Raw genomic sequence first — 56548 nt, forward strand, 5'->3', positions numbered from 1 at the left:
GTAAACATGATGATTACAAATCCCAGAACTGACTAGCCCTGACGGAAGAATCCACTTCCTGAAGGGCTTTTATTATTTTCTGGATTGTCTGCAAATTTGGATGGTAGCTCGGGTTGTTACACAAAGAAGTAATTGTATTTTTGCTATACCCCGCTTTATCCTCTAACCACGATTGCTTAATGCCTCGGTCATCGATCCATTTACCTAACTTTGTTCTTGGTTTGCCAATCCCCATCTTCTTTTACCCTCCACACTGCTTTGCTTTGATGTTACAAGGTTGGACAAGAAGCGCAGAAAATATACCTAAAAGGCTAAGTCGACTTGGAAACATGAACAAGCATTCGACATAACATAGGCGTATACCCAGATGATTACAGGAGGTGTACACCATGAAATCAGTGATTACATTTAGGCTACGTAAGGAACTAGACGCTGATCTCATCGCTTTAGGAGTTGAAGAAAACGCGCTGCCAGAATTGTGCCGCAATGGACTTAGGCTCATGCTCGGTATTCAAACAGCTAAGCAAGTGGAAGTAAAAGAAAGGCCGATTATCACACAGCAGGCGAAACAGCAAAAGCAATTACCTGGAGCATCGGTTGTATTCAGACCAAAGAAAGGGATGGCATAAATGAAAGTCACCATGAACGGCAGGGATTTACGCGAAAGGATGGATTTGCTTGCACAACGAGAAGAGCAATGTTTCAAGGTTGTTGAATCGGCGGGTGTTGTTATCATTGGGGCTGTCGTGCTCGTTTGTTTGTCTCTCCTACTTGACTACTTTACCGGCTTACATCTTGATTACAGCCCGAATAGGGTCATCGATGCTTTTAAGACGTTTAGATAGGAGGGCTACTAAGTGAGCACACTTTCAGCACGTCCCTATGGATTCAACGTTGATTTGCGAAATCCTGCAATTCCAGCAACTGTGTTAATGCCTGTTAACACCCGATTACAGAACGGTATCCGCATAGTCATAGAACATGTAAGCCGCCACAAGGTCATTTACCGTATCGGTGCATTAACGCTCACCATGCTCTTTGCAAGCGGATTAGAGCATGTGTTTGCTGATCCGGTTGATGGTATATCAGCCGTAGGCGATTCACAAGGCATTGATGCAGGAGCAAATAAGATTTATACGAAGCTGGTCAGTGTGGGTAAATGGGTCATCATCATTAAAGGAGCATTTGATACAATTAGCAGTACGGTTCAAGGCGATTTTATAGCTGCAAGGAAATCCGGTCTATCCTACATGCTTGTGTATGTCATCCTTTTAGGACTGCCGTGGGCATTTACTCAAATAGAAGGACTGTTCGAGGGGATGTGATGCTATGCCGATGAAATTTCGCATCACTTCTAAGTTTGGTGAAGTCCAAGAAATCCGAAATTACCGGCCACATACAGGATTGGACTTGGCGATGGACCGAGGAACAGAGTTACACAGCATAGCAAACGGAGTTATAGAGCGTGTGTTGTACAATCACAAAAGTTTGGGTAACGCGGTGTATGTTAGGACAGCTAACGGTGATTTACACCTTTACGGACATTTAGATCAGATTGCCGTCCATAAAGGCGATATTATAACGACAGGGAAACTGCTTGGTTTCGCAGGGTCCACAGGGCACAGCACAGGGAGTCACCTTCATTTTGCATTGATTCACAATGGTCACTACGCTGACCCTTCTCACCTGACTGCAGCACTCCAACACTATTCTGGTGAGATTGCAGGGCCTTCCATATTAGGTGTGCAAGGTCCTGCCTCATGGATTGGCCGCAAAGTAGCTAAACATGTAGCCGATGCAGAGGACCATGTGATTCACAGCTTCACAAAGCATGTGCTCCATTTCTTATATGAAACGTCACTTGCAGTAGTGGAGCTTAGTTATGGTGTTGCCCTTATTGGAACTGCGGTATTCATCATACTCGGCTGTATGGGTCTTAAAAACGGGTACAGATGGGCAGGAGTTACATTTGGGGTTTACTCGCTTATTCGCTTGTTTGGGAGGGTCTAATCATGAAATTCTCTAAAGTCCTGCAAGTGGTGCAGCCGGATTATGCTTTCCTCCGAATTAAGCCGAACAATGCGGTACGAAACCAAGGGACAGATAAAATCGCAAGAGCTATTGCGGGACTGTACAAAAGCGCTTTAATGAATATCAAAATAGAAGAACATCAACTGCTTAAGATGTTTGGTAAGGAGTTTGTATTTGGAACGCAGTATCGTTACACCTTACCTGCCAAAGTTGCTTATTTCGTTTATATGGAACGACGCAAGGTTGAATTTTATTTCATCGTCCCTAGGCACCACCTTTCCTATTTGCAAGAGAAGATGAGCGATGTATGGGGAGCTGTGACGATAGAAGAAGTTGAAGAGCTGCCGCAGTTTGGAACTAAATCAACACGCTATGAACTTCAATATCAAAAGGAAGATCCTCTTAGTTTGAAGGCAGATCATCGTAGCAACGAACTGCTCAATTCTAATCTAAACGCCGTAGAGATGTTGGAGGAAGGTGATAAGCTTGGCGTATTCTATAACTTTATTCCCGGATCTCAAATCAGTTGGAAACACTTATATAAGGCCACAATCGACAAGGTACACAAGCGGCTTCCGGTGGAACGTAATAAACTAGGGTCCATGTATGCCTTCAAATACATTTTAGCCGCAGGAAATGCCGTGTTTAAAGAGATAGCTGAGACACTAGGAGGTGGGCATAAGGCGGCTCGTACATCAGGTAACACAAATATACTTGATAGCCTTGTGGAACGCCTAAATGGGGCACGTAGAGTGTCGGAAAACACCGCAAAGAAAGCTAATAGCGTGATAATTGATACTCAAATCATTGTTCTATCTGAAAGTGACAACATTGGGCGGCAACGGAACGCTGCCCGAAGCCTAGCGCAGTCGTTTGATAGTGTTTCTGAAGATAACCAGTTAACATATAAGCCGTTCAGAAAGCATTTTAAAATGACGGATCGTGATGTTCGAGCTGGTAAGAACAAAATCGGTGATGCAGAAGCTCAGAACTTCATATCACTACCTGGTCGCGACTTACTTGGACGGTACAACTTCATGGAGAGGATTGGAACGCAGGAAACAGAAGTCCCGGATGATTTAAAGCAAGGAACTCTATGCATCGGGGAAAACATCTACAGAGGGAATATCCAACCGGCTTACCTTTCAACAGACAGCGAGTACAAGAATCTTTTACTTGTGTTGATCGGCCCAACGAGGGCAGGGAAATCCGCTCTTATTGCCAATCTTGGTAAGGATGCAATATCTAATGGAGAGTGCATGGTTATCTTTGATTACATTAAGAATTGCGAATTAAGTAGCGAAATAGCCCAACAATTTCCGAAAGAAAAAGTGCTTAACATAGAATGTGGGGATTTTAAAAAATTGCAGGGGTTGGGGTATAACGAAATAGGTAAGAGTGGCGATCCTCTGCAGCAGTATGACAATGCAAAACGAACCGCTATGCAAATACTCACGTTGGTCGATTCGATTGCAACCAATGATTCTCCGCTTACGCCAAAAATGAAGCGATATTTAGAAAGTGCTTCTGTTGTAGTGTCGTTATCGGGAGGAAGTATCAGAGATGTGTTCCGCGTATTGCAGGACGATAAAGAAAGGGAATCGTTCATTAACAAAATTCCAAAGGCACAGGAAGAGTATTTAAGTGAAATTGTCAGCAGTTTGTATGAACTGGATGAATGGGATAAAAAACATACGCATGTTATAGGAACAAAAGAAGGATTGATTAGCGGCATCATTGACCGTATGAACGAGTTGAAACGGAATACCTATCTGGAGTTGATGTTGAAAAAGGGTATGTCCGGCAATGTTGATTTGGTAAAGGAAATGCAAAAGAATCAACTTATCTGCATTCGGATGCCTGAATGGGCATACCCAACAGATGGTGAGCGTGATGTAATTTGCACATACTGGATGACTAAATTATGGCTGGCTCTTCAGATTCGTGGTCATCAGATACCGGATCGAAGTAAGGCAACAAAAGTAAACATCGTTATTGATGAGTTGTACCAGGTCAGAACAACGGAAAAGTTGCTTTCAGAGAAGTTAAGCCGGCTTGCCAAATTTGGAGCGAAGCCGATTATATCTGCCCATTATATGAACCAGATAAGTGGGATACGTAGCGAACTCCGATCTGCTAATGCGAGCTACATGCTAATTAGCGGCTGTGACAAACGAAATTTCGAGGAATTGAAAAGCGAACTCTATCCATACGAGGAAGAGGATTTACTAAAGTTGCCGCGTTTCCATTCGCTCAACCTGATCAAGAACAAAGACGGATATGCGCGTTTCATCACTAAGCTGCCTAAACCTATATAGGAAAGCGAATTTATCTATTATTATTTCTACAGAATATATGACTTTGGACTCAATACAAAAGCTCTATTAATAAAATCATGATTCAGAACAAGGCTGTTGGTTAATCCCGCAGCTCTTTCTTTTTATTCACCATAGTTCCCCATAGTTCTACATACCTAATGATCGACTGAAATGGTATAATAATGTCATTGGTAATTAGATAATATTGGATGGCATAGTACCGATAGCTAAAGAGGCCAGTATCGAATAAATGTCTGATTTTAATGGGAGGAATCATGAAACTTACTTATGATATTTTTGATTTAATATCACTAACGAGAAAGTCTCAAGGCCATGAACTTCAACCTAATGAATATATAGTTAATACAAGGTTAAAGGACAATGAATTATCAGTTGAAACTCGTCTTTTTCAAGAAAGTGATCCAATAGTTGGGGATATCGTATGTTTGCATAATCGGGACTATGTTTATATTGATGGGTTTACAGGCGGGAAATATAGAGCTGTTCAATTAACGAAAGACGGACTTTCAAGAGACAACAGAACTTCCTTTCGTTATTTAACCATTGAAAATGCGAATAGGATGACAATAATTAAAAGAGGTGTTCCAAGAGACAGATTTCTTTCAAATTTATTACGATGAAAAACTGAATTTAATGGAGAGTCATAAAACTAAGAGTTGCTTGAGAAGGGGGAGCATTTTTATTTATGAGCACCCATTTTAACAAAGAATTATTTGCTGAACTTCTGGAAGTTGCCAAGGGTACAAGGACAATGAGCCAATTTGGCTTACGATCTGGTGTTAGATCTACTCATATATCTAGTCTAATTCGTCAGCTTTCTGACACTCCGCCAACCCCATCAACAATCCAAAGACTTGCCGGAGTAGCATACAATGGAATAACTTTTAAACAGTTAATGATAGCAGCTGGACATATTCAAAAGAATGAGACTGAGTTGGAATTTGATATTGGGATTCAAGCAATGATAGCTGCAAAGAGAGAATTAAGTCCATCTGAGTATGATGAACTGGTCGTTTTCGTAAAAAGGATGGCATTGGTACTGAAGACTGAAAAATTTAATTAAAACGGAGATTTTTTAAAATGATAATGCAAATACTGGGTGTCATATCTGCCGTATTTTCTTTACTTAGTTTTGGTCTTGGTATCTATTCATTCTTTGCACGAGAAGATTTTTCTGAAGGTGTTGGTGCAGGTTTCACAAAATCAGGGCCATTTACTTGGTTCTTTGTTTATGGATTAGTCTCGTTAGTGCTTTTAAAAGATTGGTTTTAATAGAGGAAGGAGAAATGAGATGAGTAAATTATTTCTTGTTGTTCTGTTTTTGTTCATCTTTACTGCATGTTCAAATAATACAACTGAAACCGCATCTAGCACTAAAGTAGCCGAATTGGAGAAGAAAGCTATCGAGTTAGGGAATAAATATAACGCACTTATGAACTGGGAAGAAAAACTTGATGATGCCCTTACAATTCAACTTCAGCATGAACTTACTGATGAAACAGTATTGTTTAGAAGTGTGGACTTAGAAGATGTCTTTGTAGAACATGGAGCAACTTATGCTAAATTCGATACTTATTCAGGCATATACTTAACTTTGAAATTAGCTAATGATGAGCAATTAAACAGGTTGATTGAGGCTCATACTAATTATGATTCAATTACTTTGGTAGCTAAAGTTAAATACATCAGTGCCCCAATGTTTTCCCTATCTTCAGGTAACGCCTCTGAAGATTACACGCCAGTAGAGGTTAGCACCGATACAACATCTTGGGTCGAAGGCAATCTGCTTGATTTTATTCAGGATTAACTATGGATGAACTATCAATTTATTCTAGATGTAATTATCAATGTTATAGTCTCAGCATTGATTTTTGTTGGTTTAAATAGAGTGATATTTAAAAAGAAACTAAAATCTAATTCATAAAGATGGGAGATAAACTTAAACATGAAATCATTTTTCAATAGTTGGTTCGTCAAATATCTAGTTCTTTTCTTACTTGCAGCAGTACTAATAGTTGGATACAAACAGGTTTTTGACCGTTATGAGTACTTTGATAGTTCTGATCATACTATTAAAATCGATAAGAGGACAGGAGAGTTATATCAGTTTAAACCTAATGCACCCGATAAAGACGATTGGGTATTGATTACTGGACAGTGAATAAAATACTAGTTTTAAATTCATCAAGATATTCCTTAACAAAAACATTAATGAGGAGTTCGATGAATATGTTCATTCTGTTGTTTTCATTGGCAGTAATCGCATTAATAGGCGGTTTTATAGCTGGAATTGTAATAATGTTCAAAAAGAAATTCAAGTTAGGATTTTTGTTAATTGGCGGAGGTTTCCTTTCATTTTTTATTTTGACCATTGTCGCTGCATCAAATTTACCCAAAACCAAAGAAGAAACAATACATGAAGAAGTTATGACTACTGCTGAAGCAAAAGTTAAATCTGCTGAAGATGTGAAGGAAGCTAAAGTTAAAGCAGAGGCTGATGTAAAAGCGAAATCTGAGAAAAAAGCGAAAGAGCAAGCAGATGCACACAAATTAAAAGTTGATACAATGGCGAAGAGTTTAGAAGATCAAGGAATGGATAAAAAACAAGCAGAATATGATGCTGAGTTCGTATTAAATATGCAGAACTCCGGTGAATGGACTGCTAAAAAAGCAAAAGATTGGTTGGCTAAGGAAGTTGAAAACAATAAATATGTTGTCTGGCGTAATTCCCAGTTTTCGCAATGGAATGGTTCGATCCCTGTACTAGTTGATGCCGTCAAAGAAAACATGAACAATCCGAAGTCGTTTAAACATGTTGAAACAACCTATGAAGATTTGCCAAACCATGCAGGGTTTAAAGCACGTATGGTCTTTCGCGGAACAAATGCATTCAATGCAACAGTAACAAATTCGGTTGTCGGAACATTCAAGTATGGAGAAAACACATTTTCGTATAAATTTGAACAGTAATCACGTTAAAAGAGTTGTTTTATGAATGAGGCATCCGAAAGGTGAGGATTATTAGCTATGCATGGCATCCTTCTGAAACAAGTGAATGAATCGACTGTAAACTATAGGTTGCTGAAAGATGGAGTTTACATAAGAGATATTCAAATCAAAATTGGTTATACCTATCAGGTTGATCCAATCAACAATAATAAGCGCAAACACAGAGGAAGAAAATGTATTGTATTAGGATTTGAATATATCAAAGATAAAGAAAGTTATCATCTAGAGAATGTAAGAGTGAAATTTGTTGATACTGGTCGTAATGGAAAGGTACAAATTGATGACTTAAATGAACTCGTGTAAGGGAAATAAAAACTGACTTTTAAAGAACAGGAGTTATTAATTCTTATGGAAGATATGAAGAACTTCGAATTTTTTTTTAGAGAAACTGTCAGTCAATTATTAAGGTTGCGATTGGAACTTCAGCCGTATTTAAGAAGAGCGGATGCGTTAGAATTTGATATAGACTCCTTATTCTCGGACGCAGATAAATTAACTCTTGAAATGGACGTTATTCCGAGGCAGTGGTATGAAATGGTTAAGTCAATTGGAGAAGCTCAGAGAGAATACTTTAAATTTATAGATAATTTCAGAGCCTTCGTTGATGATGGTAAGGACGTGGATGCCGATTACACACCTTACTTAGATGAATTATCAGAAGCTCACACTATATTAGGGAAGAGTCTTAAAGGTAAATAATCCTATCTTATGGCTTTAAGATTGAAACAGATAAATAAAAAAATGGATGAATTTTATAAGGAGATACTGACGATGAACTGGGCTCAATATATCACAGCAGCTGTAGCAGTATACGGTGCAGTAATGTCAACTATAACATATCGTGCGAATAGAAAAGAGAAGTTCAGAACTTTATCTGTTGAATTTTCCAATGGTGTCCTCACATACGGAAATGGTGAGACTAGTGATGGTATGTTGTTTATTACAGTCTCGAATATTGGATATAAAAAGGCTATTGTAAATATACCTCGTTTACTATTACCGGATGAGCGGTCAGTTATATTTCCCAATTATAAGTCGCACGTTGAGTTCCCCCATACTCTTGAAGAGGGAGCTAATTGTTCAATATGGATTGGACTAAGAGAAATTAGTGATACCTTATTCAAGGAAGGTTATACAAAAGAAGTTAAATTAAGAGCAGATGTATCGGATCATAGCGGTAAGAAATACGTTACCAGAAAAGGATACAAGTTAAATGTTGAGGGTTGGACTTCATCCAAGTCATAATATAAAGCAAGTATTCCAACAATGGGGAGATATGTGAAAATGAAAAAGTTTGATATCTTATACAGCATAAATGAAACGGAAAAGAAAATAAGTTTAGTTAACATTTCTGAAGAAATTTCTCAAGATCAATATAAGTTAAGTGTTTATTTAAAACAAGAAGTATCCAAAAGAGAATCTGTTGAAGTTGAAGACGTTTCTATTATTTCTGCTGTTTGTATATTCAAAAATTAATAAACAAAAAAAAACTGGATTTGATGAGGTGTCATAAATGATGCAAATATATTCGATTGGTGAAACCGTAGCAACCCCAGATGGTAAAGGCAAAATCTATGCATTTGATAATAACTGGTATACTGTAAAGTTAGATTCCAATGGCGAAATCAAGTATTACACTGATAATCAATTGAAGAGAAGTTAAGCATCATAAAAGGATATTTCAATAGCAGTGAAATAAAGAAAGGAACGGTAAAATGAATAAAGAAGAAGTTTTAGTTGCCCTTAAAGCAGGAGAATTTGATGGTATAAGTCATACGTATCAACCACGAGGTGATGGTTTCAGTAAGAATAGTTATCAAACAAGTATGAGTGTATCTTGTGGGGTTATTGAACTAACGAAAATTACTACTGGCAAATCTTTTGATGGTAAGGAAAATGAACGATTTAAAAGTATTAAACCTGAAGTCTTAAGTGAAAATAAAGCGGTTAAATATATAGAAAAGCATCCGTATTACTTTAAACAAAGAAGACCAGATTTGTTTTAGTAAAGGATTTACTTAAAGAAGCGGCGCAATATATAACATGCTGCGAATGGATCTGAAGCAATAGAGTTTTTTATTTTATTCACTGCTAGAACTAAAAAACCGACTCAATAAATAATGGGTCGTTTTTTTATTTATTCACATATAGAGTTAGACAATGTGTTTGTTTATTTCATTAATCATTTTATTATGTAAGTATTCGATCAGGTCAAATTTATTCATATATGTAATCTCTTATCTCTTCAATTATGAATTCAGGTTTCCTCAGTTTTGTCCTATATTAGTATTATAATATCAACCAGAAAAGGAGGGATTGGATTATATATGGATGTAAAACTAACTAAATGTGTTGAATGCGGATCTTCTCACCTTGAATCCTTTTTAGATACAATGGAAATTGAGATTGAAGGTAAAATGCTGGTTATTGAAAACATCAGCTCAGTTCGTTGCACCAGCTGCAATGAAACGTATTCGGATGTTGCTGCTAATCGATACATTGATAAGCAAATTGAAATCTTCAAGGCAACAAAGTAACTAACGGTTTACGCGTCTAAAAAACCGACTCCAAAAGGGTCGGTTTTTGATTTACTCCTCGGTAACTTCGAACAACTCATCTACCTTAATCCCCAATACTTTTGCGATTGAAAACATATGAATATCTGAATGTTGAGTATTACGGTCAAAACGAGAAATAGCTGATTGAGGGATTCCTGATAGTTCAGCTAATTTCATCTGAGTCAGATTTTTTTCATCAAGTATCTTCATTAATTTAGGCTTAACAATTATCAACCTATATCACCTCTCAATATCTATTATACAATATGCAAATAAAATTAAAAAGGAGTATTGACAATTAAATATGCAATAGTGCATAATGGGTACATGAGCAACAAACAAAATGAAATGAGGGTGATGGGAAGGAGTTGTTGAAAGAAATAATTCGACAAAATGTGTCATAAATCGTCATTGAAATGATGATTATGCAATTGTCAATAACTGATTTCACGCGTTTTCACTACAAAATTGGCTATGGCTTCGACAAGAAAATAAATAGTATGATCTAGAGGAGGATAATTCAAATGCAAAAAAAGTATGCAATTGTTCTTGTGTACAGTGATAATGGATGCCTGATTCAATATGGCGACAAGGATCAAATAGATGTGTTCGTGAGGGCAAATACAAACCCAAGGCTGCAAGGTAATATTTACAAAACAGAGAAGGCCATGCTTAAGGTGATCGAACAATATAAACGCATAAAGCCTTATGCGACGATACAACAACTGATCGCAGCGTAAATCATACCAAGAGAGGCTGATAAATTTGTTAAATAAATTAATTCCAACGATTGTAGAACGTTTTGGGCCGGTAGTCGGCATTGGTCTGATTGGAGTCATGGTTCTTGTTGTGATTTATTTGACTCCAGTCGTAATGAAGAATAGAAAGTAAGTCGCTAAACAATTTGTGAGGAGATGAGTAAGAGTAGTATGGATATGAATGCAGCAAATAGAAAGTCGGAGATTGATTTTTTTGATATTGACCATCTCAAGAGAAGGGCTATGAAAGCATTTGAAAAACATACTGGAATCATTTTTGATAATCTTGAAGCAAAAGAGAGAGAACTTTTAATCAGTATGCTTTCGCCTTCAATGACATTTGTGGATAAAGATGGAGGAGATTCACATCATGTAAACGTTTTTGATACTGACAGTGACACTATTAGTCCACAAAATTTCCCTTATATCTTAGATAGATTTAATAAAAGATTGTAACTACTTGAGCATCCATGAAGGATGTATCAGAAATGTCCATATACATAAGCAATATAGTATAAGTTGGAGCCGATCCCTTAATAAAACCATTAAGTCCTATGGAATCTGAGTAGATGTTTATGCCCTCGAATTATCTCCTACATCTTTGTAGTACACACTTCAATAATCCACTACAATTCCATAGTTAATTATAAAACATCGCCTACAGGTCCATAACTGTGGTGCCAAGACTATATCATTATAAGTATTTAAATAATTAATATTACTATAACTGGAACAGGGGGTGAAAAATCGGCGCTACGCTTAGAAGAACAGCGGTTCAAGATCAAAAGATAAGAGCAATTTAGAACGTGGTTTCAGTTTCTGATTTTTAATCTAAATTTTTTAAATCTAAATTGAAAGAGGCTGATTCGATAATAATGATGATTAAGATTCCAAACTATGCTTTCACTATTCAGGACGAGAAGAAGTTATCTCCCGATGAAACTATAACTTTCTCCTTGCTGTTTAAATATCGAAACGTTGATGATGAGTTTACAACGACGATTGATTTACTAAATCAAATGTTGAAATTTAAAAAAGGTAACAACAGCGAAAATAAGTCACACATCAGAGAGGTAATTGTATCACTTCAAAGTAAAGGATACATCAATTGTAATGTGGATGAATTAACGGACTACTACAAAGTAATTAGTGGATCAATCATCAACTTAGATAAAGGATACAGCGGCGTAGATAGTTCTGTATTGGATGGTTTGCTGCCTGAAGATTTAAATAAATCAAAGTTGAAATATTATATTTATGCTGATGTTAACCGGTTCTCGGAAGGCAATAAATTGAGTTTTGAAATTATTTCATCGAAGTGTAATTATTTCAACAGTGATAAGCATTATGCAGTTGGGACTATACAAAAAATAGTTGATGATATAGACGGGAAATTGATTTTTCGTTTTAGTGGTGAGAGGATTAACGGAAATCCAGAACAAGAAGCAAATGTTTATTACTCGAATCGTTATATGACGGATGAGAAGAAGAAGTTTCATTCTCAACATATTACTGACAAGTTTAATCAAAAGCTTCTAAGAAAGAGAAAAGATAGCGAACTTATCAAGGATAATGCGATGTATGGTGATGACTTGACTGTTAAAGAGTTAAAGAAAGCCTTAAAGGATTCAAATTGGAGAAAAAAGGATGAGTTTCAGCAGTATTTAGATCTTACATATGACGATTACTTTTTATATAGAATCGCAAAAGACGAACAGGTTGCCACAGAATTTGTTAAAAAATGCGAAGTAGCAATTGTGAACATGAAAGATGATCCTAATTGTAAATATGAGTTTGATGCCTGGGAACAACAGTATCAGGAAGACATAAACGAAGATGATTCAATCTGAAAATTATAGAGAAAAAATGTAACAAAACTCCTCTGCCGACCACTAGAGAGTATGAGGAGAAAATAAATTTATAAAAAAGGCAACATTTTACCTCTGTCGACTCTATAGTTACTAGGGAGAATATTTTTTTAAAAAATGCAACAAAACGCCTCTGCCGACCACTAGAGAGTAGGAGAATGTTTATTATAAAAGTTCATACCAGACCCCCTATCTCGACCCTTAGAGGAGTATAGAGGTAAATAATATCTTATTGTCCAAAATAAATTTATAATAAAACGTCAACAAAACACCTCTGCCGACACTATATAGATAGGAGAACTAAATAAATTTATAAAAATGCAACAAAACACCTCTGTTGTGCCTTAGTATAATATAAGGAGTAAATAAACATAAAAATAGGGCTTATTTTGCCTGATTCAGTCCTTAGATAGTATAGGAGTAAAAATTTCAAATAAAATAAACAAATAATTTTTTCTCATTCCAAGACTTTAGTGCATTTATGGCTACTATAAGGTGAGAGGATGTATATTTTCTCAATAATCTATGCTCATTCCAACGCTTAAACGTGGAGTGGGCTATTTATTTTACCTCATATCCTTCTGAGATATAGAGCTAGTGGATAATAGTTATTCCTTTAGTTGAGACAGTTGAGTCGATGTAAGGAGAGAGATCCCGCTTGGACATTTACGTGTTCAGGTTGAAGGGGTCTCTTTTGCTTGCACAAAAACAAACTACAACTATAAAGGATAAGGTGAACTGATTAATGAGTAATGTACAGGTATTCAAGAATGAATTATTTGAAGTGACGGTAAGAGAGAATGGTATCAATGTTGAATTTGATGTGGAGGCCATTTCGAGAAATCTAGGGTTCATCCAGTCAAAGAACAACAAAGATTACGTCCGATGGGAAACAGTAAATAGTTATTTAACTGAGTTTGGATATTCCCAGCGAGTTGGGAAGGGAGATTTTATTCCAGAATCATATTTATACATGCTTGGTATGAAGGCGAACAATGATGCAGCTGTTTTGTTCCAGAAGTTTATCGCATTCGATGTGTTACCGGCTATTCGTAAGAATAAGGTGTACATTGATGCATCTGCAACAGATAGAGAGATTGAGGCAGCAGTTCGATTTGCTACACCTCAGAAGAGACGTACAGCATTATTAGAGGCGACAATTGATGGAAAAGACAGTATCTTCAACGTGTATGATGAAATCAAGGATTATATGAAGCGTTGGACTGCGGATGAAAAGGTTACTACATATAAGCACATCGAACGAGTATTGCTAGATAAGCAAGATACATACGGTAAGGATGTAGCATTCATACATAAGGTTGAAGAACTGCTTAGACAAGTAGCTAAGGATATCGATAAGGTTAAGAGCTGGAGAAATGGCGCTGAGAAGCGAGGATTGGGCAAAGAGAACAGACAACTTAAGCAGAAGATTGATTATCTTACACCTGAGTTAGATGACTACTACCTTATCGATTATAGTGCATTCTCGGAAAATTATATGTATGAGCAATTGCCAACAGGTAAATGGGGGAAGACAAAAGAATTCAGGAACTGGATTGAAAACTTTCCTTATGAAGATCTACCTTATGATGCAGGTATAGATTGGAACAAACCAATTAAAATGTACCTTGCTTTTGTACATAAAAAATCTTTGGACATTCAGAATCTTCATAAGGGTGTTATCGATTTAATCTTCAGGCATTACGGATACGATGATTATAAGATTGAGGATATCGATATCAGAGCAACACGTATCGGTACAGTAAACAGCCATAAAGATGGGAAGATCTACTTTATGATGCGGAATGTCTAACTATCTCGTTGATCCATAAAAGAACTGACAAGCTGATTTTACATAATGCTCATTTTTGGTAGATGTGACGGTTGTATCGTCATGCCCTTTAATGATAACTCCAGAATCAAGCAGATCACCTTGCTGGTATATATCGATAGGACGAGTGAACGTCTTCATTCTTTCGAAATCAGCATAAGTAATAAGTGGTCGTATTTTAGGCATATGTCCTCCAAGGAATGTAATAAATCTAATTTACAATAAAGTGGTATCTTACTCAACCTTATGCGTGATAAGATCTAATTTGGGGTGAGAAAAATTGATGCTCTTAGGTTATTTGATGGTGGCTCTTATTATTTACTTTTTATTTGAGAAGCGAATTAATCAAAGAATATATCTGAAGAATATCTCTAAGTCTGGAATGAATGAGATTGATAAGATGCCAGGAACTCAATTCGAGGACTATTTATATACGCTATTTAGAAGGATTGGATTTCAAGTAACTAAAACAAAAGCTACTGGTGATTATGGTGCCGATTTACTCTTACAAAAAGATGGGAAAGTTATTGTAGTTCAGGTCAAGCGATATCAAAAAAAAGTTGGAGTTAAAGCTATACAGGAAGTCAGAGCTGCAGTAGCCTTCTACAATGCTCATGAAGCTTGGGTTGTAACTAACAATTATTTTACTGACTCGGCCATTACATTAGCAAAGAGTAACCGTGTAAGCCTAATTGACAGAGAACTGCTGATGACTATGATAATAAACCGTGAGACAGTTAATATGTGATTAAAGAGGCTACCCAGTTGGGTGGCTTTTTTATTCGTAAAATTTGGGATAGGATTTGTTAAGATAACCCCGGACCAAAAGTAGTAGTCAGTATATGATATCGGAATAATTTTTAGCAGGAAATTCCTCCCTTTCTGTCGAAATGTGTAGGACAAAGGGAGGATGAGATTATCCCAATGAAATATTGAAATCCAATTGGGAATTGTAGTATAATTTCCTTATATCTTGGGTATACTTCTAGGGGGAATTTTGTTAAAATGTCCGCTATTGAATATTTAAATACATCGGCAGTGCAATCAGTAATTCCGAATACGGTTAAAAGAATTAAAAGACACATAAGGTTGGTAATTGGGATGATCCAACTTAAGGAGGAAGCCCAGATGGAAAAGCCAAGTGCAAAAGAACTAATTGATGCTTTGGGATACAAAGAGATTAAGCCTCTCGTTTTACCGGAAAGTATCCAAATTGATGTAGACAATTGTGATACCGAATACTATCAAGCTTGGCTAGAAGAGGAGCTGCTTGAGCGATATGAAGAGCTTTGATCCAGAAAAAATAAAAAAAATGGAAGTGCAGGATCAAAGTGATCGTGAGAATGCTCAACAAGGTCAATTCTTTTTTGCTAACGTAAAGACATCAAATGGACTGCTAATTCCCCATCCAGTTTTTATACTAGGAAAACATGATGACAGTAATGATACTGACGATGTAATTGTATGCATTTGTACTAGAGAAAAGGCAAGGTCTTCATACGACATTCCAATTAAACTTAAAGATGACTCATTTGTTAGAACTAATAAGATTTATTTATTAAATCGTAATCAATTAGTACATAAAATAAGAAAATCAAGTGTTGTTCCCACCACCATAGCAACCATTAAACAAAAATCTGTTGATGCCATTAATTAGGTTAATCCAACAGAAAAGCTGCTCAGTTCATGAGTGGCTTTTTTTGGTGTGTCTAGAGAAAAAATAAAAACCACCAGATCTCTTCATTCTGGTGGTCATCTACAGAGGTACCGAAGTGGTCAGCGTCACCACGTACATGTTGTTATCTCTCCTTATTGATTCACATTAGGCCAATCTAGATGGCAAACGAGGCAGAAATGATAGCGGAGCGTTCCATGCAGAGTTAATTAAACTGGAACCTTGTTGCGGTATGTTGTAACTTGCATATGAGTTTAGTGTTGCCACAAATAAAGAATCATTCCTATCCGTAACTTTCATCAATTGTTCTCTTATCTCTACATCTGTTTTATTACTTTGAACAATCCAAGTTGAATATTGAATCCATTTTACATTACCAAGTAAGTGTATCGCGGTATAAAGTTTTAAGTATTCCTCTTTGGGTTCATGCCCCTTCAAATCATATGAAATGATGTGAATATTCATCTTTCATCCCCTCCTTGATATTACTTCTTTTTGTTTGCTCTGGATTGTGCTAGTGCAGATCCTGCAAGAGACTTAGTAAGAGAGCTTGTACGAGAGCTAGTTAGAGCTTTGGATGCTTTTGTAGCCATTGGATCTGAAGTTACTTTACGAGTGCTGCTTTTAGCCAATTGCTTGTCCTCCTTTCAAGTTGTATTATGAACAGTTTGTTCTTCTTCTGTTCGTATATAATATATCATAGGGAATTTCCAATTTCAACTAAATGTCGAAAAGTATAATAGCACATATAGTGTTGAATGAAAGTTTTCATTAAAAAAATGATACATATAGTGTCAAATGGGATTTTTGTCGAAATTATGTCAAATTAAGAAAAAGCTCTAGTGAGGGTTCTTTTATGGCTAAATCATTTTCAAAACGGTTTTATAATTCGAAGGCCTGGAAAGAGTGCAGAGCTGCCTATATAGCATCAGTATTTGGCCTATGCGAAATTTGTCCGAATCCGGGATTCATTCTTCACCATAAGATTGAACTTACTGCTCAGAACATTAATGACGCATGGATAACGCTGAATCATGCTCATCTACAATACGTTTGTTTGGGCTGTCACAACAATATACACATGGGTACAACAGCGCCAATCACTGCAACGGGAACCGTGTTTGATAGTATGGGGAATCTTATTAAAGTTGGAGAGGGGTTTAAACGTGAAACATTCTGAATTAGTTAAAACTAGTAAAGCACAATGTGGGACATGTAATAAGATTAGTGAGATCAATTCAAATGACAAGGTGAAATGTTGTCACTGTGGAGATCAAAAGAATATGTGGGCAATGTATGAATTGAGGAGTAATTGCGATATCGATATTGAAAAGAACAAGTTCATACTTGAGTTTGATGAAGCTCCTGCATTGGTATTCGTATCACAGAATGGCGGTCGTGTTGCTGATGTATACCAAGACGGTGTTAAACTCGGAGGTATCCGCGCTATCACAATCAGAGCATCGGTAGACGATGCAACTACGCATGAGATTGAATACATCACTGGTTGTACTAAGCCGGGTTGGACTATAAAGCAGAAAAATGGGTAAAACCACCCCCCATAACGCTTTAGTTGACTAAAGTGTCTAAGACCGATGTGACACATTGAAAGAATAAATTTAGCATCCGCATGAGGGGGTGTAGTCATTTTAGAAGACAGAATCGCCAGAATTTCCGTCTATAAGAAGAAACTTACGACGCAATTCGCGAAAATTGAACCAAGAAAGAAGAAGATAGCCGCATCATTGATAGAGAACGCTGCTTTTATGATAATCACGTTGGAAGATTTGCAAGCCAACATAAACCTTCAAGGCGTGGTGAGCAATTACCAGAATGGGGAGAACCAATGGGGAACGAAGAAGTCTCCAGAGGTTGAAATTTATAACGCTATGATTAAAAATCACATGTCGATCATGAAGCAACTAACTGATCTTCTGCCGGAAGAGGCACCAGTCAATGAAGACGATGGTTTCGACACGTTCACGAATAAAAGGAGTTGAGTGAATAGATTTATATCAGGTGTATAACGGATAAGTGGGGGCGCTTTAATTGGCGGCTCTTTTCTTTTGAATGAAAGGTGGTGATGAGTGCAGATGGGACTCAGAAAAGAATATCCACTCACTCATAACCCGATTATTGCGTATTGGAATGAGATTGAAAACGGGCTTGTTGTGAGTGATAAAGTTCGGCGTATTTATCGACAGCTTACCAAAGATGTGTATGACTGTAGTAGCGTATACGAGTACAGTTCCAGTCATGCAAACCATGCGATTGAGTTTATAGAGAACTTTTGCAAGCACTCGAAAGGTAAATGGGGCGGGCATCCGATTGATTTAGAACTCTGGCAGCAAGCATTTATCGCAGCTACGTTTGGATTCATCCATAAAATTGATGGCACCCGCCAATACCGCGAGGTGCTTTTAATTGTTGCCAGGAAAAATGGGAAATCCACCATAGCGTCAGGTATCGGTCTTTACATGATGCTCGCTGACGGAGAAGCGGGCTCTGAGGTTTATGCAGTCGCAACTAAGAAAGATCAAGCTAAACTGGTTTGGATGGAAGCAAAGCGCATGGTTAATAAATCGCCGGTTTTGCGGAAACGTATCAAACCTCTAGTAAGCGAATTGGTCGGCTTGACGAATGACTCAACATTCAAGCCGCTTGGCTCAGACAGCGACACACTCGACGGCCTTAACGTATCTGCAGCTCTGGCCGACGAGATCCACGCGTGGAAAGACAAGAACCTGTATGACGTTATTGTGGATGGTACGAGTGCTCGAGAGCAGCCGCTCATTATGATGATTACGACAGCAGGGATGGTGCGTGAGTCCATTTATGACCAGAAGTATGCGGAAGCAGAAGCAAAGCTAAACAGTCTCGGTCTAGATGATGATTCTGATATCTCGCATGCTCGATTCCTTCCGATCATTTATGAACTGGACGAGCGGATTGAGTGGACAGATCCCGCCTGCTGGAAAAAAGCTAACCCCGGCCTTGGCACTATTAAGAAAGAAGACCAATTAGCTGTAAAGGTAGCCAAAGCAAAGGCTAATCCTATGCTTGTTAAAAATCTCCTGACCAAAGACTTTAACGTCATGGAAACCAGTACGGAGAGCTGGCTCACCTATGAAGAAGCGAAGAATGACGCAACCTATAATATTGAAAACCTTCGTGGTTCGTATGCGATCGGCGGTGCGGATTTATCGAGCACGACGGATTTGACCTGTGCGACGCTGCTAATTATGCGGCCCGATGATGACACGATATACACCATTCAGCAGTATTTCTTGCCGGAGGATTTGCTCGATAAAAAAGTAAAAGAGGATAACATCCCTTATGACCTCTATCTCGATCGGGGTTATTTGACGTTGTGCGCGGGAAACAAAGTGAATTATGCAGACGTAACCGCATGGTTTAACCGTATGCACCGCGAGTATGACATTACTCCGATGCTCATTGGGTATGATCCTTGGAACAGTAAGTATTGGGTAGATGAAATGGAAGAAGAAGGCTTTCGGATGGAGGTTGTGCGGCAGGGAGCGCAGTCGCTCAGCCAGCCTATGAAGCAGATGGCTGCAGACTTTGCAGCGAAGCGGATTAACTACAATAACAGTCAGTTGACGCTCTGGAACATCACTAACACCGTCGTGAAAACGGATGAAAACGGCAATATCAAGCCAGTAAAAGGAAAAAACCAAAATCAGCGGATTGATGGGCTTGTTTCAGCACTTATCGCCTATACGGTACTTTATAACAATATGTCAGACTTTAAAGCCATGATTTAACGAAGGGGGTGAGAAAATCAAACGCTCATTTTTTCAGATGGTATTTGGATTAAATAAACAACCGCCACAAAATAAAACGATGATGCAGATGCTGAACAGCGGCCCGAACTTCTACGATTTTTCAGGTGAAAGTTACGATAGCGATACTGTTCGGAGTACCATTGACGCCTTCGCTCGCAATGTCGGGAAGCTTAAAGCCCGGCACATACGCCGTAAGAATGGGCAGGTCACATCCGCCGATTCAGATATTGAGTGGTTGCTTCAAGTCAGGCCTAATCAGTTCATGAATGCGTATCTGTTCTATTATCGACTGGCGACCCAGTTCTTGATGAGCAACAACGTTTTCATATGGATTCGGCGAGACGGGATGAACCGTATAGAAGGCTTTTACCCTTTGACGTCGTCAAGCGTCGAATTGTTCGAAATGGCGGGCGAAATGGCGGTAAGATTCCGCTTCTACGACGGTAAAGAGTACACCGCACCGTACTTTGACATTATCCATTTACGCCGGTTCTACTTCAATAATGATTTGTTTGGTGAGTCTAACCGAACCGCGTTAACACCGATTCTGAATCTAATCACAGTGACAAATCAAGGCATTTCAAACGCGATCAAGACATCGGCTATTCTCCGAGGGATCTTGAAGTTTACTGGAATGATTAAGCCTGAGGACATGAAGAAACGTACCGAAATGTTTACTACTGACTACTTATCTGCAACTAATAACGGTGGTGTCGCTGCGACGGATGCAAATTTTGATTACGTCGAGCTTAAGAACGATCCGAAAATGATCGACGCCGAACAAATGTCCGCGATGGAAAACAAGGTTTACAGTTATTTCGGGACAAACGGAAAGATTGTACAGTCGAACTACTCAGAAGCAGAGTGGGGCGCTTTTTACGAAAGTATGATCGAGCCGTTTGCGCTGCAAATGGGGCTGGAGTTCACCTCAAAGATATTTACCGATAAAGCGCAGGGGCATGGAAACGAGATTCTTTTCGAGGCAAACCGGCTGCAGTATGCTAGCAACAGCACAAAGGTCAAGATCATTGAAACGCTCGTCGATCGCGGCATGATGTCGATAAATCAGGGCTTAGAGGTGTTTAATCTCCCTCCTATCCCCGACGGCGATAAGCGAATCATGAGCCTTAATTTTATCGACGCTGACAAGGCTAACGAGTACCAACTTGGCAAGGTTAATGGTGCTGCTGTGCCCACACCGAAGGGGGGTGAGGAAAATAATGACGACTGATAAGCAATTGCGTACGTTCACGATTGAGGCCAGAGCCGCACTGGAAGGAGAATCCGAGTTATACGTTGAGGGATATGCGGCGACATTCAACTCACCGACGGTTCTTTATTCGTATGACGGTGTGGATTATAAGGAAGTTATCGACGCGAGGGCATTCGACAGCGCCGATATGTCCGATGTGATTTTTAATTACAATCACGGCGGAAAGGTCATGGCTCGTACTCGAAACAATACGCTGGAACTCAAAACCGATTCACGCGGCCTCCATATCCGCGCGAGACTCGACGGTACGACAGAAGGCCGAAACATATATCAGGAGATCCAAGGTGGCTACATAGACCGAATGAGTTTTCAGTTTTCTGTTGGTGAAGATAAATACGATCGCAGCACACAGACTCGAACCATTACAAAAATCAAAAAACTTTACGATGTTGCAGCGGTAGATATTCCTGCCTACGGTGACACAAGTATCTCGGCTCGTAGCTTCTTTGAAGCCGAAGCCGAAAAGGAACGCGATGCTGAAAGACGCGCGCGCCTACTTTTAGAACTCAGCCTATAAGGCTTATTTTTTTTAACCATAATCGAGAGGGGTTAATTATATTGACTAGATTACAACAAATTTTGGCTCGCCTTACTGAAATCCGTACCGCGCTTCAAGGCGACGGTCAAGTCGACATTTCGGCACTTACAATTGAGGTAGAAGGCTTGAACGCAGAGAAAGCATCCATCGAAGCCCGAACTGCTTTGCTTGGTGGCATTCCCAATGGGGCTGTTCCAGTTCCAAACCCTGGTGCTGCTCCTACTGCAGAGGCAGTAGATCGCTTCGCTTCGGTTGAGTATCGCAAAGCGTTTTGGAAATTTGCCCAAACAGGCGTAATGGCTCCTGAGTTTAGCGGCCCTGAGTACCGAGCAAATGCTCAAACTACAGTCGCAGACGCTTCCGCAGTCGTCCCAACGACTATCGTTGATGATGTTATTAAGAAACTGTACACTACTGGCCAAATTTTTGCGCGTGTTCGCAAACTGAACATCAAAGGCGGTGTGTCCGTTCCAATCTTGTCGCTAAAACCAGTAGCTACCTGGATCGGCGAGGCGGCAACGTCTGACCGTCAAAAAGTTACTGCCAATACAAACGTCACATTCACATACTTTGGTCTGGAGTGCAAAGTCGCAACTTCCTTGCTCGCTGAAACTGTTACACTACCGAGTTTCGAGTCTACTCTCATCGGATTGATTGTAGAGGCGATGGCGAAAGCAATCGACCTTGCAATCATCAAAGGGACAGGATCAGGACAGCCGCTCGGTATTCTTACAGACACGCGTGTCGTAGCAGGCCAAACTGTCACAATGTCAATCGCAGGTGGTGACATTTCCAACTGGGCAAAATGGCAGACAAAAGTCATGGCTAAGATTCCACTGTCCTATCGTGCAGGCGGTACGTTTATCATGGCGTCCGGTACGTTCGACGGTAGTATTCTAGGCATGGTAGGAACTGATGGTCAACCTATCGGTCGTATTAACTACGGTATTACTGAGGGATCAAAGGAACGATTCGCGGGGAAAGAGGTTATTCTCGTTGAGGATGACGTAATCAAACCAGTCAGTGCCGCAGTTGCAGGTGATGTAGTCGCGATCTTCTGCCGTTTGGATGACTACGCAATTAACAGCAACATGCAAATGCAAATGTATCGCTGGCTTGATCATGATACAAATCAATGGGTAGATAAAGCGATTCTTATCGCCGATGGTAAGTTGATCGACCCAGACGGTGTAATCATTATCAAACTGGCAGCTTAATATCGGAGTTGGGGCTGCGATGCGATATTCGCGGCCCTATTTCTTTGATTGGGGGTTTATGAGTGGCACTCCTTAATGATGTAAAAACAGCTTTGCGAATTAGCCAAGCGACAACAGCATTTGATGGCGAGGTTTCGGATTTAATTGAAGCAGCTCGGAACGATTTGCGCATAGCCGGGATGTTACAGTCAAAAGTTGACGACGATGATGACCCGCTCATCAAACGGGCTATCACCGTTTACAGCAAAGCAAACTTCGGCTATGACAACGCAGACGCAGTAAGGTTCCAGATGTCCTACAACTCGATCAAGTCTCACCTGATGATTTCTCCAGAGTATACGGTTGAGGTGGCAGGCTCATGATTTGGCGGGATGTTATTGGTCTTATAGCAATCACTAAAAACAAAGATGCCTACGGGGCAGAATTAGAAGTCGACGGCGAACCGGTAACTGTCTACTGTAACAAGAAGTCGGTTAAAAGTGCCGAGTTCTATCAAGCAACAGCGGTGGGAATCAGGCCGGAGATTGTTTTCGAAATACGCGAGATCGAATACGCCGAGCAACCCAAAGTGTTATACGGCGATAAAGTATACCACGTTATTCGTACTTACTCCAAAAATGGTGAAGTGCTGGAGCTTGTCTGTTCACGGTATCCAATGGAGGGATGATGTAATGGCTCGTAATGAGATAACTGGCATGAAGGAACTTGAGCGTTCCATTCAGCGGCTCGGTAAAGTTCCGCAAAAATGCGTGAACAAAGCGGCAAGAAGCGGTGCTGCAGTGGCTCGTAAAGCAGCAAAAGATAAAGCACCTGTGGACATCGGGAATCTCAAGAGAGGCATCATTCTGAAAGGTGAGAGGCGAACGGTCATAGGAAAGAAGGTTTTTGACGTCATGATGAATCCAGAAATGAACGACATTTTTGTGAAAGTGTCAGCCGAAGGAGAGCGGTCTTATTACCCGGCTTCGCAAGAGTACGGGTATTTTGCACCTGATGGAAGTTACATTCCAGGGTACGGTTTCCTCAGGCGTTCAATCACTGAGCATTCGGCAGAGATCGAGAGCAAGGTTGTCGATGTGCTTTCAAAAGAGATTGACAAGGAGTTAGGCAAGGGGTGATTTTAATGTCTTTCATCACACCATTTCAAGTAATGGTATTAAAGTTTGAGATGGCATTGAATGAGGAACTGTCTGCAATACCTGATTTAACAGACAAGATATTCCCGCTGAATGCCCCAAGAGATACGAAATCTCCCTATTTGGTGTACGTGTCCAGTGAAGGGGTTTGGGATAGAACGCTCTCAGGATTCCTTACCAGCAAAGGTGTGAGCTGTGAGATAAACATCATCCATCCTACATACGACGGTCTAAAGGTGCTGATCGGATCGGTGCTCGGGACAATCCTTTCATTCGTCGGTAGAGGAATTGGCACAGAAGGGCCATTTATACAAGATGTGACATACGACGATCCGGTGGAGATGTACGAGTCTGCGATCAGGCAATACCGCTGCAATATTCAATTTCAATTTTATTTATGAGGAGGTTTTTTGATTGGCACAACGTTCGGTAGGTACCAAATTACAAATCGGTGCTAACTACATCGCTGAACTTACAGATATCGGTGGCTTGGAATTATCCGCTGATACGATCGATACTACAGCCCTAGACAGCGTTGGAGGATATCGTCAATTCATCGGCGGGTTCAAAGATGCTGGTGAAGTTTCCTTGTCGGGTTTCTTCAATCCAGGTGATCCCGGTCAAACAGCTATCTACAATGCTTTCATCAACGGGACTACAGACAGCTACACAATCCTATTTCCTCCATCTCTTGGCGCGTCTTGGGTATTCAGTGGAGTGGTAACAGGATATAAAACCGGAGCATCTCTTGAGGATGCTATCTCCTTCGAGGCTACCGTTAAGGTCTCTGGTCAACCTGTTTTGGCACTTACAGCTTCCGCTAACCTAACGACTCTTACAGCTACTGGTACTGCAGGAACATTGTCACCGGCATTCGCGGGCGGCACATATTCTTACTCGTACAGTTTCACAGGAACTTCGCTCACGGTTACGGCCACATTGTCTGGAGCGACTTATGATGTATATGTCGATAACGTATTGTTACAGGCGGGTATCCCGTCTGGTACAGCGTCGGGCACAATCACATTCGCGACGGTTGGAACGAAGATGATTTCGATTATCGAGAAAGAGGCTACAAAGTCACCTAAGATTTACGAAATTGTTGGTATCCGCACTTCATAATTATTTGAATTGCTCACAGGCTAGGGAAATCCCTAGCCTATTTTTTAATAAACAGGAGGAAAAATTGAATGAACACAGATAAAAATGACGTTGTTATTATCCAATTAGACAGACCGCGAGAGTTGCGCTTTGGACATAAAGCATTGAAAAAACTAACTGCCTTTACTGGGAAAGACATCGATGAGGTTTCTGAAGATCTCGATCTTGAAGAACTAGAAGCTATCTTTTTTTATGGCCTTCAACATGACGCACGAGAGCATAACGAGAATTTGACACTTGAAATGATGGAAGACCTTCTTGATCTAGCTCCGAGCTACAGTTATTTGATGGAAAAATTCCAGGAAGCATTGACCAAATCGTTCAGCGGACTCGCGGGAAACGCGAAAGCGCCGGTGACGGCGGCGCAGAAACCACGGAGGAAATAGAAACCGATCCATTCACATGGGAAGCTTCTCTGAGAGCAGCGGCTCGCGTTGGGGTTAATAAGCGGGATTATGACGACATGACTCCCTACGAGTTAAACCTTTACATCGACGAATGCGCGCGCAGATTAAAAGCGGAACATGAAGAAAGGGTTAGAATTGTTTACCTCGGCGCACAGCTTCAACGAGTTCAAAGGATGCCCGGCTTGGATAAGTTGATTGGCAAAGACGGAGAAGCAGCTAAACCGAAGAAGCAAACTCCAGAAGAAATGCTTAAAACTATCATGCAGCATAACGTGGCTCTTGGTGGCGCAACGACCTAGAGAAAGGAGTGAATTAATATGGCAGTAGTAAAAAACCTAATGGTGCGAGCCGGAGCAGACTTTTCCGGTATGCGAAAAGAGATGCAGAAGGCATCCAAGAACATCAGAGATTTCAAAGAAAGCATGAACAGTACATTAAAGGGTATCGGAGCAGCCCTTGCCACGATCGGTATTGGCTCGATTGTGAAAGACGCTGTGAAAAGTGCTATGGATGTCGAAGCGGCAATGCAACAAATTAACCGCATAATGGGAGACAATGCACAAGCCTTCAACGATTGGGCAAAAACAACAGGCGCTGCTTTCAATCTATCTAAGTCAGACGTCATCAAGTACGGCGCTGTTTACGCGAACCTAATCAGAAGTTTCACTTCTGGTACCGGGGAAATTACAAAAAAAACAGAAGATTTGTTGAAAACATCGGCTGTTGTTGCCTCTGCTACTGGTCGATCAATGGATGATGTAATGGAGCGTATCCGATCTGGTATGTTGGGGAACACGGAAAGCATTGAGGATTTAGGTATCAATGTCAATGTCGCCATGCTAGAAAGTACAGAGGCTTTTAAACGCTTCGCTGGAAGCAAGTCTTGGGCACAACTGGATTTCCAAACTCAGCAGCAAATTCGCTTATTTGCCATTCTAGAACAAGCCGCCAATACATACGGCATAGAACTGGCGGACAATACAACCACACGGCAAGGTCAATTCACCGCACAACTAAAAAATTTAAATCTCGCATTAGGGCAAGCATTCCTTCCGATTTACAATATTATTCTGCCAGCACTCTCCAAACTTGCTTCATCGGTTTCAACAGCAATGGGCTATGTGACGCAGTTTATGAACGCATTATTCGGGTCCGAAGATAAGAAAAAAACAGTTGATAAGCAAATGGATGCGACGAAAACACATGCAGCAGCAGTTACTGGGTTAGGTGATGCGTATAAGAAAACTGGCGAAGACGCCAAAAAGGCTTCGATAGGCGTTGCCGGGTTTGACGAAGTAAACAACTCGCTTGCAAGCGATTCAACTGGTGCTGATTCGGCAAGCGCTGCTGGTGCTCCAAATATACCTCCTGTTCCACCGGGTGATGCTAGCCCTCTCGAACCGATCTCAGGGAAAATGCAAGAGCTCGCAGACAAGGTAAAAGGATTCGTCAATTCAATCAGGGAGTTTTTCTCGGGTCTAAGTGAACTCATCTCGTCACATAAAGACATTATTATATCTGCGCTAGGCGGGATTGCAGCAGGCTTTGCTACCTTCATGGTCTTATTCAACTGGAGCAAGATTGTCGCAGGTGTGCAGGCTGCATGGGCTGCAATTGAAGCAGCGGGTACAGCCATAGCGGCAGCGATTGCAGCAATTGGTTGGCCGATCACTCTAATCGTTGTGGCTGTGGCAGCTCTTGTCGCGGGGTTCATTTACTTCTACCGAACCAACGAAAAATTCAGAGGCGTAGTTGATGGCATTCTTCAAAAAATCGGAGAGGTAGCAAAATGGCTCTGGACTGACGTTCTCGTTCCATTCGGTCAGTGGTTAGGCACGGCATTCGTCGCTGCGTGGAAAGGCGTGACGGTCGCCGCCAAATGGCTCTGGGAGAATGTCCTGGTTCCTTTCGGGAACTTCTTAGTCTGGCTTTGGAAAAACGCTATCCAGCCTCTCGCGACTGTCTTGGGTGAAGTCTTAGTAATTGCATTTAAGCTCGTGGCTGATGTCGCTAAGTCTTTCTGGACCAATGTGCTTGTTCCTCTTGGACAGGCGATGAAGGAATCCTTTGGACCAGCGGTTGAGGCTCTGAGCGCTGTGTTCACGTTCCTATGGAATCAAGTACTGAAACCACTTGGTGCGTATCTGTCCGACACTTTCAAACCGATTATCAAGGGTCTTACGGACGTGATCGTTTGGCTTTGGGATAACGTGTTAAAGCCATTAACCACATACCTTGCTGGAGCATTCCTCAAAGCGTTTGAGACTGTATTCAAGGGACTTGGCGAGATAATCGACAACTTGAAAACTGCTTTCATCGGACTTATGAACTTCATTACAGGAGTCTTTACAGGTGACTGGTCGAGAGCATGGAATGGCTTGAAGGATACGTTCTCCGGTATCTTCAACGCAATAGAGGTAGCAGCCCGGACACCGTTGAATGCTGTTATCTCCCTCGTTAACTCGGTCATTGAGGCAATCAATAAAATCCCTATGGTTAATCTCCCGACAATTCCGGAAGTACCATTGTCCGATAACGGCAAAAGCAAATCAAAACCTAAGCTTGCCCGTGGTGGCATTGTTGACGGCACAACGGACATGGGCAGTTATATCGCCGGTGAAGCGGGCCGCGAGATGATTGTCCCTCTTGAGAATACGAGCTTTGTCGATAAACTGGCAAGCGCGCTTGGAACTGCGGTCATGAATGGAATGCAGTTCATGCAAGGAAGCGCCAACAAAAACGATCAAATCGTTGTACAGTTTGACACTGCAACCGTCGCGCGCATTCTAAACCCGCATTTAGCTAAAGAAGGTGCAAGGATCGGTGGCAACATGATAATCACAACGTAAAAGGAAAGGAGTTGGTTTAATATGGCTATTCTGCGTGTGGGAACTGTTGATTTTCCAGCTCCCTCGGATCTTAAAATTGATATTGAAGACCTCGGGAATTCAGAGCGAAACACCAAAGGAAATATGATTCGGGAGATAATTGGTACCAAGCGGAAGCTCTACCCATCGTGGGAATACCTGACGCAAGCACAGGTTTCCTCCATTCTTCAAGCGGTATCGCTAGGCGCATTCACCGTTACATATCTTGACCCACAATTGAATTCGATGAGAACGGGGACGTTTTACTGCGGCGGTAGGAGCGTAGGGGTTATGGATGTGCGGAACGGAGTCACACGATACAAAGATATTAAATTTAACTTGATCGAGGTGTAGGCGAGTGTACATAATTTCGCAAGAAGCAAAAGACGCGATGTATGCACCGGCTCGCCGCACAGTGGGCCGCGTAACTTTTGACATCACGGATGTCACGGCTTACGACGATGTATCGAGCATTATAACCTCTACAGAAGCCTCATATAGCGACAAATCACAATTGAAAAACCGTATGCGGAAGGCGACATATAACCTTGCGACTCTCGAAACAAACCGGTTTAAACTCGATGGTACATTCTCATTTCCGGATGATGTCCTTGCGACTAATGGTGAGGTTGGTTTCGTTTCATCGGAATTATGCAACGCTTCAGGAGTCTTTGCGACTCCTCCAACGATTACGATTAATTTCGGCAACGCTCACTCAAGCGCCGGGCTTACAATTACGTTCGATACAATCCAAGGTGAGTATGCGACTGAGTTTGATATGGCTGCCTACGACGTAAGCAATAATCTAATAGACAGTGTTTCGGTAACCGGGAACACGGACGTCATAGCTCAGCCACTCGGCCAGCTTTTAAACTATAAGAAGATTGTCATCACGATAAAGAAGTGGTGTGTAGGCAACCGGAGAGCTCGCGTGATTGAAGTGGATTTCGGCATCGTCAGGGTGTATGCAGGCGATACCTTAATCAGAATGGGTCTCATTGAAGAACTGGACTTAACATCTGCTATACTGCCGGCAGCAGAGTTTGATTTTGAAGTCGATAACCGCGATCGCCTGTTCAACATCCTCAACCCGGTCGGGTTCTATAAGTACCTTCAGCAGCGGCAAAAGATTGAAGGCGAAATAGGGATCGAGTTGCCCAACGGTGACGTCGAATACGTCCAGTTGGGTAAGTACTACCTTGCTGAGTGGATAAGTCCAGAAGGCAAGCTAACCGCGTCATTCACTGCCAGGACGGCGCTAGACTTAATGTCCGGTTATTCCTACGAGAATCTAACGGGGTCAACAATTACGCTTCATCAATTAGCAGTCGATTTGTTCGCTACCTGTGGAATAAAGAGCTACACATTAGATGATTCACTCCTGCTGATCACGACAACCGGACTATCTAAGAAGGTTAGCTGCAGAACGGCGCTCCAAATGATCGCAATCGCAGGTTGCTGTAATGTGTATGTGGACCGAAATGGTGACATCAACGTGAGACCGATATCTCTCAACTCGAGTCATCCACCAATTGTCGAAGACGAGGGGTTTATAACTCCGTATCAAACGATGTTCAGCGGTGGAGAAGAGGCACCACCAACCACAAACGCAGAAATTACGGCTGATCACACATATGCTGAACCTTCAATAGTCCTGGAGAAGATCGTCAGAAAAGTGGATGTCTCCTACTGGACGAACCTCGATAATGCTGATGGAATCGTGTCGGCAGTAGCCAGTGTAACTGAGGGTGATACGCTGGCCTTGGAAAGTAACACCTTTATAAATACTTCGACTCAGGCGAGTATGGTTGCGACTTGGATACTAAGTCAGAGCGAATATAGAGCGAGGTACGATATCAATTGGCGAGGTGATCCTTCGTTTGATTTATCGGATGCCGTATCGATCGAGAACCGTTTCGGATCCGGCATGGCTTTGATTACAAAATCAAACCTATCGTATGAAGGGTATTTGCGATCGCAAACTCAGGCGCGGGGGGTGCCGAACTAATGGCTTGGATTACTCCTGTAACGAACTGGGATGCAGAAGATTATATCAATTTCGCGGACTTCAATCGCATTGAGAATAACATCCAAGAAGTAGCCGCTTATTTGAATTCGATTCAATACACGATACCGGCGCTGACCATTATAACAAACAGGACAGTTTCGTATATCGATTTCATTAGTAGTATCAACCGAATAGAGCAGAACCTCGAAGCGATCCGCAATAATTTTCTGACGCCACCAGATTACCTGCCGGCTAAAACTTGGGCATCAAAGAAAGGTTTCGATTACTCTGATGCTAACCGGATGGAAGACAACGTGAGAATGCTTATGGAGTATGGGGCGCTTGTCTATCAAAGCTTTCGATACTGCGGCGCTGTTATATGCGGGGGAGGGAATTTTAATTAAATGGCTTACTCAAAAACAAATTGGTTAGATAGAGCTGTGCAATATGCCAAGCGCTACAGACTTAGAAAATATCGGGGTAGCGATAAGAACATGGTTCCTCCATTTTCCGATTGGAGCACTATCAACCCAAACGTGACTATTGATTCTATTGATCCATACAAGATGACCTTGAACGCTACAGCTACAGCGCAGCATACAAGTATCGGTATCCCGGTAGTAATAGGACAAACATATACGGTTTCGGTGACTGTTGTTGGAGATGCAAACACACGATGGAACATAAGCAGGAATGCGAACAGTGGAACAAATGCAAATACATTCAATGGGACGAGTCAAAGCGCCTCTGGTGCCGTCACTTTTACTCCCGATGTTGCAACAGCTTATATTAACCTGTACTCATCTTCATCTGGGACATATGTTTACTCTAATCCTCAAATAGAGATTGGTTCGACAGCTACACAATTCGAAGAAATGTATGAAACAGACATTGTTGCTGCTCCGGGCACAATTACTCAAGCAGGTACACCACTTAATGCAGCAAACCTTAACAAAATGGAACAAGGTATAGCAGATGCGCTGCCGAAAGACGGATCGCAATCTATGTCGGGTTCATTGTCGGTTGATAACGGCAGCTACATTTCCACACTTAGTGCCAACCAACTCGCGTTCTCACGTAATAATACGAACTACATTAGGGCCTCGTCTGCAGGTGGGTCGTTCGCATTCAATGTCAACGGAGATACAACTTCTTCTGGAAATGCAGCGTTGCTTCTTGCTGCAGACTACTCTCTAAGAAGTAAAAATAACTATTTGGATGATGGATCCGGTAACGCTAATATTATTGGTGACGTTACCGTAACTAACAGCAGTCCTGCATATCGTTTGAAAGAAACTGGTGTCACTGCTGAGAATGGTCACTGGGATATTCAAGCAAATGCTGAAGCCCTTAACTTCCGTGCTGTCAATGATGCTTACTCGACGGCACAACCGTTCATGACTGTTCAGCGGACTGGATTAATCATCGATTCAATCACGTTCCCACAAGGAGACATCATCCAACAGGGTGAGATTGTTCCACGGACGAGAAAGAATAGCACAACTGGTGATTTTGAATTTCACAATGGAACGGGGTGGGTAGCAGTGGCTCCAAATAAGATATACCAAGCAAGCAATGCTATAGCGCAAACGTTAATTGCAACAGAGATCACATTAGCCACTAGTGGGTCAGTTGCGTACAGTATGATCGGAGTTTGGACACCAAGTTTCTCAGGCACTGTCAATTTATCCATCGATTTGTGGGGTGCCGATAGTACCAACGCTATGAACGTGTTTGTCTACGGTGATGGTGGTGGTAACTATGTAGACACCGCTAACAGTAATAGATACTTCATCAACAGCGGTCCAGCGTTTGCAAGTAATCTAATTGCCTATACGACACCAGCTGGAACTGTGATTGGGTCTCTACCTACTGGTGGAACAGCACCGACACTTCAAGTGGTCACCAACCATTCGAACATTGCAACTTACACCACAGTTAACGGAAACAATCCAGTATCGGTATACTCTGGTAGACCTTTGACATTCATATTGTCGGGTATCAAATCGGCGGGCGGCACAAGTTCAGTGAAAGCCAAGAATCTCAGAATCAAGTACGATCTTGTAACTCTATCCAACACATAAGGAGGTTGACTATGGCAGCAATTATTTTAAACGGCACTCGTTACGTGGGATACAACCTTAACGTGACGGAAGAGGAACTGATCCAACTCGGTTGCGAATATATGATGGTTGAAGAGGTTCCTGACATTCTCTTGAACATCCCAGTTGACCATTATGTAACATACGTTGACGGTGAATTCCAACTCGTCGCCATTCCTGCACCACCTGATCCAGAGCTGTCACCCGAAGAGATTCGTATTAAAGAGTTGGAAGAGGAAGTTGCTTCGCAGAACATCGCTATCATCGAGTTGTGGGAAACTCTGCTCGGATAGCATAAAAACCCATATACAAAGGAGAGGTTACAATGGCATTAGCACAATCACTTATAGTGGCTTACGCAAGAGCAATTTACAAAGACGGAACGCGGACATTCTCCACGATCAAAGCGGAATATGTTGAACCAGTTAAAGAATATGCAGCTATAAACTACACGCTTCCGATTATAGACGCAGCACTGGCAGCTGGTTACATTACACAAGAAGAGTGGTCAGATACAATCGCATATATGCCATAAAGCTTTGCACATGATGCGGAGCTTTTTTATTTGGCAAGTGAAGGAGGGCGAACGTCATAGTTAACCTGAAAGTCATAGTTAATCTAAAAATCATAGTTAACATTATAGTAGCGTCGGTCGGATCAATTATGACCTACGTTTTTGGGGGGTGGTCCGCGTTGCTGGATGTACTTTTATGGATGGTGATCGTGGATTACTTATCCGGCATGGTCGCAGCATTTAAAGAGGGGAACTTGTCGAGTAAGATCGGGGCTATCGGAATCGCAAAGAAAGTATTCATCTTTGCACTTGTCGCGATCGGGCACAAGATTGATGCAGCGTTTGGGAACGGCGAGTACATTATGCAAGCTATAATCTATTTTTACCTAGCAAATGAATTACTTTCTATAACCGAGAATGGCGGCAGGATAGGTGCACCGGTTCCTCCCGCTATCCAGCAGGCTATCGCGGTCCTCAAAGGAAAGGAAGGCAAATTCAATGATAAAGGGCTTTGATTGTGCTAGACCTCTCACAGGTTCTCAGGCTAAGGCACTAGCCCTCATGGGGTTTAAATATGCAGCTCGGTATCTTGTACCTGAGAGACTGGCGTGGAAGAGACTTATTCGCGGCGAGGCTCAGGCTATCACATCATCGGGTATGCAATTGCTTAGCATATTTGAAACAACGGCCAACAGGCCAGCAGGAGGCGCACCTAACGGGAGTGCAGATGGCAAAGAGGCATATAACGAGGCGCGGATTATCGGACAACCGATAGGAAGCGCTATTTATTTTGCCGTCGACTATGACGCGCAGGAGAAAGATTTTAACTTAATTGAGCAATACCTCAAAGCCGCAGCGGTTGAGACGCCAGGGTATCTTGTTGGGGTGTATGGCTCTTTCGCTGTAATTGAAGAAATGGCGAAGCGTGGAGCGGCTAAGTACTTCTGGCAGACATACGCCTGGAGCAAGGATCAGAAGAGCAAGCACGCCAACCTATATCAGTATAAGAACGGGGAGACAATCGACGCCGTCACACTTGATTTGAATGAAGTATACGACGCTGCTGGTGCATGGGATACGAATTCTCCTGTAGAGGTAGCGCATCCTCAGCCAACCAGTGCAGACGACACAATTAAAGTCATATTAAATGATAAATTGACCGCTTATGGTCGCATTGTTGACGGACATGTATACCTACCTCTGCGCCAACTCGGGGAAGTGCTCGGCGTATCCGTCCATTGGGATAGCACGACAAAAAAAGTTTATATGTATTTATAATAGGGGGTTCATACTGTGAGCAGCACTAATAAAAATTTAGCTCGCAACTTAGAAGGAGCGATACTTCCTCAATACTACAATGCAAAGTCAGACCAATATGAAGTGCTTGGGGGGAGAGGAGGGGCTGGCTTTTTTCAATTTGCTCCTGTTCTTGATTCTTGGACAGGTTCGGCAAATTTGACAAAATCCTTCACCGGAGAGAGATCCAGTATTCTTATCGCTAACGATGGAGCTACAGATATCGTCATAACCGTAAACAGCTTAACGTTCACCATTAAAGCGGGCGAAGTATTTGATGAGTTCCTGAATCCATTCACTTCACTTCAAATCGCGACTACCTCGGCTTATCGTGCATGGGCGAGGGGGATAGCATAATGAAGGGGTTATCTAAACCAGGGTACGGTGGCGGCGGTAGTGGTGGTGGATCATCCGCGAATGTACGAAACTATGGCGCAGTAGGTAACGGAACTCTTAGCGGCACAGGTACGAATGACACAGCGGCATTTAACACAGCAATCGCGGCGGCGAACGCGGCGGGTGGGGGTGTAGTACTAGTTCCGGCTGGCATTTATATTATTTCATCCAAAATCTCCATTCCATCGAAAGTTGTCCTACAGGGTGAAAGCATGGGTATCTCCATCCTTCGTCTTGCAAGCGGGGCTAATGTGGACATGGTTGATATTGGCATAAGTAGCGATTGCGGTCTTCGTAACATTACGCTATGGGGCAACTACTTCGACGCAAGCCCATCAGTAGGCAAGACTGGACTTATCATCGGCAAGGCTGGCGAATCAGGCGGCAACGGTGATGGCAACTCTTCAAATATTATTGTTCATGACGTTCAAATCCGTTCCATTGGCGGCGATGGCTTCCACTGTTTCGCAAACTCTTGGATATATGCACTAACGCGGGTTCGCGTTGAGTACTGCCAAGGTTACGGTCTGTACGTTCAATCAACGGATAACATGTACGATAACTTGGTAATCGGTGCTAACGGGAAAAATGGTATTTTTGTATCCGGCAGTAACAACCGCTTCATGAATGCGAAGGTTCTCTTCTGCGGACGCGGCAACAACCTCGATGGTTCTACTGGTACGGATGCGGACAACTCCGGTATCTATGTCACAGGCAAACGGAACACATTCGTTAATGTCGAGTGCCAAGAGAACTACGGTAATGGCTGGACGTTCAACGGCGCGGCAGATATTACGCTTGCTGGCTGTCTATCTGATGCGAATGGATATACCGCAATTCTTGACCAATTAACATCGTTAAAGCAACCAGCTACTGCATACGGTTGGTACTTCACAGGCGGTACAGCGCGGGTTAACGGTAATGTCCAAGCCACTATCTTTAAACAGGCTATCTCGCAATTGAAAGGTATTGTAATCGACGCAGGTTGTGCCAACATTAGCCTCATGTACGAAAATGATCACGCACAAGCCGATGTTAACAACTCTCCGGCAACATGTTCTTTTATAAAAGCAAGTGACATGGTGAACATGATGCAAGCAACACAATTCACACTCGCTAACCAAGCGGCTACTTTCCTACACTCCGGTCTTACACTTGTAAATGGAATCGCCGCCTATGACAATACGTACTTCAACCTGTCCCTTATTACAGGGTACACCATCGGCACGAACGAGATTCAAAATGCATCGACAACTTGGGGCGGCGGTATTCAAAGACTTGGCACCCGATACTTCTCGGTTACGTCAGGTAGAACGTACTTAGTTCATCTTAAATTCAAGCCCTCAATTAATAACTACAAGATTAAAATGGTTGCTTTGTACGATGAAGGGGCATTCAATAAAGTTACTCCTGACGTAGACGGCATCTATCCAAACTCTACGTATTCGGAAATTTGGTTCTCATTTACTGCGGACAGATCAAGTACGAAGCTGTTGATTTTCTTGGATGACAAGAACACATCAGGCGGTTCGAATGCGGTACAGGGAACGATGAACCTTAAAGAACTGTCGTTTATAGACATTACCGATGCAATGGCTCTATACTACACACCGACTTCGATTGATACGGTTGTGAAAAACAACTACTTTGTTAGTGCTCATGCGTTCACTTAGAAAGGTGAAGCGCGGACGACAATAAATAAAGCCACTATTCGTATCATAATTCATTGCATTCTATTAAGAAAAATAAAGAGGCACCCCCTAAAGTTCCCAAGGAGTGCCTCTCACTATTTTCATACTTGAAATTAATAGGACAATACCAAATGGCATGGGGGCTTTTGCTTTTTATTGGATGATTTAATTCAAAATGATTTCAGTCTTCAGATCATCGCCAAAATATTCATAGCCACCATCTGCCGAGTCCTTCGCAGCTTTATCTACAAAGTAATTGAGGCTAGTAATCGCTAAAACATCGCCTTCAACCTCGAATTGAATCTTCCCCTTCTTAATTACCTTACCCTTGAATGTGCCTGGAAGTTCTAAACTAAATCCATTTAGTTGCTCTTTAGTACTTGTTACGATTTGACTATACGTGCCTGGGAAAAACAAAATTTCATCGTCGGAAGTGTTCTCAACTGAAACATCTAAGACGACAGAGTTTGTTGGTGTACTGTATTGAGTGGTCTTGTATGCGGGGTCGAGAGTCACTTTCGAGATATTCATTACGATTGGACCACTGTTGAGCGTTACATCAACATTGAAAACCTTAGCTTTGGATACCGAATGTTGGGTGGTAGTAGACCCTTTTGAAGAAATGCTCACTGTCCGAGAAGAAGCATCATATTTAACTTCAGCTCCTAGCAACTCCGCCGCTGCACGTAGAGGAACATAAGTAGTACCGTCAATTACTTTAGTCTCGGCATTGGAAGGTTTTCCGTTAACAACCAATTTTATTGTTGTGGCAGCAAATGCTCCAACTCCGATGGACACCCCAAGAACTGATGTTAAGAGTCCAGCTACAATAATTTTCTTTTTCATGTTAATAGCCCCTTTTTGTCTTCATTTAGCGGATCATCCTTGATTTTACCACAAGAGTTATATAATTGGGGGAAATAAGACAGAGACAAGCATGTTTTGTTGTTGAAGTTGAATCTACCATTTGATACTATAATAACAGTTTCTAATTAATAGTATTGGGTGGTGGTTTAGATTGAGAATGGTATTTTATGCAAGGGTAAGTACAGACCATGAAGATCAAATTAATTCATTAAATAATCAAATTGGTTTCTTTGAAGAATATATAAGCGAAAATGGGTTTCAAAAAGCCGATTGCGGAGTTTTATGTAATAAGAGTGGTGAAAAAACAGTACTAACTGGTGGATATGCTGATGAGGGGATCAGTGGCAAGTCGTTAAAGAAGAGAGAAGCTTTCAAACAAATGATGAAGGATGCTTCTGAACGTAAATTTGATATGATTGTTACTAAAAGTGTTGCTAGATTCGCTAGGTCTGTTGAGGATAGTGCTAGATCAATCAAAGACCTGAAGGAATTAGGAATAGGGATATATTTTATGGATCTAAAGATTAATTCATTGGACAGCAGCAAAGAATTTATGATTAACCTCTTCTCGGCCCTTGCACAAGAGGAGTCTAATAATAAGTCTTCTATAACTCAATTCGGTATCAGAAGAGCACAAAAAGCAGGTAAATTTACCGGACATGCTCCCTACGGTTATGACATAGTTAATGGCTTTCTGAAAAAAAATGATGATGAAGCAGAAATAGTAAAGCGAATTTATGATTTGTACTATAATGGTTCGTTTGGAACCGGAAAGATATGCAGAATCCTTAATAATGAAGGACTTCCAACAAAGAAAGGTGCAAAATGGAGTCAAATACAAATATCTAGGATACTGGACAACACTATTTATAAAGGCTTGCAGATACAACATATGACTCAAATTAAAGATGTGAATAGGAACATTCGAGTTGAAATTCCAGAAGATGAATGGATAAAGCATCAATTAGATGAACTAATGATAATTGAACCAAATTTATTTGATCTCGTACAGATTGAGAAGCAAAAACGTCTGGAGCAATTCGGACACATTTCATACGTTAAGCAATTATATGTTGATGAAGAAAATAACCCTAAGATTTACAAGCAGAAAAGGGTGCTCACACGTAACAAGGGGAGGCACAGTAATACGCATATACTTTCTAATTTATTGGTATGTGGTAATTGTGGCTCATCAATGAAAAGAAAGAAAAGAAATTCTTACAAACGAATAGATGGTACCAAGTTAGATATTGGTTATGAATGGGCTTGTGCAATGAACGATATGTATGGTGCTGCAAAGTGTGAATATAGAAATTCATATACAGAGGAATATTTAATTAATTACGTAAGAGAGGAGATTAAAAAATATAAATCTCTAGATCACGAAAAAAATCTAAGGAAATACATTTATGCTTTCCATAATGATACTAATATCGATGCGAAAAAAACATCCATACAGGAACAAATTGATAAGAATAATATGCGAGTAGAATTAAACTTTGAATTGCTAAGTGATGGAACGATTGAAAAAAGTGAATATGCTACACGAAACCAAAAGTTGCAAAAGGAGCTTCATGAACTTAGGTCAGAATTAGATTCACTTATTAATGTAGATAAAAAAATCCATGAGACCAAATTAAAGTATGAGAAGTTTATTGAATTAGTACTATCAATCGATGTTGACAAAGAATTAATCAATGGTTCGCTTCGTAAATTAATTGCAAAAATATCTGCTTACACTTTTGATGAAAGTATGGTTGAAGGAGGATATATAAAAAAAGAGGATAATAAGTTACTACAAGTCCATTGGAATTTTATTGATAAAGGCGAGGACGAAATCACGGAGAATTATGTAAATAAATCAATGGAGGAATATGATCGTATTCATCCTCTAATCACTCCTGATGAAATGCAGGAGTCTATTCAAGAGAAATCAACACCCCATTTATAACATCCTCGGATGAGATTGTGTGATGAGGACTGCGAAAGGGACGTTCTCTCATTAAGGTAGGAATGCCGCCCGGCAGTTTACCGGCAGCGCTATAAATCTTCGTAACCTGCAAGGCTTCTTCTTCGCCTAGCGGAGGCATAATGCCCGGTAACCTTCTCGCGAGCATGGTCTTACCTGTTCCGGGAGGGCCTGATAGAAGAACGTTGTGACTCCCAATTGCTGAGATGAGCAAAGCGCGCTTCGCATGGTGCTGCCCCAGCACATCCCCATAGTCGCCATAGGCAGCCCCATAATCTCTTGAACCCGGTGCAGAGTTCTGTTCCGAAGCGCTGTCGTATCGAAGCTGCTCCCATGCGCGTTCATCCGCATTTGCTTCTCCTAACTCGCGTAAATGAGAAACGGCAAACAGCTGCATACCCTCTATACATGCGGCTTCTGCAGCATTTGCCTTCGGCAGAAGCGCATTCCTGATGCCGCTCAATCGAGCCTGCTCAACCATCGCAAGAACGCCCGGGATTGCCCGAAGCTCACCGTTTAGCGCCAGTTCCCCCAGAACCAGTACATGTTCAAACCACTTGCTCTTCAACTGCCCGCTTGAAGATAGAACGCCTACCGCAATAGCCAAATCAAAGGCAGTGCCTTCTTTGCGAAGGTCTGCTGGTGCAAGGTTGACCGTAATTCGTTCCATCGGAAAAGTGAATCCGCAATTCTTGACTGCTGCTCGAACACGTTCAATCGATTCTCTAACTGCCGGATCAGGAAGTCCAACAACATTGACTTGGGGAAGACCATTGGAAATATCGACTTCAACGGCAATTGATTTGCCTTCTACGCCATAAACGCTTCCGCTGCAAATTTGAGTATACATAGCAAAAAACACCTCCACCAAATAGTCGGATGAAGGTGCTTCCTCACAGGTCCGTATGCAATCATTGCTCAATTTGAATCATAGCTCAGCAGCAAATCAGCTGTCAACGAGTTCGAATTAAGCTCTGATAAACTGATCGATTTCATCCAAATGATGCCGGTCATGTGCGACAAAGTCATTCAAATAATGGTGAATCGTAAAGGGATTTCCGTCTCCATCGGTGTAGCTCAATTCTCTCTTCTCTTCAGAGAGGGCTATCAGAAGTCTCCATAACTCTTCTCGGACGGACATGCATTCTGCGAGCAGCTGCTCTTTACTGATCGAATCTGCATAAGCGGCGGCATGGCGATTAAATGTATCGTAATCCGAGTGACGAAGCGTCAACGGCCTGCCTTCTACAATTGGCATAATCGCTTCTTGCAGGAAATGTCGATCCCACAGCATGATATGACCGATCACGGAGCGGGAAGACCATTTGTCAGGCTTAAGCGGAGCGTTCCACATCTCTTCCGACAGTGAACGAAGAGAGCCTGCAAATGGAATCAGGGATTGGAATGTTGATAGTAGTCCGGAATAGGTATTCATTCAGTGACGACCTCCTAAATAATGCTTATTCAAAGAATACTAGAACATATGTTTGGTGTCAATAATTAGTTAAACTTAGGTAATACTAGTCAGGTAATCCTTATTTTAGCCTTTACATCTCAAATATGAGTGCATTTCATCTATTCCATCTCGATATGAGATTGATATGAGATGAAACTAATATCAAAAAAGATGGCATTTCAGGCTAAAAAAATAGGAAACACATGACGAAACGTGTTACAATACTTATGGTTTTGTGTACATACGTAGGATTTGACTGCGGATAGGAGGATTTTCGTCAATGAATATCCATGAGTATCAGGGTAAACAACTGCTTAAGCAGTATGGGGTTGCCGTACCGGAAGGTAAAGTGGCGTTCTCTGTCGATGAAGCGGTGGCAGCAGCGGAAGCGCTGGGCACACCGGTTGTCGTTGTAAAAGCGCAAATTCATGCAGGCGGCCGCGGTAAAGCGGGCGGCGTTAAAGTTGCCAAAAATTTGGATGAGGTTCGCACTTATGCCAGCCAAATTCTGGGCAAGGTTCTCGTAACCCACCAAACGGGTCCTGAAGGTAAAGAAGTAAAGCGCCTGCTTATCGAGCAAGGCTGCGACATTAAGAAAGAGTATTACATCGGTCTTGTTGTTGACCGCGTAACTGGACGGATCGTCATGATGGCATCCGAAGAGGGCGGCACGGAGATCGAAGAAGTTGCTGAGCACTCGCCGGAGAAGATCTTCAAAGAAGTTATCGACCCTGCTGTCGGTCTTCAAGTATTCCAAGCGCGCAAGCTGGCATACTCCATCAACATCCCTAACGAATTGGTCGGCAAAGCGGCTAAATTCATGCTGTCTCTGTATGCGGCTTTCGTAGAGAAAGACTGCTCGATCGCAGAAATCAACCCGCTCGTCGTAACAGGCGACGGCAACGTTATGGCGCTTGACGCCAAGCTGAACTTCGATTCCAATGCCTTGTACCGTCATAAAGACATCTTAGAGCTTCGTGATTTGGATGAAGAGGATGAGAAGGAAATTCAAGCGTCCAAGTTCGATCTGAGCTACATCGCACTCGATGGCAACATCGGTTGTATGGTTAACGGCGCAGGTCTTGCAATGGCGACAATGGATATTATCAAGTATTACGGCGGCGACCCTGCTAACTTCCTGGACGTAGGGGGCGGTGCGACCAAAGAGAAAGTTACGGAAGCGTTCAAGATCATCCTCTCCGATGAGAAGGTGAAGGGCATTTTCGTTAACATTTTCGGCGGTATCATGAAATGCGATATTATCGCAGACGGCGTTATTTCAGCGGCTAAAGAGCTCGGTCTTGACCGTCCGCTTGTAGTTCGTTTGGAAGGCACCAACGTTGAACTGGGCAAGAAAATGTTGAACGAATCCGGACTAAACATCGTGGCTGCAGACTCTATGGCCGACGGTGCACAAAAAATCGTCGCGCTAGTAAAGTAAGACTTAATTGTCGCACTTTACGCGGCATACGAATTCATTTAGGGGATGTGAGTTTCGATGAGCATTTTGGTAGGCAAAAACACAAAAGTCATTACCCAGGGTATTACTGGTGCCACAGGGTTGTTTCATGCGAAGGGCGCCCTGGAATACGGTACCCAAATGGTTGGCGGAGTTACGCCGGGCAAAGGCGGAAGCAATGTTGACATTACACTAGAAAACGGAACAGTAGTCTCGCTTCCTGTATTTAATACAGTTGCAGACGCAGTTGCCAAAACAGGCGCTACTGCGTCCGTTATCTATGTTCCGCCTGCATTTGCTGCAGATTCCATTTTGGAAGCTGTTGATGCGGAGCTAGACCTGGTTATCTGTATTACAGAAGGTATTCCGGTTATCGACATGATTAAAGTAACACGGTACATGGAAGGCCGCAAAACGCGCCTGATCGGACCGAACTGCCCAGGTGTTATTACGCCGGGTGAATGCAAGATCGGCATCATGCCGGGCTACATTCATACAAAAGGCCATGTAGGCGTCGTTTCCCGCAGCGGTACGCTCACTTACGAGGCAGTGCACCAGCTGACTACTCGCGGAATCGGTCAATCCTCCGCAGTAGGTATCGGCGGCGACCCTGTTAAAGGCTCCGAATTCATTGATATCCTGAACATGTTCAATGAAGATCCGGATACTTACGCTGTCATCATGATTGGTGAAATCGGCGGCTCTGCTGAAGAAGAAGCGGCAGAGTGGGTTAAAGCAAACATGAAGAAACCGGTTGTCGGCTTCATCGGCGGCGCAACTGCACCTCCGGGCAAACGGATGGGACATGCAGGTGCGATTATTTCCGGCGGTAAAGGAACGGCAGCTGAGAAAATCGCAACGCTTGAGAAATGCGGCATTCGCGTAGCGCCTACGCCTTCCGAAATGGGTTCTACCCTTGTAAGTGTTCTGGAAGAGCGTGGCATGCTGGACAAATGCAAAACGCACTAACAGCTTAGCAACACCATAGCTTCAATTTAAAGGTAAGCAACCTTTCGATTTGCCCTATATGGGCTTTCGGAGGGTTGCTTTTTTTCATTATTCTGATCACTTGGCTTGCATTCTCCTTGCCGCACGGTCACAATAAGGTAGAATGCCGGCCGTCACCTTGAAGGGACGGTGCATTATTAATGAAGGAATACAATCAAGAGAGAGAACTTCTGCTTACTCTACATGAAACGCCCGGCATTGGCTGGCATTCGATACGCAAGGCTGTAGAATACGGTCAATGGCGGTTATATGAACGATTTTCGCCTGAAGCGTGGGTTTCATCAGTCGGATTAAAACCGGATCAGGCAAAAGCGATTTCAAATGCGTTCTCTACGGTTAAGGTGGAAGAACGACAGGAACGGATGTCGAAGCTCGGCATTCAATGGATAACGCGATTTGATGAATGCTATCCTGAGTTGCTGCGTGAAACCCCTCAACCTCCTTGGATCTTATACGCAATGGGGCGAGTCGAGCTGTTAAACCGACATGCAATTGCCATCGTAGGAACGAGAGGACCGACAGCATATGGCCGCAAAACAGCTTCAGACCTAGCTAGGAAGCTTTCTGAGCGAGGAATGACAGTCGTTAGCGGAATGGCGAGGGGAATAGATGCACTGGCCCATGAAGGCGCACTGGAGGCCTTTGGAAGCACGGTTGCCGTATTAGGCACTCCGGTGGATCGTATATATCCCTCAGAGAACCGTGGACTCTACGAGCAAATTGTGAGAAATGGCGTCGTCATTTCGGAAGTCGCACCGGGCACTCCCTTTCATCCCGGTTTGTTTCCGCTGCGGAATCGCATCATAGCCGGATTATCATTAGGCACTGTTGTCGTAGAAGCTGCTGAACGAAGCGGGTCATTGATAACAGCCGACCAAGCACTCGACATGTCGCGGGACGTATTTGCCGTTCCGGGTCCGATCTCTTCACCGAAGAGCGCAGGTACAAACGGGTTGATTCGTCAAGGGGCTAAGCTCATCACATCAGTCCAGGATATTCTGGAGGACTACGAGGGACTGCTTCTGCAACCGGAAATATTGAAAGCGCAAGTAGGTTTGAAGTCTGAAATGCAAGCCGTGAATTTGGATGAGAATGAAGCTGTTTTACTTCAATTCTTACAGGATGGTCCGCTATCTATCGACCGTCTGCATGAGCTCTCATCCTTTCCTTTTGGACTTTTGCATTCAGTTCTGATAAATTTATCTATAAAACGGAAGATTGAACAGCATCCAGGTTCCATATATAGTGTAATGTAGCATGCATTGGAGAGGAGGGCGCATCTATGGCAGATTCACTTGTCATCGTCGAGTCACCGGCAAAGGCGAAAACAATCGGTAAATATCTAGGAAGCAAATTCATCGTTAAAGCATCGATGGGTCATATCCGAGATTTGCCGAAGAGCCAGATCGGTGTAGAGGTCGAGAATGATTTTAACCCCAAATATATAACCATTCGCGGAAAAGGGAGCGTCCTGAAAGAATTAAAAGACGCCTCGAAAAAAGTAAAAAAAGTCTATCTCGCAGCTGACCCGGATCGCGAGGGTGAAGCGATTGCGTGGCATTTGGCACACTATCTGGAGATAGACGAAAGCGACTCCTGCCGAGTCGTATTTAATGAGATTACGAAGCAGGCCGTGAAGGATGCATTCAAAACACCAAGACCGATTAATATGGATCTTGTAAACGCTCAGCAGGCAAGGCGGATACTAGACCGTCTTGTTGGCTATAAGATCAGCCCGCTGCTGTGGAAGAAAGTAAAGAAGGGGCTGTCTGCGGGACGGGTGCAATCTGTTGCCGTGAAGCTCATTATTGATCGCGAGAATGAGATTGATGCCTTTGTTCCTGAGGAGTATTGGTCGATTACCGCTCAATTGAAACAAGGCTCCACCACCTTCGAAGCGAAGTATCATTCTCTTAATGGCGGCAAGCGAGAGCTTGGCAACGAAGCGGATGTTCAAGAGGTGCTGCAGGCCATGGGCTCTTCCGCGTTCACGGTCAGTGAAGTGAAAGAGAAAGAGCGCCAGCGTAACCCAGCGGCTCCGTTTATTACAAGCTCGCTTCAACAGGAAGCGGCGCGTAAGCTTGGTTTCCGAGCATCCAAGACGATGTCAGTCGCCCAACAGCTTTATGAAGGGGTTGACCTCGGCAAAGAAGGGACAGTCGGTCTCATCACTTATATGAGAACGGATTCCACTCGAATTTCGACGATCGCTCAAGAGGAAGCGAAAGCTTATATAGAAGAGAAATATGGAGCTGCATTCGCGCCTGAGCAGCCTCGTGTTTATGTGAAGAAGAATAGCAATGCCCAAGATGCGCATGAAGCGATTCGTCCAACTTCCGTAATGCGTGATCCGGATACGATGAAAGAATACTGCAGTCGCGATCAATTCAGGCTGTATAAGCTTGTTTGGGAGCGTTTTGTAGCCAGTCAAATGTCTTCAGCCGTGCTGGATACGATGACAGTCGACTTTAATGTCGGTAATGGAGCAGTGTTCCGGGCCGTGGGTTCCAAAGTGAAATTCCATGGTTTTATGAAGATCTATGTCGAAGGCAACGATGACGGCACGACGGACGAGGAGAAATTCCTTCCGCCTCTGTCGGCTGGAAATGTCGTCGGCACGGAATCCGTTGAGCAGAAGCAGCATTTCACTCAGCCGCCGCCGAGATATTCAGAAGCACGTCTTGTGCGGATGATGGAGGAAGTGGGCATCGGGCGTCCAAGTACGTATGCGCCAACGCTTGAAACGATCCAGAAGCGGGGCTATGTTGCCATCGAAGAGAAGAAATTCATTCCGACGGAGCTAGGCGAGCTGGTCATTCAAATGATGGAAGAGTTTTTCCCCGAAATTCTGGATGCAGAGTTTACTGCGCACATGGAGGATGATCTTGACCATGTGGAAGACGGGAAAGAAGATTGGGTGAAAGTGCTCGCTAATTTCTACAGCTCGTTCGAGAAGCGTCTTGAAGTTGCTGAGGACGAGATGAAGGAAGTTGAGCTTCAGGACGAAATATCCGATGAGCTTTGCGAGAAATGCGGCCGTCATTTGGTTTACAAAATGGGCCGATTCGGCAAGTTCCTGGCTTGCTCCGGATTCCCGGATTGCCGCAATACGAAGCCGATTGTCAAAGACATCGGTGTTCCTTGTCCGAAATGTGCGGAAGGAAAAATTATTGAGCGCCGCAGTAAGAAGGGACGTTACTTCTACGGCTGTGATCAATACCCTGGCTGTGACTACGTGTCGTGGGATAAACCGACTACTAAGCCATGTCCGCAATGCAACAGCTTAATGGTAGAGAAACGGAATCGCAGCGGCGCGAAGCTAGCCTGCACGCAGTGTGAATATAATGAAGAAGTACCTGACGAGCAAGAACCGGCTGAAGGTTAAGATTGAAAGGATGGTAAGTTCATTGTCAGAATTACAACGTGTAACAGTCATCGGCGCAGGTCTTGCAGGCAGCGAGGCTGCTTGGCAAATCGCTTCGCAAGGAGTGCCTGTTACGCTTTACGAGATGAGACCGGCGACCAAGACGCCGGCTCACCATACGAATAACTTTGCCGAGCTGGTATGCAGCAACAGCTTACGTGCAAACGGGCTTTTTAACGCAGTCGGTGTACTAAAAGAAGAGATGCGCAGAATGAACTCTCTGATCCTCGATTGTGCGGATCGTAATGCGGTCCCTGCCGGCGGAGCGCTTGCCGTTGACCGTGACGGCTTCTCCGGCGATGTGACGAGAATATTGAAAGAGCATCCCCTGATTGATGTGCGGACGGAAGAGATGACGGAAATCCCGACGGACGGTATTGTTTTAATTGCTACCGGACCTCTGACGGCTCCGCGTCTATCCGCCCAAATTCAAGAGCTGTTAGGTCAAGAATATTTCTATTTCTATGATGCGGCAGCTCCAATCGTGGAGAAGGATTCCATCGATATGTCGAAGGTCTACCTTGCTTCGCGATATGATAAGGGAGAAGCGGCATATCTCAACTGTCCCATGACAGAAGAGGAGTTTGAACGGTTCCACGAAGCTCTTACAACGGCTGAGACCGCTGAAGTGAAGGAATTTGAGAAAGAGCAATATTTCGAAGGCTGTATGCCCATTGAAGTAATGGCTAGCCGCGGCAAGCAAACGGTGTTGTTCGGCCCAATGAAGCCTGTTGGTCTGATTAACCCGCACACAGGTAAACTGCCTCACGCAGTCGTTCAGCTTCGTCAAGATAACGCAGCAGGTACACTGTACAATTTGGTTGGTTTCCAAACTCATCTCAAGTGGGGTGAGCAGAAGCGGGTTCTGGCTCTGATTCCGGGATTGGAAAATGCGGAGTTTGTTCGTTTCGGCGTAATGCATCGCAATACATTTATCAATTCACCGAGGCTGCTTCGTTCTACCTACCAAACAAACAATCGCGATAATTTATTCTTTGCCGGTCAAATGACCGGTGTTGAAGGATATGTTGAATCCGCTGCTTCAGGTTTGATCGCAGGGTTAAATGCTGGCAGATTGGCACGAGGCTTAGAACCGCTAGTCTTCCCGGCTGATACTACGCTTGGCAGTATGGCGCAATACATTACAACGGCAGATTTCAAGCATTTCCAGCCGATGAATGCGAATTTTGGCTTGTTCCCGCCGCTTGAGAAGCGGATGCGCAGCAAGAAAGATAAGAACGACGCGATTGCCAATCGCGCCTTAGAACAGCTTGCTCGCTTTAAACATGAGCAGCTTGGCTATCCGGCTGAACCTGCACAAGTAGAGGCAGAAACGGTCACAGAGTAACGATACAACCAGAACAGGCAAAAGAGCAGCGGCTTCGATCGATTCCTCGGCCGCTGCTTCCTTTTGCATTTATAGGCTCCCGTCTATTAAGAGTTTTTGCAAAACTCGAGCTATTCTAACGAAGTAGTATTGTTATCGTTATCTGAAAGATTATTTTCTTCGCGAAACTTAATCCAATCCTTACGAAGCAGTTTCGCCTATGCGAGACTTTTAGGAGGTTATTAATGATGGAAATGCAATTTCATGCGACGACGATTTGTGCGGTTCGGCATAATGGGAAAGGTGCTATTGCAGGCGACGGGCAAGTGACGTTTGGCAATAGTATGGTCATGAAGCACCATGCGAAGAAGGTTCGTCGATTATATCGTGGGCAAGTCATTGCTGGGTTTGCCGGTTCGGTTGCCGACGCGATTGCACTCTTCGAGAAGTTTGAAGGTAAATTAGAAGAGCATCACGGCAATCTGCAACGGGCAGCTGTTGAGCTTGCGAAGGATTGGCGCTCAGATCGGGTGCTGCGCAAACTCGAAGCCATGATGATTGTTATGGATGCGACCGGTTTATTGCTTATATCAGGCGGCGGAGAGATTATAGAACCGGATGATGGCATTTTGGCAATAGGTTCAGGCGGCAGTTTCGCGCTTGCGGCAGCACGTGCTCTCTATCAACATGCGCCTCAGCTCGAAGCCAAGGACATGGTTAAATCAGCGCTTGAGATTGCCGCAGATATTTGCGTGTTCACAAACCGGAATATAATTGTGGAAGAAATAGGCTAATATAAGCATTTAATTCGGACTCATTTGGAGGGATCGGAAATGTCAAATGAAGCTATGACACCGAAGCAAATTGTGACGGAGCTCGATAAATATATCGTTGGTCAGAAGCCGGCCAAACGTTCAGTAGCGGTCGCCCTGCGCAATCGTTACCGGAGAAGTCGTCTTGACGAAGCGATAAGAGACGAAATTGTTCCGAAGAATATTCTCATGATTGGACCTACAGGCGTTGGTAAAACAGAGATAGCAAGACGATTAGCGAAGCTGGTTAATGCACCGTTCGTTAAAGTGGAAGCTACCAAATTTACTGAAGTAGGTTATGTTGGCCGGGATGTGGAGTCCATGGTTCGCGATCTCGTGGAAACTTCGATTCGGATGGTTAAGCAAGAAAGAACCGAGAAGGTGAAGGATAAAGCGGAGAAACAAGCGAATGAGCGCATCGTAACGTTGCTGGTTCCTTCTGCAGCTAAACCCAAAAGCCAGAAGAATCCGCTGGAAATGCTCTTTGGCAGCACGCAAGGCACGAAGGAGCCGGAGGTTGAGCCTGAAGAGTCTGCTTCTGTTATCGAACGCCGCAAGCAAGTGAAGGAACAACTCGCTACCGGGAAGCTTGAGAATGAGATGATTGAAATTGAGGTAGAGGATAACTCGCCTAATATGCTGGATATGCTTGCAGGGCAAGGCAATGAAGGCATGGGAATGGGCGCTAACATGCAGGAGCTGTTCGGGCAATTGATGCCGAAGAAATCGAAGAAACGGAAGCTGCCGGTTAAGGAAGCCCGTAAGGCACTTACGCAGGAAGAGGCCAACAAACTAATCGACATGGATGATGTTATCACCGAATCAGTCAGCAGGGCAGAGCAGACCGGTATCATTTTCATAGACGAAATTGACAAAATCGCAAGCTCTTCAAGAGGTTCTGGGCCAGATGTTTCCCGTGAAGGCGTGCAGCGAGATATATTGCCAATCGTTGAAGGTTCGACAGTGATGACGAAGTATGGCCCAGTGAAAACAGACTACGTCCTGTTTATAGCTGCAGGTGCTTTCCACATGGCCAAACCATCGGATTTGATTCCGGAGCTTCAGGGACGATTCCCGATTCGTGTGGAATTGACGAATTTAACTTTGGAAGATTTTGTTAAGATTTTAACCGAGCCTAAGAATGCGTTAACCAAACAGTACACGGCACTTCTCGAAACGGAAGGGATTACAATTACCTTCTCCGAAGAAGCCATTCGTGAGCTTGCATCTATCGCAGCAGAAGTAAATAAAAATACAGAAAATATTGGCGCGCGTCGTCTTCATACGATTTTGGAGAAGCTGCTTGAAGATTTATCCTTTGAAGCGCCTGAGCTTTCTCTCGAAGAGCTGATTATCACTCCGGAGTATGTCCGTGAGAAATTAGGCAGCATTGCGAAAAACCGCGATTTAAGTCAATATATACTGTAAAGGACCGGTAAGGAAAGTAGGGGGCAAAAGTTAATGATTTTATTGGCAAAAACAAGAACGCTTAACCGTCTGCTGCAGCGTGCGGCAGGCGGAGCGCTCAATTTTCGTGAAATGGCAGAGGTGCTCTGCACAACGATTCAATCCGACGTGTTCGTCGTAAGCCGCAAAGGTAAAGTATTGGGCTGCGCGGCAGTAGGTCCATTCCAGCATGAACAGCTGCGGGCGCTGCCTGTCGCAGATTTGCGGTTTTCTATTGAAAGCAATGAACGGTTTATGAATATGCAAGAAACTGTCAATAATGTTTCCCCTGATGTAGGAATCAGCGAGTCATTCCCTATGATGGCGGGTCAGCGTAAGATGACAGTAGTGCCGATAGTTGGCGGCCGCGAGCGTATCGGGACGTTGATACTGCTTCGCAACGCAGAGCCTTTCGGTGATGATGAATTGATTTTAGCAGAATATGGAAGCACGATCGTTGGCATGGAGATTTTGCGTGAGCGAGCGGAGGAAATTGAACAAGAGGCAAGAAGCCGCACAGTTGTTGCGGTGGCGGTGGGTTCTCTCTCGTTTAGTGAACTTGAGGCCGTTGAGCATATTTTCGAAGAATTGGATGGCAAAGAAGGGCTTCTTGTCGCATCCAAAATCGCAGATCGGGTTGGAATCACCAGATCCGTAATCGTTAACGCACTTCGGAAATTGGAGAGTGCAGGCGTGATTGAAACACGTTCATTGGGGATGAAAGGAACTTACATTCGTATACTAAATACCCAGCTTCTCCAAGAGCTAAAAAAGAACAAAAATTAAAATATTAGACAGTTACATTACAAAATCATTCATAAACCAGTACAATAATCCCATTTCAAGGTCCTATCTTCGACAAAGATAGGGCTTTTTTCTTATTGTAATAAATTAGGAAAGTGAGGAAGATTAACTTGACGGAAAACTTCGACACAACTCTCTCATATTTTTAATAATTCTTTGTCGAAAGAAGGAGGAATGAGAGGGATTCTGTTGAATTAAATATATTACACAGAATGGAAAGTGGGGTTTTTCAGTGAACCTGTTGAATGGCCCTGAATTTAGTAGATTACAGGGTGCTATGAATGCTGCAGAAATGCGCCAACGCATCATCTCCAACAATATAGCGAATGTAGATACGCCGAAATTCAAGCGCTCTGAGGTTGTTTTCGAACAAATGCTGGAGCAAAGCATGGGCGGCAATAACTTCCAGATTATTGGTAAAAGAACGAATGGTCGCCATATTCCCATCGGTGCTTCATCCTCTGTTCCAGGGGCTCGAATCATTACGGACGAAACAAGCGTGATGAACAACGACATAAACAATGTCGATATTGATCGAGAAATGTCGCTTCTTGCGAAAAATCAATTGAACTATAATTATTATGTTCAACAGATAAATCACGAAGTGAAAATGATGAGATTAGGCATTGAAGGGAGAGCTTGAGTATGAGATTAACTAACGGATTTGATGCGAGTGCATCAGCTTTGACTGCTCAGCGGCTCCGAATGGACGTCATTTCCTCGAATATCGCGAATGCAGAAACGACGAGAGCGAATTTTGTGAACGGTCGTTATGAACCTTACAAACGTAAGTTGGTCGTCCTGGAACCGAACTCCAAATCATTCGCCGATGTACTAAACGGACAGTTGAACGGCAAAGCTTCTTCTCCGGGCGTTAAGGCATCACGCATTATTGAAGATCAGACGCCATCCAAGCTGGTTTATAATCCGAGCCATCCTGATGCTGACGAGAACGGTTATGTAAAAATGCCTAACGTCGACGTGCTGAAAGAGATGGTAGACATGATCTCTGCTTCTAGATCTTACGAAGCTAATGTTACGGCATTGAACGCAACCAAAGGGATGTTTATCAAAGCGCTTGAAATCGGTAAATAAACAGAGATAAAGCGGAGGGATACCATTGATTAACCCATTGTCATTGAATATGCTGCAATCGCAAAATGTTAAGCTTTTTGATTCAGGTATTGAGAAGACGGATGTGAATGCTCCAGCGGCTGCTTCCGCTTCAGACATGACGAAATCATTCAGTGATTTCCTGAAGAACGCATTGGATGGTGTCAGTGCCCAAGAGAAGAACGTACATACAATGACTGACCAATACTTAATAGGGAATGTGGATATATCGCAAGTTATGGTCGCCTCGCAACAAGCGGAGCTCGGCTTGCAGCTCACCTCACAAGTCCGCAACAAAGTGATCGAAGCTTATCAAGAGATAATGCGGATGCAAATCTAATAGCAGCAAGAGTGGCATTTAGAGCATAACAGTGAGGTGAAATTGTGAACGAGAAATTTGCCCAGTATCGAGCTAAAGTTGCTCAATATTGGAACGCAATGGAGAAGAGACAGAAGATTTGGCTGGGAGCCTCGGTAGGCGTACTTATTCTAACAATTGTATTACTAACCATGATTTTCTCGAGAGTGAGTTATGAAGTTGCTTTTCGCGATTTGGATAGTACGGATGCTGCAGCAGTTATGGAATACTTGGACACAAGCAAAATTCCTTACAAACTTGAAAACGGCGGACAGAGCATACTGGTTCCGACTGCGGATGCCGCAAAGGTCAAGATCGAAGCAGGCTCGCAGGGGATTGTTCGTAACGGTTCAATCGGACTCGATATTTTCAATGATACCAGTTCTATGTTCGGATCTACGGATCGTGAATTCGACGTTAAATTAAGAAACGCTTTGAATGGAGAAATTCAGCAACTGCTTAACGGCATGCAAGGCGTTCAGAAATCGAATGTTCTCGTAACGATACCGAATGAATCTCCGTTTATGACAGAAGAAGAGAAAGAACAGTCTTCTGCTGCAATTACGATGTCTTTCCGTCCGGGCTATCGACCGAGTCAGAAAGAAGTTGACGGCTACTATAATCTGGTTAAAAGCTCGATTCCTAATATCAAAATCGAGAACATAACGATTTCTAGCCCTGAAGGCGAATTGCTTGCCTCGGATGAGATCGGCGGTGCAGCCACTGGCGGAGATTTAATTGAGACCCACTATCAACTGCAACGAAAATATGAGAATGATCTAAAACAAAAAATCCAAACGTTCCTTGCACCAATGGTTGGCATGGAAGATTTGGTTGTCAATGTTTCCAGCTCGCTGAACTTTGAGAAGAAAGTTTCTGATCAGAATCTCGTAAGGCCGCTGGATAACAACAATAATAATGGCATTGTTGTCAGTGAAACTCAAAACAATAAAACTGCGACCGGCGCAGGCGGTGCGGGCGGGGTTGCAGGGACCGGCGAAACGGATGTTCCCGGGTATACGGCAGACCAAAGTGCTGGCAGCACCTCTGAAGAAAACAATCGGATAACTAATTACGAGTATGATAAGATTCATAATCAAATTGAATCAGGACCATATGCCATTAAGGACCTTTCTATTAGTATCGGCGTAGAGAAGAGTAAACTTAATGACGAATCCAAAAATGATATTAATAATTTCTTGATATCTCTCGTTCGCTCGCAATTGATAGAATCTGGTCAAGATGTTAATGATGACGCGTTACTTGCCAAAAAAGTTTCGATCATGGCACAAACTTTTGTCGACAATGGCAGTACTTCAACTTCTGCAATATTATCGACGGGCTGGTTAACCGCAATCGGACTTGCTGCTCTTGCTATCATTGGTGCACTTGGTTATGTCGTTGTAAGACGACGCAAACAAGCAGCTCAAGCGGAAGAGCTCGCAGCAAATCAAGCGAAAGTCGAATATCCGACAATCGATTTGGAAACTGTCCAAAACGAGAGTCAAGTACGCAAGCAGCTTGAAACACTTGCCAAGCGCAAACCAGAGGAATTTGTTAATTTGCTCCGGACTTGGCTTGTTGATGAATAGAGGTGGCCAAGATGGCAAGGATGCATGGATTCAGTGGTCGACAGAAAGCGGCAATATTGTTAATCTCGCTCGGGCCTGAAGTTTCCGCTCAAATCTTCAAGCATTTGAGAGAAGAAGAAATTGAACAGCTGACGCTGGAAATCGCTAATGTTCGCAAAGTAGATACGCTGGACAAAGAAACGATTCTAAATGATTTTCATCAAATCTGTGTTGCGCAAGAATATATTTCGCAAGGCGGCATTACCTACGCTCGTGAAATTCTTGAGAAAGCGCTCGGCGAAAGCAAGGCCATAGAAGTTATCAACCGCTTAACTGCGACATTGCAAGTTCGGCCTTTCGACTTTGCCCGCAAGGCGGAAGCGAGCCAAATTCTCAACTTCATTCAGAACGAGAATTCGCAAACGATCGCATTGGTGCTTTCTTACTTGCAAGCAGAACAGGCTTCTCAGATTCTTTCTTCCTTGCCTCAAGAGAAGCAAGCTGAGGTTGCTCGTCGCGTAGCGCTCATGGACAGCACTTCACCGGAAGTTATTTCGCAAGTGGAACGTATTCTCGAACAGAAGCTATCTGCTACCGTTACTCAAGATTACACAAGTGCGGGCGGTATTGAATCAATTGTTCAAATATTAAATGGTGTCGACCGCGGTACGGAACGTACGATCCTGGATGCGCTTGAAATTCAAGATCCGGAACTTGCCGAAGAAATCAAGAAAAGAATGTTCGTGTTCGAAGATATCGTCAATATCGACAATCGCTCGATCCAACGTATTATCCGCGACATCGAGAATGCCGATCTGCAGCTTGCGCTTAAAGTTGCAAGTGAAGAAGTTCGCGAAGCGATCTTCCGCAACATGTCCAAGCGAATGGCGGAGACATTCAAAGAAGAAATGGAATACATGGGACCTGTCCGGCTGCGTGACGTTGAGGAAGCTCAAACACGCATCGTAGCAACGATCCGTAGACTCGAAGAGTCCGGTGAAATCATCATCGCCCGCGGTGGAGGGGATGATATCATTGTCTAAGTTGTACAAATCTTCGCATGTCATTTCAGTAGAAGATTTAAAGCGGCTTGAATGGTATAACAAGTATGTTCAAACGCCTGCGCCTGACGAAGAGCAAAGCGAGCCTGTAGGACCAAGTGCAGAAACGCTTACCATGCGAGATCAAATCCTCGATGATGCTGAAGAATTCGCCAAGCAGCGCATTCAAGAAACTGGCGATCAGATTGAGACGATGCACGCAGAGGCAAATGCTCAAATTGACCAATGGTGGTTAGAACGTCGTCTGCAGGACGAACAGCTGATGGAGCAAATCCATCAAGAAGGTTACCGGCAGGGCTACGAAGAAGGCAAGGCGCAAGCCGAAGCGGAAGTACAGGCGCACTGGGAAGTGATGCTGACGGAAGCCAGATCGATTCTCGATTCTGCCTATGAAACTAAGGAACAAATCATCCAAGAAGCGGAACCCTTCGTTGTTGCACTCAGTACGGCAATTGCTGAGAAGATCATTCATAAGCAATTAACGGTTGATCCGAATTGGTCACTGGACATTATACGGAAGTCGTTGGAACGGCGCCGGGAGCAAGGTGTTATCACATTATGTGTTTCTCCTTTGCAACTTACGTTCGTACAGGCGGCGCGTGAAGAATTGTCGCTCGTCATTGATTCCCAAGCTGAATTGCAAATTGTACCGGATGTTTCGGTAAAGGAATTCGGCTGTGTCATCCGCTCATCATTTGGCAGCATCGATGCACGAATTGATACGCAGTTGACTGAAATAAAACGTGAACTCATCCAATTAGCACACCAAGCGGATGAACGAGGAGCAGCTGATGACAACTAATAGGTTGGATGTAGATCGCTACATTGAACACTTACGTCCAATTGATCCCGTTCGCGTCAATGGCAAAGTCACACAGGTTATCGGTTTAACCGTAGAATCCGAGGGACCAGACGCCAGTATCGGCGATGTTTGCTTGATCTATCCGGCCAAGTCTACGAAGCCGCTGAAAGCTGAGGTCGTCGGTTTCCGCAATAACAAGGTCATTCTAATGCCGTTAGGAGAGCTCCAATCCATTGGTCCGGGCTGCGATGTAGTAGGTACCGGCAAGCCTTTAACTGTACAGGTTGGTTCTGATCTGCTAGGTAAAGTGTTAGATGGTCTCGGTCAACCGTTAGACGGATCTTATATCTCGAGCCGTTTGCCGCATCATTCTACTCATAATCTGCCGAGCAATCCACTTTCAAGACCGAGAGTTAAAGATCCTCTCAGCATTGGTGTTCGTGCGATTGATGGCTTGTTAACAGTAGGGCAAGGACAGCGGGTTGGTATTTTTGCAGGCTCCGGTGTAGGGAAGAGTACACTTCTCGGCATGGTCGCAAGAAACACCTCGGCTGATGTCAACGTTATCGCATTGATCGGTGAACGTGGAC

The 56548-nt window shown here is 43.0% G+C and carries 69 protein-coding genes (1 of these 69 running past the window's edge); 63 read left to right on the top strand and 6 right to left on the bottom strand.

The window, feature by feature from the left end; translation table 11 throughout:
- Positions 1-13: 13 nt before the first annotated feature.
- Positions 14-235 carry a helix-turn-helix domain-containing protein gene (locus AC0YNS_RS02575; RefSeq protein WP_475779469.1) on the bottom strand — a complete coding sequence of 74 codons (222 nt, stop codon included), beginning with the start codon at positions 233-235 and terminating at the stop codon, positions 14-16.
- Between the two features lie 154 nt (positions 236-389).
- Here AC0YNS_RS02575 and AC0YNS_RS02580 point away from each other — a divergent pair, with 154 nt between their 5' ends.
- The 16 genes from AC0YNS_RS02580 to AC0YNS_RS02655 all read left to right on the top strand — a co-directional run bounded on the left by AC0YNS_RS02580 (position 390) and on the right by AC0YNS_RS02655 (position 9916).
- On the top strand, positions 390-629 hold the full coding sequence (locus AC0YNS_RS02580; RefSeq protein WP_475779470.1) for a hypothetical protein: 240 nt from the start codon (positions 390-392) through the stop codon (positions 627-629).
- Entirely contained in the window at positions 630-845 is a 216-nt protein-coding gene (locus AC0YNS_RS02585; RefSeq protein WP_475779471.1) for a hypothetical protein, read from the top strand.
- A 12-nt stretch (positions 846-857) separates the two neighbouring features.
- Positions 858-1325: a hypothetical protein gene (locus tag AC0YNS_RS02590; RefSeq protein WP_475779472.1), complete on the top strand. Its 468-nt coding sequence runs from the start codon at positions 858-860 to the stop codon at positions 1323-1325.
- Between the two features lie 4 nt (positions 1326-1329).
- On the top strand, positions 1330-2010 hold the full coding sequence (locus tag AC0YNS_RS02595) for a M23 family metallopeptidase (protein WP_475779473.1): 681 nt from the start codon (positions 1330-1332) through the stop codon (positions 2008-2010).
- Between the two features lie 2 nt (positions 2011-2012).
- A complete protein-coding gene (locus tag AC0YNS_RS02600) occupies positions 2013-4349 on the top strand; it encodes a type IV secretory system conjugative DNA transfer family protein (RefSeq protein ID WP_475779474.1) in 2337 nt (778 codons plus the stop codon).
- A gap of 275 nt (positions 4350-4624) precedes the next feature.
- On the top strand, positions 4625-4990 hold the full coding sequence (locus AC0YNS_RS02605; protein ID WP_475779475.1) for a hypothetical protein: 366 nt from the start codon (positions 4625-4627) through the stop codon (positions 4988-4990).
- A 65-nt stretch (positions 4991-5055) separates the two neighbouring features.
- Complete coding sequence (locus tag AC0YNS_RS02610) at positions 5056-5433, top strand: hypothetical protein (RefSeq protein ID WP_475779476.1); 378 nt, start codon at positions 5056-5058, stop codon at positions 5431-5433.
- A gap of 17 nt (positions 5434-5450) precedes the next feature.
- The gene (locus AC0YNS_RS02615; RefSeq protein ID WP_475779477.1) at positions 5451-5642 is read left to right on the top strand and encodes a hypothetical protein; all 192 of its coding nucleotides are present in this window, start codon (positions 5451-5453) and stop codon (positions 5640-5642) included.
- Positions 5643-5661: 19 nt separating this feature from the next.
- Positions 5662-6177 (top strand): hypothetical protein, encoded by a 516-nt coding sequence (locus AC0YNS_RS02620; RefSeq protein ID WP_475779478.1) that lies wholly within the window; start codon positions 5662-5664, stop codon positions 6175-6177.
- A 422-nt stretch (positions 6178-6599) separates the two neighbouring features.
- Positions 6600-7340: a hypothetical protein gene (locus AC0YNS_RS02625; protein WP_475779479.1), complete on the top strand. Its 741-nt coding sequence runs from the start codon at positions 6600-6602 to the stop codon at positions 7338-7340.
- A 57-nt stretch (positions 7341-7397) separates the two neighbouring features.
- Positions 7398-7682, top strand: coding sequence for a tudor domain-containing protein (locus AC0YNS_RS02630; protein WP_475779480.1), 285 nt, complete (start codon positions 7398-7400; stop codon positions 7680-7682).
- 45 nt (positions 7683-7727) lie between these two features.
- A complete protein-coding gene (locus tag AC0YNS_RS02635) occupies positions 7728-8078 on the top strand; it encodes a hypothetical protein (protein ID WP_475779481.1) in 351 nt (116 codons plus the stop codon).
- A gap of 72 nt (positions 8079-8150) precedes the next feature.
- Complete coding sequence (locus tag AC0YNS_RS02640; RefSeq protein WP_475779482.1) at positions 8151-8624, top strand: hypothetical protein; 474 nt, start codon at positions 8151-8153, stop codon at positions 8622-8624.
- 39 nt (positions 8625-8663) lie between these two features.
- Positions 8664-8855, top strand: coding sequence for a hypothetical protein (locus tag AC0YNS_RS02645; protein WP_475779483.1), 192 nt, complete (start codon positions 8664-8666; stop codon positions 8853-8855).
- A 239-nt stretch (positions 8856-9094) separates the two neighbouring features.
- On the top strand, positions 9095-9385 hold the full coding sequence (locus AC0YNS_RS02650) for a hypothetical protein (RefSeq protein ID WP_475779484.1): 291 nt from the start codon (positions 9095-9097) through the stop codon (positions 9383-9385).
- Positions 9386-9706: 321 nt separating this feature from the next.
- Complete coding sequence (locus AC0YNS_RS02655) at positions 9707-9916, top strand: YgiT-type zinc finger protein (RefSeq protein WP_475779485.1); 210 nt, start codon at positions 9707-9709, stop codon at positions 9914-9916.
- Between the two features lie 51 nt (positions 9917-9967).
- Here the strand turns inward: AC0YNS_RS02655 and AC0YNS_RS02660 are convergent, their stop codons facing one another.
- The gene (locus AC0YNS_RS02660) at positions 9968-10171 is read right to left on the bottom strand and encodes a helix-turn-helix domain-containing protein (RefSeq protein ID WP_475779486.1); all 204 of its coding nucleotides are present in this window, start codon (positions 10169-10171) and stop codon (positions 9968-9970) included.
- 290 nt (positions 10172-10461) lie between these two features.
- On the opposite strand from AC0YNS_RS02660, the gene AC0YNS_RS02665 reads away from it, so the two are divergent.
- The 7 genes from AC0YNS_RS02665 to AC0YNS_RS02695 all read left to right on the top strand — a co-directional run bounded on the left by AC0YNS_RS02665 (position 10462) and on the right by AC0YNS_RS02695 (position 16051).
- Positions 10462-10677: a hypothetical protein gene (locus tag AC0YNS_RS02665; RefSeq protein ID WP_475779487.1), complete on the top strand. Its 216-nt coding sequence runs from the start codon at positions 10462-10464 to the stop codon at positions 10675-10677.
- Between the two features lie 195 nt (positions 10678-10872).
- Positions 10873-11151, top strand: a complete 279-nt coding sequence (locus tag AC0YNS_RS02670; RefSeq protein ID WP_475779488.1) for a hypothetical protein — start codon at positions 10873-10875, stop codon at positions 11149-11151.
- Between the two features lie 419 nt (positions 11152-11570).
- Positions 11571-12545, top strand: coding sequence for a hypothetical protein (locus AC0YNS_RS02675; RefSeq protein WP_475779489.1), 975 nt, complete (start codon positions 11571-11573; stop codon positions 12543-12545).
- A 763-nt stretch (positions 12546-13308) separates the two neighbouring features.
- Positions 13309-14376 carry a BRO-N domain-containing protein gene (locus AC0YNS_RS02680; RefSeq protein ID WP_475779490.1) on the top strand — a complete coding sequence of 356 codons (1068 nt, stop codon included), beginning with the start codon at positions 13309-13311 and terminating at the stop codon, positions 14374-14376.
- A 301-nt stretch (positions 14377-14677) separates the two neighbouring features.
- A complete protein-coding gene (locus tag AC0YNS_RS02685) occupies positions 14678-15142 on the top strand; it encodes a restriction endonuclease (RefSeq protein ID WP_475779491.1) in 465 nt (154 codons plus the stop codon).
- Between the two features lie 380 nt (positions 15143-15522).
- Entirely contained in the window at positions 15523-15687 is a 165-nt protein-coding gene (locus AC0YNS_RS02690) for a hypothetical protein (protein WP_475779492.1), read from the top strand.
- Positions 15674-16051, top strand: coding sequence for a hypothetical protein (locus tag AC0YNS_RS02695; protein ID WP_475779493.1), 378 nt, complete (start codon positions 15674-15676; stop codon positions 16049-16051). Before AC0YNS_RS02690 ends, AC0YNS_RS02695 begins: the two co-directional genes overlap by 14 nt.
- Before the next feature lie 165 nt (positions 16052-16216).
- On the opposite strand, the gene AC0YNS_RS02700 is transcribed toward AC0YNS_RS02695, so the two are convergent.
- Entirely contained in the window at positions 16217-16534 is a 318-nt protein-coding gene (locus AC0YNS_RS02700) for a hypothetical protein (protein WP_475779494.1), read from the bottom strand.
- A 701-nt stretch (positions 16535-17235) separates the two neighbouring features.
- Between AC0YNS_RS02700 and AC0YNS_RS02705 the strand changes: the two genes are divergently transcribed.
- From AC0YNS_RS02705 to AC0YNS_RS02820, 24 genes are all read left to right on the top strand, one after another.
- The gene (locus AC0YNS_RS02705; protein ID WP_475779495.1) at positions 17236-17619 is read left to right on the top strand and encodes a hypothetical protein; all 384 of its coding nucleotides are present in this window, start codon (positions 17236-17238) and stop codon (positions 17617-17619) included.
- Between the two features lie 216 nt (positions 17620-17835).
- Entirely contained in the window at positions 17836-18069 is a 234-nt protein-coding gene (locus AC0YNS_RS02710; RefSeq protein ID WP_475779496.1) for a hypothetical protein, read from the top strand.
- A gap of 93 nt (positions 18070-18162) precedes the next feature.
- Complete coding sequence (locus tag AC0YNS_RS02715; RefSeq protein WP_475780090.1) at positions 18163-19854, top strand: terminase large subunit; 1692 nt, start codon at positions 18163-18165, stop codon at positions 19852-19854.
- Between the two features lie 88 nt (positions 19855-19942).
- Complete coding sequence (locus AC0YNS_RS02720) at positions 19943-21106, top strand: phage portal protein (RefSeq protein WP_475779497.1); 1164 nt, start codon at positions 19943-19945, stop codon at positions 21104-21106.
- A complete protein-coding gene (locus AC0YNS_RS02725) occupies positions 21096-21665 on the top strand; it encodes an HK97 family phage prohead protease (protein ID WP_475779498.1) in 570 nt (189 codons plus the stop codon). The genes AC0YNS_RS02720 and AC0YNS_RS02725 overlap by 11 nt, the downstream gene beginning before the upstream one ends.
- A gap of 41 nt (positions 21666-21706) precedes the next feature.
- Positions 21707-22903 (top strand): phage major capsid protein, encoded by a 1197-nt coding sequence (locus AC0YNS_RS02730; RefSeq protein WP_475779499.1) that lies wholly within the window; start codon positions 21707-21709, stop codon positions 22901-22903.
- 62 nt (positions 22904-22965) lie between these two features.
- Complete coding sequence (locus AC0YNS_RS02735; RefSeq protein ID WP_475779500.1) at positions 22966-23265, top strand: phage head-tail connector protein; 300 nt, start codon at positions 22966-22968, stop codon at positions 23263-23265.
- Positions 23262-23570 (top strand): phage head completion protein, encoded by a 309-nt coding sequence (locus tag AC0YNS_RS02740; protein ID WP_475779501.1) that lies wholly within the window; start codon positions 23262-23264, stop codon positions 23568-23570. Before AC0YNS_RS02735 ends, AC0YNS_RS02740 begins: the two co-directional genes overlap by 4 nt.
- 4 nt (positions 23571-23574) lie before the next feature.
- A complete protein-coding gene (locus AC0YNS_RS02745; protein WP_475779502.1) occupies positions 23575-24021 on the top strand; it encodes an HK97 gp10 family phage protein in 447 nt (148 codons plus the stop codon).
- A 5-nt stretch (positions 24022-24026) separates the two neighbouring features.
- On the top strand, positions 24027-24440 hold the full coding sequence (locus AC0YNS_RS02750; protein ID WP_475779503.1) for a DUF3168 domain-containing protein: 414 nt from the start codon (positions 24027-24029) through the stop codon (positions 24438-24440).
- A 13-nt stretch (positions 24441-24453) separates the two neighbouring features.
- Positions 24454-25161 carry a phage tail tube protein gene (locus AC0YNS_RS02755; protein ID WP_475779504.1) on the top strand — a complete coding sequence of 236 codons (708 nt, stop codon included), beginning with the start codon at positions 24454-24456 and terminating at the stop codon, positions 25159-25161.
- 68 nt (positions 25162-25229) lie between these two features.
- Positions 25230-25586, top strand: coding sequence for a hypothetical protein (locus AC0YNS_RS02760; RefSeq protein WP_475779505.1), 357 nt, complete (start codon positions 25230-25232; stop codon positions 25584-25586).
- Positions 25587-25663: 77 nt separating this feature from the next.
- On the top strand, positions 25664-25906 hold the full coding sequence (locus tag AC0YNS_RS02765; RefSeq protein WP_475779506.1) for a hypothetical protein: 243 nt from the start codon (positions 25664-25666) through the stop codon (positions 25904-25906).
- A gap of 18 nt (positions 25907-25924) precedes the next feature.
- Positions 25925-28456, top strand: a complete 2532-nt coding sequence (locus AC0YNS_RS02770) for a phage tail protein (RefSeq protein WP_475779507.1) — start codon at positions 25925-25927, stop codon at positions 28454-28456.
- A 21-nt stretch (positions 28457-28477) separates the two neighbouring features.
- Positions 28478-28828, top strand: coding sequence for a DUF6711 family protein (locus AC0YNS_RS02775; RefSeq protein ID WP_475779508.1), 351 nt, complete (start codon positions 28478-28480; stop codon positions 28826-28828).
- 4 nt (positions 28829-28832) lie between these two features.
- Positions 28833-30482 (top strand): hypothetical protein, encoded by a 1650-nt coding sequence (locus AC0YNS_RS02780; protein WP_475779509.1) that lies wholly within the window; start codon positions 28833-28835, stop codon positions 30480-30482.
- Entirely contained in the window at positions 30482-30886 is a 405-nt protein-coding gene (locus tag AC0YNS_RS02785) for a hypothetical protein (protein WP_475779510.1), read from the top strand. Before AC0YNS_RS02780 ends, AC0YNS_RS02785 begins: the two co-directional genes overlap by 1 nt.
- Positions 30887-32566: a hypothetical protein gene (locus tag AC0YNS_RS02790; protein ID WP_475779511.1), complete on the top strand. Its 1680-nt coding sequence runs from the start codon at positions 30887-30889 to the stop codon at positions 32564-32566.
- Positions 32567-32577: 11 nt separating this feature from the next.
- A complete protein-coding gene (locus AC0YNS_RS02795) occupies positions 32578-32877 on the top strand; it encodes a hypothetical protein (protein ID WP_475779512.1) in 300 nt (99 codons plus the stop codon).
- A gap of 32 nt (positions 32878-32909) precedes the next feature.
- A complete protein-coding gene (locus AC0YNS_RS02800) occupies positions 32910-33119 on the top strand; it encodes a hypothetical protein (RefSeq protein WP_475779513.1) in 210 nt (69 codons plus the stop codon).
- A 128-nt stretch (positions 33120-33247) separates the two neighbouring features.
- Positions 33248-33613 (top strand): phage holin family protein, encoded by a 366-nt coding sequence (locus tag AC0YNS_RS02805; RefSeq protein WP_475779514.1) that lies wholly within the window; start codon positions 33248-33250, stop codon positions 33611-33613.
- 46 nt (positions 33614-33659) lie between these two features.
- A complete protein-coding gene (locus AC0YNS_RS02810; RefSeq protein WP_475779515.1) occupies positions 33660-34376 on the top strand; it encodes a DUF1906 domain-containing protein in 717 nt (238 codons plus the stop codon).
- Positions 34377-34391: 15 nt separating this feature from the next.
- A complete protein-coding gene (locus tag AC0YNS_RS02815) occupies positions 34392-34751 on the top strand; it encodes a hypothetical protein (RefSeq protein ID WP_475779516.1) in 360 nt (119 codons plus the stop codon).
- Complete coding sequence (locus AC0YNS_RS02820; RefSeq protein WP_475779517.1) at positions 34751-36463, top strand: glycosyl hydrolase family 28-related protein; 1713 nt, start codon at positions 34751-34753, stop codon at positions 36461-36463. The genes AC0YNS_RS02815 and AC0YNS_RS02820 overlap by 1 nt, the downstream gene beginning before the upstream one ends.
- 183 nt (positions 36464-36646) lie before the next feature.
- Here AC0YNS_RS02820 and AC0YNS_RS02825 read toward each other — a convergent pair whose 3' ends face one another.
- Positions 36647-37327: a stalk domain-containing protein gene (locus tag AC0YNS_RS02825; protein WP_475779518.1), complete on the bottom strand. Its 681-nt coding sequence runs from the start codon at positions 37325-37327 to the stop codon at positions 36647-36649.
- A gap of 178 nt (positions 37328-37505) precedes the next feature.
- Here AC0YNS_RS02825 and AC0YNS_RS02830 point away from each other — a divergent pair, with 178 nt between their 5' ends.
- Positions 37506-39299, top strand: a complete 1794-nt coding sequence (locus tag AC0YNS_RS02830; RefSeq protein ID WP_475780091.1) for a recombinase family protein — start codon at positions 37506-37508, stop codon at positions 39297-39299.
- Here AC0YNS_RS02830 and AC0YNS_RS02835 read toward each other — a convergent pair.
- A complete protein-coding gene (locus AC0YNS_RS02835; RefSeq protein WP_475779519.1) occupies positions 39268-40167 on the bottom strand; it encodes a YifB family Mg chelatase-like AAA ATPase in 900 nt (299 codons plus the stop codon). The genes AC0YNS_RS02830 and AC0YNS_RS02835 overlap by 32 nt on opposite strands.
- Positions 40168-40284: 117 nt before the next feature.
- Positions 40285-40752 carry a DinB family protein gene (locus tag AC0YNS_RS02840; protein ID WP_475779520.1) on the bottom strand — a complete coding sequence of 156 codons (468 nt, stop codon included), beginning with the start codon at positions 40750-40752 and terminating at the stop codon, positions 40285-40287.
- Between the two features lie 301 nt (positions 40753-41053).
- Here AC0YNS_RS02840 and sucC point away from each other — a divergent pair, with 301 nt between their 5' ends.
- The 15 genes from sucC to fliI form a co-directional block, all read left to right on the top strand.
- A complete protein-coding gene (gene sucC / locus AC0YNS_RS02845; protein WP_090976562.1) occupies positions 41054-42214 on the top strand; it encodes an ADP-forming succinate--CoA ligase subunit beta in 1161 nt (386 codons plus the stop codon).
- A 57-nt stretch (positions 42215-42271) separates the two neighbouring features.
- Positions 42272-43201, top strand: coding sequence for a succinate--CoA ligase subunit alpha (sucD, locus tag AC0YNS_RS02850; RefSeq protein ID WP_090976560.1), 930 nt, complete (start codon positions 42272-42274; stop codon positions 43199-43201).
- Positions 43202-43380: 179 nt separating this feature from the next.
- On the top strand, positions 43381-44496 hold the full coding sequence (gene dprA, locus AC0YNS_RS02855; protein ID WP_475779521.1) for a DNA-processing protein DprA: 1116 nt from the start codon (positions 43381-43383) through the stop codon (positions 44494-44496).
- A gap of 26 nt (positions 44497-44522) precedes the next feature.
- Positions 44523-46625, top strand: a complete 2103-nt coding sequence (gene topA, locus AC0YNS_RS02860; protein WP_475779522.1) for a type I DNA topoisomerase — start codon at positions 44523-44525, stop codon at positions 46623-46625.
- Between the two features lie 22 nt (positions 46626-46647).
- Positions 46648-48012, top strand: a complete 1365-nt coding sequence (gene trmFO, locus AC0YNS_RS02865) for an FADH(2)-oxidizing methylenetetrahydrofolate--tRNA-(uracil(54)-C(5))-methyltransferase TrmFO (RefSeq protein WP_475779523.1) — start codon at positions 46648-46650, stop codon at positions 48010-48012.
- Between the two features lie 227 nt (positions 48013-48239).
- On the top strand, positions 48240-48785 hold the full coding sequence (hslV, locus tag AC0YNS_RS02870) for an ATP-dependent protease subunit HslV (protein ID WP_090976555.1): 546 nt from the start codon (positions 48240-48242) through the stop codon (positions 48783-48785).
- Positions 48786-48824: 39 nt separating this feature from the next.
- Complete coding sequence (gene hslU, locus AC0YNS_RS02875) at positions 48825-50231, top strand: ATP-dependent protease ATPase subunit HslU (RefSeq protein WP_475779524.1); 1407 nt, start codon at positions 48825-48827, stop codon at positions 50229-50231.
- Positions 50232-50264: 33 nt separating this feature from the next.
- On the top strand, positions 50265-51035 hold the full coding sequence (gene codY / locus AC0YNS_RS02880) for a GTP-sensing pleiotropic transcriptional regulator CodY (protein ID WP_475779525.1): 771 nt from the start codon (positions 50265-50267) through the stop codon (positions 51033-51035).
- A 250-nt stretch (positions 51036-51285) separates the two neighbouring features.
- Positions 51286-51696: a flagellar basal body rod protein FlgB gene (gene flgB / locus AC0YNS_RS02885; RefSeq protein WP_475779526.1), complete on the top strand. Its 411-nt coding sequence runs from the start codon at positions 51286-51288 to the stop codon at positions 51694-51696.
- A gap of 2 nt (positions 51697-51698) precedes the next feature.
- Positions 51699-52148 (top strand): flagellar basal body rod protein FlgC, encoded by a 450-nt coding sequence (gene flgC, locus AC0YNS_RS02890; RefSeq protein WP_475779527.1) that lies wholly within the window; start codon positions 51699-51701, stop codon positions 52146-52148.
- 49 nt (positions 52149-52197) lie between these two features.
- Positions 52198-52506, top strand: a complete 309-nt coding sequence (gene fliE, locus AC0YNS_RS02895; RefSeq protein ID WP_475780092.1) for a flagellar hook-basal body complex protein FliE — start codon at positions 52198-52200, stop codon at positions 52504-52506.
- A gap of 44 nt (positions 52507-52550) precedes the next feature.
- Positions 52551-54116, top strand: a complete 1566-nt coding sequence (gene fliF, locus AC0YNS_RS02900; protein WP_475779528.1) for a flagellar basal-body MS-ring/collar protein FliF — start codon at positions 52551-52553, stop codon at positions 54114-54116.
- An 11-nt stretch (positions 54117-54127) separates the two neighbouring features.
- A complete protein-coding gene (gene fliG, locus AC0YNS_RS02905; RefSeq protein ID WP_475779529.1) occupies positions 54128-55138 on the top strand; it encodes a flagellar motor switch protein FliG in 1011 nt (336 codons plus the stop codon).
- A complete protein-coding gene (locus tag AC0YNS_RS02910; RefSeq protein ID WP_475779530.1) occupies positions 55131-55958 on the top strand; it encodes a FliH/SctL family protein in 828 nt (275 codons plus the stop codon). Before fliG ends, AC0YNS_RS02910 begins: the two co-directional genes overlap by 8 nt.
- Positions 55948-56548: the beginning of a flagellar protein export ATPase FliI gene (fliI, locus tag AC0YNS_RS02915; protein ID WP_475779531.1), read on the top strand. Its footprint extends 734 nt past the window's final position; the window shows 601 of its 1335 coding nt (coding positions 1-601); the start codon lies at positions 55948-55950; its stop codon lies beyond the right edge, outside the window. The genes AC0YNS_RS02910 and fliI overlap by 11 nt, the downstream gene beginning before the upstream one ends.

It is taken from the genome of Paenibacillus sp. J22FR21 (assembly GCF_056269135.1).

Bases quoted from the DNA above. Each gene is read 5' to 3' on its own strand.
- AC0YNS_RS02725 (WP_475779498.1), top strand. From the start codon at position 21,096: ATGACGACTGATAAGCAATTGCGTACGTTCACGATTGAGGCCAGAGCC.
- AC0YNS_RS02835 (WP_475779519.1), bottom strand. From the start codon at position 40,167: ATGTATACTCAAATTTGCAGCGGAAGCGTTTATGGCGTAGAAGGCAAA.
- AC0YNS_RS02710 (WP_475779496.1), top strand. From the start codon at position 17,836: ATGATAATCACGTTGGAAGATTTGCAAGCCAACATAAACCTTCAAGGC.
- topA (WP_475779522.1), top strand. From the start codon at position 44,523: ATGGCAGATTCACTTGTCATCGTCGAGTCACCGGCAAAGGCGAAAACA.
- AC0YNS_RS02620 (WP_475779478.1), top strand. From the start codon at position 5,662: ATGAGTAAATTATTTCTTGTTGTTCTGTTTTTGTTCATCTTTACTGCA.
- AC0YNS_RS02595 (WP_475779473.1), top strand. From the start codon at position 1,330: ATGCCGATGAAATTTCGCATCACTTCTAAGTTTGGTGAAGTCCAAGAA.
- sucD (WP_090976560.1), top strand. From the start codon at position 42,272: ATGAGCATTTTGGTAGGCAAAAACACAAAAGTCATTACCCAGGGTATT.
- AC0YNS_RS02830 (WP_475780091.1), top strand. From the start codon at position 37,506: ATGGTATTTTATGCAAGGGTAAGTACAGACCATGAAGATCAAATTAAT.
- AC0YNS_RS02805 (WP_475779514.1), top strand. From the start codon at position 33,248: ATGACCTACGTTTTTGGGGGGTGGTCCGCGTTGCTGGATGTACTTTTA.
- AC0YNS_RS02585 (WP_475779471.1), top strand. From the start codon at position 630: ATGAAAGTCACCATGAACGGCAGGGATTTACGCGAAAGGATGGATTTG.
- flgC (WP_475779527.1), top strand. From the start codon at position 51,699: ATGAGATTAACTAACGGATTTGATGCGAGTGCATCAGCTTTGACTGCT.
- hslU (WP_475779524.1), top strand. From the start codon at position 48,825: ATGTCAAATGAAGCTATGACACCGAAGCAAATTGTGACGGAGCTCGAT.
- AC0YNS_RS02800 (WP_475779513.1), top strand. From the start codon at position 32,910: ATGGCATTAGCACAATCACTTATAGTGGCTTACGCAAGAGCAATTTAC.
- AC0YNS_RS02690 (WP_475779492.1), top strand. From the start codon at position 15,523: ATGGAAAAGCCAAGTGCAAAAGAACTAATTGATGCTTTGGGATACAAA.
- AC0YNS_RS02785 (WP_475779510.1), top strand. From the start codon at position 30,482: ATGGCTTGGATTACTCCTGTAACGAACTGGGATGCAGAAGATTATATC.
- sucC (WP_090976562.1), top strand. From the start codon at position 41,054: ATGAATATCCATGAGTATCAGGGTAAACAACTGCTTAAGCAGTATGGG.
- hslV (WP_090976555.1), top strand. From the start codon at position 48,240: ATGGAAATGCAATTTCATGCGACGACGATTTGTGCGGTTCGGCATAAT.
- AC0YNS_RS02790 (WP_475779511.1), top strand. From the start codon at position 30,887: ATGGCTTACTCAAAAACAAATTGGTTAGATAGAGCTGTGCAATATGCC.
- fliG (WP_475779529.1), top strand. From the start codon at position 54,128: ATGGCAAGGATGCATGGATTCAGTGGTCGACAGAAAGCGGCAATATTG.
- AC0YNS_RS02765 (WP_475779506.1), top strand. From the start codon at position 25,664: ATGACTCCCTACGAGTTAAACCTTTACATCGACGAATGCGCGCGCAGA.
- AC0YNS_RS02650 (WP_475779484.1), top strand. From the start codon at position 9,095: ATGAATAAAGAAGAAGTTTTAGTTGCCCTTAAAGCAGGAGAATTTGAT.
- AC0YNS_RS02810 (WP_475779515.1), top strand. From the start codon at position 33,660: ATGGGGTTTAAATATGCAGCTCGGTATCTTGTACCTGAGAGACTGGCG.
- AC0YNS_RS02675 (WP_475779489.1), top strand. From the start codon at position 11,571: ATGATGATTAAGATTCCAAACTATGCTTTCACTATTCAGGACGAGAAG.
- AC0YNS_RS02770 (WP_475779507.1), top strand. From the start codon at position 25,925: ATGGCAGTAGTAAAAAACCTAATGGTGCGAGCCGGAGCAGACTTTTCC.
- AC0YNS_RS02640 (WP_475779482.1), top strand. From the start codon at position 8,151: ATGAACTGGGCTCAATATATCACAGCAGCTGTAGCAGTATACGGTGCA.
- AC0YNS_RS02670 (WP_475779488.1), top strand. From the start codon at position 10,873: ATGAATGCAGCAAATAGAAAGTCGGAGATTGATTTTTTTGATATTGAC.
- AC0YNS_RS02840 (WP_475779520.1), bottom strand. From the start codon at position 40,752: ATGAATACCTATTCCGGACTACTATCAACATTCCAATCCCTGATTCCA.
- AC0YNS_RS02615 (WP_475779477.1), top strand. From the start codon at position 5,451: ATGATAATGCAAATACTGGGTGTCATATCTGCCGTATTTTCTTTACTT.
- AC0YNS_RS02580 (WP_475779470.1), top strand. From the start codon at position 390: ATGAAATCAGTGATTACATTTAGGCTACGTAAGGAACTAGACGCTGAT.
- AC0YNS_RS02750 (WP_475779503.1), top strand. From the start codon at position 24,027: ATGTCTTTCATCACACCATTTCAAGTAATGGTATTAAAGTTTGAGATG.
- AC0YNS_RS02600 (WP_475779474.1), top strand. From the start codon at position 2,013: ATGAAATTCTCTAAAGTCCTGCAAGTGGTGCAGCCGGATTATGCTTTC.
- fliE (WP_475780092.1), top strand. From the start codon at position 52,198: ATGCTGCAATCGCAAAATGTTAAGCTTTTTGATTCAGGTATTGAGAAG.
- AC0YNS_RS02575 (WP_475779469.1), bottom strand. From the start codon at position 235: ATGGGGATTGGCAAACCAAGAACAAAGTTAGGTAAATGGATCGATGAC.
- AC0YNS_RS02680 (WP_475779490.1), top strand. From the start codon at position 13,309: ATGAGTAATGTACAGGTATTCAAGAATGAATTATTTGAAGTGACGGTA.
- AC0YNS_RS02685 (WP_475779491.1), top strand. From the start codon at position 14,678: ATGCTCTTAGGTTATTTGATGGTGGCTCTTATTATTTACTTTTTATTT.
- AC0YNS_RS02720 (WP_475779497.1), top strand. From the start codon at position 19,943: ATGCTGAACAGCGGCCCGAACTTCTACGATTTTTCAGGTGAAAGTTAC.
- AC0YNS_RS02775 (WP_475779508.1), top strand. From the start codon at position 28,478: ATGGCTATTCTGCGTGTGGGAACTGTTGATTTTCCAGCTCCCTCGGAT.
- AC0YNS_RS02665 (WP_475779487.1), top strand. From the start codon at position 10,462: ATGCAAAAAAAGTATGCAATTGTTCTTGTGTACAGTGATAATGGATGC.
- AC0YNS_RS02760 (WP_475779505.1), top strand. From the start codon at position 25,230: ATGAACACAGATAAAAATGACGTTGTTATTATCCAATTAGACAGACCG.
- AC0YNS_RS02635 (WP_475779481.1), top strand. From the start codon at position 7,728: ATGGAAGATATGAAGAACTTCGAATTTTTTTTTAGAGAAACTGTCAGT.
- AC0YNS_RS02745 (WP_475779502.1), top strand. From the start codon at position 23,575: ATGGCTCGTAATGAGATAACTGGCATGAAGGAACTTGAGCGTTCCATT.
- AC0YNS_RS02820 (WP_475779517.1), top strand. From the start codon at position 34,751: ATGAAGGGGTTATCTAAACCAGGGTACGGTGGCGGCGGTAGTGGTGGT.
- AC0YNS_RS02610 (WP_475779476.1), top strand. From the start codon at position 5,056: ATGAGCACCCATTTTAACAAAGAATTATTTGCTGAACTTCTGGAAGTT.
- AC0YNS_RS02695 (WP_475779493.1), top strand. From the start codon at position 15,674: ATGAAGAGCTTTGATCCAGAAAAAATAAAAAAAATGGAAGTGCAGGAT.
- AC0YNS_RS02625 (WP_475779479.1), top strand. From the start codon at position 6,600: ATGTTCATTCTGTTGTTTTCATTGGCAGTAATCGCATTAATAGGCGGT.
- dprA (WP_475779521.1), top strand. From the start codon at position 43,381: ATGAAGGAATACAATCAAGAGAGAGAACTTCTGCTTACTCTACATGAA.
- AC0YNS_RS02715 (WP_475780090.1), top strand. From the start codon at position 18,163: ATGGGACTCAGAAAAGAATATCCACTCACTCATAACCCGATTATTGCG.
- AC0YNS_RS02645 (WP_475779483.1), top strand. From the start codon at position 8,664: ATGAAAAAGTTTGATATCTTATACAGCATAAATGAAACGGAAAAGAAA.
- AC0YNS_RS02655 (WP_475779485.1), top strand. From the start codon at position 9,707: ATGGATGTAAAACTAACTAAATGTGTTGAATGCGGATCTTCTCACCTT.
- AC0YNS_RS02825 (WP_475779518.1), bottom strand. From the start codon at position 37,327: ATGAAAAAGAAAATTATTGTAGCTGGACTCTTAACATCAGTTCTTGGG.
- AC0YNS_RS02700 (WP_475779494.1), bottom strand. From the start codon at position 16,534: ATGAATATTCACATCATTTCATATGATTTGAAGGGGCATGAACCCAAA.
- AC0YNS_RS02740 (WP_475779501.1), top strand. From the start codon at position 23,262: ATGATTTGGCGGGATGTTATTGGTCTTATAGCAATCACTAAAAACAAA.
- AC0YNS_RS02795 (WP_475779512.1), top strand. From the start codon at position 32,578: ATGGCAGCAATTATTTTAAACGGCACTCGTTACGTGGGATACAACCTT.
- AC0YNS_RS02630 (WP_475779480.1), top strand. From the start codon at position 7,398: ATGCATGGCATCCTTCTGAAACAAGTGAATGAATCGACTGTAAACTAT.
- codY (WP_475779525.1), top strand. From the start codon at position 50,265: ATGATTTTATTGGCAAAAACAAGAACGCTTAACCGTCTGCTGCAGCGT.
- AC0YNS_RS02605 (WP_475779475.1), top strand. From the start codon at position 4,625: ATGAAACTTACTTATGATATTTTTGATTTAATATCACTAACGAGAAAG.